We start from the raw sequence: 42,433 nt of genomic DNA, 5'->3' as shown, positions 1-42,433 counted from the left end.
TTACATACGGCTTCACAAACTGAGGGGCCATCAGTTTCACGGTGTGCCCCAACGCCGCCAACCGACGTGCCCAGTAATGCGCGCTACCGCAGGCTTCCATCCCGATCAGGCAGGGCGTTACGTTGGCAAAATAGGCCAATACCTGTCCCCGCTTCAATCGTTTTCGAATAACCGCCCGACCTCGCTCATCCACACCATGAACCTGCAACAACGTCTTTGCCACATCAATCCCTGCTGTCGTAATCTTCATCTCGGTCGCCCCTTTCTGTTAAGTGGTTTGCTTCACGCTCCCACTGTGGCACTCAGATGCCGGGTAAGGAAGGGGCGACCATTCCATTAAAATCCCCCGCGAGCTGTGCCGGTCGCTCGTGGCTCCAGCGCCAGGCGCGGCGAGCGTGGTTGGGTCATTCCCAATGAGCGAGCCGCAACACCGCGCTGGAGCCACGAGCGCCCGGCCCTGCGGGTTGGCCCCAGAGGTGCGCTGGCAGTGTTCTCGACTTGCCAATAGCGCTGCTATTGGCTGCGCCTTCGGGCCTACCCAGCACACCTCTGGGGCTCAACACAGCACACGCGGGATTTTGAGATAGGTTCTAGCACTTTCGGTGATTTTTCCACACTATCATGGCCAAACACACAGCGCTTCGATCCGGGCTGCTAGATTGACTTAGCACGTCAGCCTTTGTATGGTTGGTCGCGCAGGCATCCATGGGATGCCTTTTTCATTTCCGCGGGAATCTGTCGGCAATTCCGCTCTCCGCAGTTTATTTTCACACTGCTCTGATTGCCGATTTCCTCGATACAAAGCATGGAGAATCACATGAAACGTCTAATTGCTGCCGTCATCTTTATGGCGTCGCTGAATTCTACCGGCTATGCCGCCGACGGGTGCGGCAAAGTCGCTATCGCCGATATGAACTGGAGTTCCGCCACACTGATCGCTCATGTCGATCGGTTCATTTTGCAACACGGCTATGGCTGCGATGCAGAGATCGTTCCCGGCGATACCATGCCCACCGGCACGTCGATGATCGAAAAGGGTGAACCCGATATCGCGCCCGAGCTTTGGTCCAACTCCTTCAAGGAGGCGCTGCAGAAGGGTGTAGCCGAGAAACGGCTGCGCATTGCTGGCAAATCGCTCGCCGACGGTGGCGAGGAAGGATTCTGGGTGCCGCAGTATCTGGTCGACAAGGATCCGAGTCTTGCGACTATCGCTGGCATCAAAGCCAATGCCAAGCTCTTCAAACACCCCGAAGACCCCAGTCGCTCCGGATTTATGGGGTGCCCCGCCGGTTGGAACTGCCAGATTACCAGCGGCAACCTCTTCAAGGCGTTGAAACTCGGCGAGAGCGGATTTGATTTGATCGATCCCGGCTCCGGAGCGGGTCTAGCGGGTGCCATCGCCAAGGCATACGAGCGTAAAGAGCCGTGGTTTGGTTACTACTGGGCACCCACCTCGGTGTTGGGCAAATACAAAATGGTGAAAGTGGATTTCGGCTCAGGGGTAAAGCTGGATCACTATGTTAACTGTATCTCCAAGGCTGATTGCGCCAACCCGCAGGTAACCATGTACCCTCCCTCGCCGGTGCACACTGTCACCACCGAGGATTTCGCCGCAAGGGCGCCTGAGGCTTACGCCTACCTGAGCAAACGCGCGTTCAAGAATACCCAGATGAACGAGTTGCTGGCCTGGATCGAAGACAACCAGGCTGACGGTGATGTGGCCATGGAGCATTTCCTGAAAAGCAGCGAAGCCACCTGGCGCGCCTGGGTATCCGCTGATGTCGCCGCAAAGATCAAGCGCGCCCTGGCCAATCTATAATTGATCTTACATCCCTTGGGGGTGGCACACCCCCAAGGAGATTCCCTCGCCTGTCCAAACTGCCAAAAGGCACATCGCCATGGCCAAAAGTTCCTGGTTTATAGAGTTTCCGCAAATGGATCGTGAAGATCTGCTGGCGATCCGCAAGGCGCTGGATGCGGCCTACCGTGAGTTTTCCCGCACCTACGGCGATCTCATCGAATCCTTTTTCGATCCATTGCTGACCTTTCTGGTCTGGTTCGAAAAACTGCTATTGCAATCGCCCTGGTGGCTGGTCATCGTTGCTGTCACTGCGCTGGCCTATGGAGCGAGTCGTTCCCTGAAACTCTGCCTGGGAGTCGTGCTGGCCTTCTGTGCCATCGGCTACTTCGGCATGTGGGACGACACCATGCGCACCATGAGCATCATCACCGTCTGTACGCTGTTATCGATCGCACTCGGCATCCCCATCGGCATCCTCATGGCGCGTTCCGATCACGCGCGGTCGATCGTTACCCCGCTACTCGACATCATGCAGACCATGCCTGCGTTCGTTTATCTGATACCTGTCGTCATGCTGCTGGGTATCGGTAAAGTGCCGGGCGTTATCGCCGTCGTGATCTATGCTATTCCGCCCGTGATCAGACTCACCAATCTTGGCATCCGGCTGGTCGACAAGGAGGTATTGGAGGCGGCCACCGCCTTCGGGGCCAGCTCTTCGCAACGCCTATGGGGTGTACAAATGCCGCTGGCAATGCCCACCATCATGGCGGGCATCAATCAAACGATCATGATGGCGCTGGCGATGGTGGTGATCGCATCGATGATCGGCGTCACGGGGCTCGGCCAGCCGGTGCTGAAATCGATCACCAACCAATATTTCACTTTGGGGCTCTTCAACGGATTGGCCATTGTTGCCCTGGCGATCATTTTCGATCGCGTCTCACAGGCCTATGCAAAACGCAGCCAGCGACATCTTGGGGGCATGCATGATGGATGAGCCGTTCATTCGCATCGAGGGTCTGTACAAGGTTTTCGGCCCCGATCCCACATCGGTAATACCGCAGATCAGGGAAGGTCGCAGTAAAGACGAGATACTGGCGGACAGCGGGCACGCAGTCGGGCTCAAAGAGATCGACCTGTGCATCGAAAAGGGCAAGATCTTCGTCATCATGGGACTCTCCGGATCAGGGAAATCGACGCTGATTCGTCACTTCAACCGTCTCATCGATCCCACTGCGGGCCGTATTATCATCGATGGCGTGGATGTGATGGGACTGTCGATCAAGGAACTGGAGAAATTCCGCCGTAACAAGGTGTCGATGGTGTTCCAACGCTTCGGGTTGATGCCGCATCGAACGGTCATCGAAAACGTCGCATACGGGTTAAAGGTTCAAGGTATCGCCAAGGAGGCGCGGCGCAAAAAGGCACAGCAGTGGCTGGAGGCAGTCGGTCTGTCAGGCTACGAAAATCAGTATCCCGCCCAGCTTTCCGGTGGCCAGCAACAACGCGTCGGGCTGGCGCGAGCGCTCTGCACCGACGCCGATATTCTACTCATGGATGAGGCCTTTTCAGCGCTCGACCCATTGATCCGCAGCGAAATGCAGGATCAGTTGATCGAGCTTCAGGCCAAGCTGCAAAAAACCATTATTTTTATCACCCACGACCTGGATGAAGCGCTGCGCCTCGGCGATCGCATCGCCATTTTAAAAGATGGCGAACTGGTGCAGGAAGGTGCTCCGGAAGAGATCCTCCTGAACCCGGCGGACGATTATGTTGAGGCCTTTGTGCGTGATGTCAATCGCGCCCGCGCACTCACGGTTGCCACGGTGATGAAGCCACCCGCCTGCCGCATCACCGCAGAAAACATCGGCGAAGCGCTGGAGCAGATGCGCAATCAGCATCGGGATTTTGGCTACTACATTGCGGAAGACGGCTATAGGGGCGTAGTTTCGCAACAGGCATTGGAAGCTGCCGCAATCAGCGACACCCATACTACGATCGGCGATCACATCCTGATCGATATCCCGGCCATATCTCCCGATGCACTCCTGGAAGAGGTATTGCCCGGCACTCTGGATACCGAGTATCCACTGCCGGTCGTCGACGACAAAGGCGATCTGCGCGGTGAATTGTCTCGTGCTGCGTTGGCAGACGCATTAGGGGATGCCAGTAGCACCGAAGCTGTTCGCAAGGCTTAGTTGGACAGGTCCGGGCCGCTCCCCATACGGTCGTACAGTTTCACCACCCGCGCAGTGATGATCATCGTCAGCAACACCGCCGCGGCAAATGCATACAGTCCGTAGTGAGTTTCGATACTCGCGATCATGCCCAGCTTGACCGCAACCACCAGCACCGCAACGACAAACACATCCAGCATCGACCAGCGACCCAGATCGTGCATCCATTTCAAATAGCGCCGTGGGTGCTGGCCGCTGCCGACGGTGCGACGTGTCAGGTTCAACAGCAGCAGCAACTTGAGCAGCGGCAATATCACACTGAAAAGCGCGATCACAACGAAGAGGAACAGTTTCCCTTCCCGCATCAGCTGCCAGATACCGGTCAGCACCGAAAAGGTGTTGCTCACAACCACAAATTTGTGCAGCGTAATGATGGGTGCGGCCAATCCCACCAACAGAAAAGCGGCGGCGACAACCACCAACACCTGCAACCAGCGCAACTCACTCGCAATTCGTGAATGCATTCGGTGGGCGACGGTTTCTGGCTTCACTTGGCTGCGCCACAAATAGAAGACTCCGATCGGGAACTGTTCACCGGAGCGTAGGGTATCACTCTCCAGCGACTGCGCGCTCAATACTGCGAATGATCTTCACCCCGTTGCCAGGGCAGATCAGATACGGATCTCGGATGTGGCTGGTCGTACCAGCTCTGGGTAGCGGAACGGATCACCCAGTTAACGTGTGGCGACGCCCCACAGTGTATCGCCCTTGGTCACCGTATGAACGACCATGACCCGTCGGCGCGATTTGAGATCTGCAGGTTTCACGTCAGTCACCTGCAGTAGCGCCGTGACATGCGACGTTGACGGCAAGCAACCAGGCAAACTTGATCGAGCCATCACCTTTGTGTGGGCGGGCCCGCTGCGGATTAAGCGGCAAACTTCCGTCGGTATTCCGCGGGAGAGACACCGGTGGCGTGCTTGAAGAGCCGCCGAAACGAGCTGACATCCTCATAACCCACGCGTTGGGTTATGCGGTCAACCGAATCGCGTGACGATTCGAGCAGTTCACGCGCACGCTCCAAACGCAGTGCCTGCAGGTACTGAACCGGTGTCAGCCCCAATACATTGCGGAACCGACGCAACAAGGTGCGTTCAGAGACTCCTGCCTCACTCGCCAATGCACCAATACGCAGTGCCTTACGGAAATCACGCTCGAGAATCTGTTGGGCGCGTGCCAGTACCATATCCCCGTGATTGGTATCGGGTAGAAAGCGCTGATAGGCGGATTGCCGGCGACCCCGATGGTCAATCAAAAAGTGGCTACCCACCTGCCGGGCGACGCGCTCTCCCGCGTAACGCCTGATGAGATGCAGTGTCAGATCCAGATAGGCCGTTACACCCCCCGCGGTAATCCGGTTTCCCTCGTCGACGATCATCTCTTCCACCCTGAGGTGCGTGTTGGGGTAGCGATGGCGGAAAACCGATGCCAGCGCCCAATGCGTGGTAGCCACATGGCCATCCAACAATCCCGCCTCGGCCAGCAGAAAGGCACCGGCACATACCGAGCACAGCGTTGCGCCATGTTCCGCCTGCACCGTCAGCCATGCCACGGTTTGGGAGTCTGCCTCGATACGGGCAGAATCCATCAGCGAGGGCGGGATGATGACCACATCCGCCACATCAGCATCCACGACCATGGGAATCGCATTGACCATGGCCGGGCCCTCGGCACCGAGCGTGGTCACGACGTAGGGGTCGAAACCTCTGAACGCCGCGCCTTGCAGATAGCGGTTAGCGACCTCCAGCATCTCTTGTATGCCAAAGACAGCGGAGGTCATGACCCTGGGATAATGGAGAATCGCAATCTTCACGGTATTATCGATGGCCGATTTCGCAACTATTTTGTCGAATCAGACACTGCACGCGCAAGTCACAGTCCGGTAGTCTCTGCAGCATACCCACCCTGGAGGCCAGAAATATGAACCAACCCGCATTGCTGATCATTGACATTCAGAACGACTATTTCCCGGGCGGGGCGATGGCGCTGACGGCACCGGAAGCGGCTGCCAGGCAGGCGGCAGAGCTTCTCGACTACTTCCGCGAACATCAATGGCCGCGGTTTCTGATCCAACACGAGAGCGTCCGTCCAGGCGCAACCTTTCTGGTTCCGGGAACGCCTGGTCAGGCCCTCCATTCGCTGATCGCCCCCGGGGCCGGCGACCCGGTAATAACCAAGCGGTACCCCAACGCCTTTCAGGCCACGACACTGCACGATGACCTCCAGAGTGCCGGCTGCCGGCAGTTGGTGATCTGCGGAATGATGACCCACATGTGTATCGACACCACGGTACGGGCTGCATTTTCCCTGGGCTATCAGGTGCAACTGATAGCCGACGCCACAGCCACCCGCGCTCTGCGCTATGGCGACCACGAGGTACCTGCCGAGGCGGTCCAAAACGCTTTCCTCGCCGCTATGCAAGGCGTATTTGCGGAGGTATTGAACGCTGACGCCTGGCTAACGAAAGAGAAAGAGAGATAGCCACAGCACCCGGGGCGTAAAAGACATGGCAGAGGGGCGGGGGATTGGCTAAAGTTGCTGCCGAATTCAACCGTCAGGGACATCCACCATGATCCACAAAATCGCACGCTACCGCATACGCGAGGAGAACACCCAACGTATCGAAGCGGCTATTACCACTTTCTTGACAGCGGTCCACGAGAACGAACCCGAGACCCGCTACCAGGCCTATCGTCTCGAGGAAGGCCCGGAGTATGTGCACCTGATGGAGTTTCCGGATCAGGAAGCGGAAGGAGTGCATCAGGCAGCGGACTACACCAAGGCCTTCGTGGAAGTGCTCTACGACGCCTGTGTGGAACACCCGCGATTCGCCGATCTCAACGCCATCGGTGCCCCAGCGCCATCGTCAGCCTGAGCTCGACACGACCTGACGGCTGCAATCCGGAAATACACCGAATCTGCGCGTCCGGCGGCGCGGCAAACCGCTCGAACTGCGCAAAGCCCTCGCGGCGCCTGCCGCGGCAAGCGACGAGCGCCTTCTCTAGGGCCTGTTAACAGGCCCAAGCCCCACCCATGCGGCGCACACAAATAAGCGCTTGCAAGGCTTGATATGAGGTTGGTTGTACGTCGCCCCATTCCCATCAACAGGAAGGCGACCCATGCAGCTCCGGTGGTCCGTTGGAGATAGCTTAATTATCCCGGCGTCCTGGTTGCATCTACCGCGATATCCTAGGATCGATGGTTAGTTGATACAGATCAATTCTCTCAAATCCACTTAGACTTCAAGATGGCGCCGATACGCGACGTTCGGAGAATCTGCCGATGAGTGACGCACTGGATTATCTGTTGGCGGCCCGCCCCGAGGCGATGGGCCCCTATTTCAAGTTCCTCAAGGAGTCGAGCAAACATCTCGACACCCGTACCCGGGATCTGATCTCGGTGATTTCCAAGGTTCATGTTCAGACGGAAAAAGGTTTCCGTCAGTACCTCGCACGGGCACTACGCAATGGTGCCTCCCCCGACGAGGTGATCGATGCCCTGCTCATGGCCTTTCCCATCCTGGGGCTTGCCAAGATCACCTGGGCCGTCAATATCCTGCTCGACATGGACATCCCGGAGTTCAGGCCCGAGAGCCTGGCGGCCGCCGAAGGGTGGCACCCGGTCGCGCCTGTGACGGCGTTGAGTGATGGCGAGACGCAGCGTTTCGATTGCGACGGGCGCCACCTTTTTGTGCGGCGCGATGGAGAAACCATTCGCGTGTACGACAGCCGGTGCCCGCACCAGGTGACCGATATCCCTCATCTGGCACTTGAGGGCACCACCCTCACCTGCCCCAAGCACCATTGGCAATTCGATATCACCACAGGCGAATGCATCGCCAAGGGCTCGCACCCTTTAAAGCAGTTTGAGAGCAAGGTGGAAAACGGCCAACTGCTGGCATGGTGGTGACCGGTGCGTTCTCTCCGGAGTCTGGTCCCCGCCGGTAAGGCGCGCCGGCGAAGCGCGGGTTTGTAACCAGCCCTCTTCCTGTTAAGCTCCTGAAAAGGCAAGTTGGATCCGGGAAGCAACACAACGTGGCAGCACCTGCAAAAACCACATCGGAAATGGCTATCGATGAGCTCGGTGCCTTGCTCGGATCGCGCCTGAACACCACTGCCGCGGTTCGCCAGCATCACGGTCAGGACGAATCCAGTTTCCCGGCGGTACCCCCTGATGCAGTGGCGCTGCCCCATACCACGGAAGAGGTGGCAGAGATCGCCAGGATCTGCTCGCGGCATCGGATCCCGATCATCCCCTACGGCACAGGCACGTCGGTCGAAGGTCATATCCATGCGCTGCACGGTGGCATCTGCGTTGATCTTGGCGAAATGCAGGAGATCCTGCGTGTCAGCGCTGAGGATATGGACTGCACTGTACAGGCGGGTGTCACCCGCAACCAACTCAACACCTACCTGCGTGATACCGGGCTTTTCTTTCCCGTCGATCCGGGCGCCGACGCGTCGCTGGGCGGCATGGCCTCGACACGTGCTTCCGGCACCAACGCGGTGCGCTACGGCACGATGCGCGAAAACGTACTCGCACTGACCGTTGTTCTGGCCGATGGTCGCATCATTCATACCGGCACACGGGCACGTAAATCCTCTGCCGGCTACGATCTCACCCATCTCATTGTCGGCTCGGAAGGCACTCTGGGAATCGTCACCGAGGTTACGCTGCGCCTGCATCCGGTGCAGGAGGCGATACTCGCAGCAGTCTGTTCGTTTCCCACCGTTCACGATGCGGTCACCACCGTTATCGAGACCATACAGGCCGGCGTACCGATCGCACGCATGGAGCTCCTCGATGCACTGCAGATCAGAGCGGTCAATCTCTATTCAAAAACCGACTACCCCGAGGAGCCCCATCTGTTTCTTGAGTTTCATGGCACCCACCAAGGCGTCAAAGAACAGGTGGTCACGGTGCAGCAGTTCGCCCATGGCAATAACGGCAACGATTTCCAGTGGTCGGTACAGGCCGAAGAACGCAACCGTCTGTGGCATGCACGCCACAACGCCTATCTCGCCGCGCTGCAGCTCAAACCGGGGAGCCGTGCCGTCGCGAGCGATGTCTGCGTACCCATTTCACGCCTTGCGGACTGCATCGATGCGACCCAGCGCGATATCGAGGCATCATATCTTCCTATCCCAATCGTCGGACATGTGGGCGACGGCAATTTCCACCTCATCATCCTGATCGATCCGGAAAGCGAACAGGATCGAACCGAAGCGGCGCGTATCAATCACCGCCTGGTGAAACGGGCCCTGTCGATGGGTGGCACCTGCACCGGCGAGCACGGGATTGGTCGCGGCAAACGGGAGTACCTGCTGGAAGAGCATGGCCCCGGTGTCGCGGTGATGCGCGACCTCAAGCATGCGTTGGATCCGCACAATTTGATGAACCCCGGCAAGATCTTCCTTGGCGACAGTACCTGAAACCCGCCTTCTCCCTGTCGAACTACGGTAATCTCAAGGCAATTCTGAATCCAGGATTGCGCTTCGCTTATCGTTACGATAACGATTTTGAATTTTCGCTGTTACCCCACCCCGCTTAGACTCCAGGCTCAACACATACCGCAGGTGGGGAAATAAATCCGCATGGGCCCCAAAGGAGCATCGCGCCCCACCGCCCTATCGTCAACGCGCGGTATGCATGAGAGCGGTGATTGCCGACACCGCCGCATGGACGGTTTCATTTTCCGTCATCTGGAGGAGCACAGCATGACTAACATCGAGTACCTTACGGTCGGCCAGTACGATTTCTTCGAAAAGGTCGAGATCAATGACGACGGTCACTTCACCGTTGAATCCGGTTCCTACAAAAGCAAGCGCCCTCGTTCCGGTTTGCTGACCACCGAAAATCGCAAAGCCCTTGACCGCCTGGTGGAAGATCTGCCGCAGAAATTCAGCAACGTGAATGGCGATCGCTCCTTTGCGGCGCGATTGACGGTCGACAGCGATCATGGTCGGCGCGAATACTGGATACATCCCAGTGCGGATCGCCCACCGGCACTCGGGCAGTTGGTGAATTTCATTCGTGCGCTTTGAGACTCTCCCCAGAGCCTCACCAGCCTGAGTTTAGTGCGTCACACATCCAGATAAATTTTTCTCACTGCAGCCTTGGCGGTGACGGAGCGCCACCGCCGCTTTTTCAACGTCCACTCACGTCCCTAACGGATGCTCAGGCATCAACTCATAGGGATGCACCCAGCCCGGCAGCTCACGGATGCGCTCCAACCAGGTTTCGATGTGGGGAAACTCCTGCCAGTCAACGCCAAATTCATCGGGCCAGAAGAGATAGCCGCACAAAGAGATGTCGGCGATCGTCGGATGCGCTCCGAGGGTAAACGCGCGCCCCTCCAGATGTCGGTTCAGAACACGCAAGGCACCGAGCGCCCGTGCGTGCAGAAACTCTGTGACCGGTGTCTCACCCACCTTCTTGAAGACGCGCAGAAAACGCAAGGTGGCGATATAGCTTGTCAGTTTGTGATTGTCGAACAACAGCCAGCGCAGAATCTCTCGCCGTCCCGCCTCATCCACCCAACCGAAACGATCGAAGTGCACGGCCAGGTAGTCGAGAATCACGCCGGACTGGGTAAGGCGGGTGGCGCCCCTCTCGAGCACCGGTACCTCGCCCATTTCGTTGATAGTCCGAAAGGCCTCTGTGTCTGTCTCACCATGAAAGAAATCGACGAATCGCGGCTGCCAATCGGCCCCGCAAAGATTGAGCATCAACGCTGCCTTATAGGCGTTACCGGATTGAGCGAAACAATAGAGCGTAAACTCGGCCATGACCCCGTCCTCCTATCCTCTGTTGCGTACGTAGACCGGCGACCGGCGGCAAATCCAGCGCGACTCTGCTATCCCAGCAACCGAAACAGCAACGGGACCAGCACCGCAGTCGCCAGGGCGTTGAGGCCCATTGCCATAGCAGCGAAAGCACCGGTCAATTCGCCCAATTGCAAAGCGCGCGCGGTACCGATGCCGTGCGACGCCACACCAATTGCCAGCCCCACAGCGCGTGGATCACGGATGCGCACCAGCCTCAGCAAGGCACTCCCCAGCACGGCCCCCAGGATACCAGTGAGAATAACCAACACCGCAGTAAGTGAGGGTAATCCTCCGAGTTTCTCCGCAATCCCCATCGCCACCGGTGTAGTCACCGACTTGGGTGCCAACGAGATCAACGCTTCCCGCGATGCCCCCATCACCCAACCCAGACCCACGGCGCTCACCACCGCCATGGACGAGCCAAACAACACAGCGACCGCTATCGCCAGCCAAGATCTGCGAATCAGGTGAAACTGCCGGAAAAGTGGCACTGCCAGCGCCACTGTAGCCGGGCCCAGCAGGAAATGGACAAACTGCGCGCCCTCGAAGTAACGCGAGTAGGGAATACCCGTCGTCGTCAGTAGAGTAACCAACACGATGACGGCGATGAGCACGGGATTGAACAGCGCCTTGCGCCCGCTGCGCCGGTAAAGCCAGTCGGCCCCCGCATAGGCGACTACCGTAAGCGTGAGATGCAGTAGCGGGCTGGCTGTCAGGTATACCCAGATCGTGCGCTCTTCCCCACTCATCATCGCGGCGTCCCGCTATGATCGTAACGCGCCAAACGTTGCATGATCCAAGCTGTGATCACCAGGGTAAAAGCGGTGCTGACGATAAGGGCGAGAGTCAGCGCCGCCCACTGATCAGCGAGCAACGAAACATGGAGCATCACCCCCACACCAGCAGGTACAAACAGCAGCGAAAGGTGCACCAACAATCCTTCCGCAGTTCGCGCCAGACCCCGCGGTATTCCGCCCTTCACCAGCAGCCCTACGAACAGCAGCAGCATTCCAATAACCGGACCGGGTATGGGCAGCCGCAGCCACAATCCCAAGACCTCACCGATCAACTGGCAAACGAGCAACAGGGAAAAGTAGTGAATGAACATTGCGGTATCCCCCTACCAGCGTAGCGCTTCCGCGGTCCATCCGAGTATCTCAGGAAGATTACAGATTACGCCAGACGGGAAGGACTCCAGGGTGTACGCGAACCCACCGCCCGGGCATTCAGCAAAAAAACACCCGCGTCCCTCTACCCAATGGGAGGGGAACGCGGGGGTATGGGGGCGATGTGCAGAGGATTCTTTACCCCGAGCTTTTTAACCGGAGAACGCTTGCAGGCCGGTCTGGGCACGCCCAAGTATCAGCGCGTGGACATCGTGCGTGCCTTCATAGGTGTTGACTGCTTCAAGATTCATCATGTGGCGGATGACATGGAACTCGTCTGCTATACCATTGCCGCCATGCATATCACGCGCGATGCGTGCGATATCCAGCGACTTGCCGCAGTTGTTGCGCTTGAGCATGGAGATCGCCTCAGGTGCCGCCATACCCTGATCGAACAACCGCCCCAATTGCAGGCAGGCCTGCAGACCCAGGGTGATCTCGGTCTGCATGTCCGCGAGCTTTTTCTGCACCAGCTGATTGGCCGCAAGCGGGCGGCCGAACTGCTCGCGATCCAGGGTGTACTGACGTGCTGCATGCCAGCAGTACTCAGCAGCGCCCAGACTGCCCCACGCAATACCGTAGCGCGCGCGATTGAGGCAGCCGAAGGGGCCTTTAAGTCCCTTCACGTTGGGCAGCAGATTCTCTTCGGGGATTTCCACCTCATCCATCACGATCTCTCCGGTGATCGAGGCGCGTAGCGAGAACTTGCCCTCGATCTTCGGTGCGGTAAGACCTTTCATGCCTTTCTCGAGTACAAAACCACGGATTTCGCCCGCATCATCTTTGGCCCATACGACGAAGACATCAGCAATGGGCGAGTTGGTTATCCACATCTTGGATCCGTTCAACACGTAGCCACCGTCGATCTTTCGTGCACGGGTCCGCATCTGCGAAGGATTCGATCCGGCGTTCGGTTCAGTTAGCCCGAAGCAGCCGACTTGCTCACCGGTTGCCAACTTCGGCAGATATTTTTTACGTTGTTCTTCGGTACCATATGCATAAATGGGATGCATCACCAGGCTCGATTGCACACTCATTGCAGATCGATAACCGCTATCCACACGCTCCACTTCGCGTGCGATCAACCCATAGCAGACATAGTTGACCGCTGCGCAGCCGTACTCTTCCGGCAGGGTTGATCCAAGAAAGCCCAACTCGCCCATCTCGTTCATGATTTCACGATCAAAATGCTCTTCGCGATTAGCCATCAGTACGCGCGGCATCAGCTTCTCTTGGCAATAGGCGTAAGCCGCCTCCTGCACCATGCGCTCATCATCGGTGAGCTGGGAAGAGATCAGCAGCGGATCCTGCCAATTGAACTCGGCGCGGCCGGTTTTGGCTGTTGACGCGTTGGGTACACTTTGAGAGGTTGCGCTCATTGGTCGGTGCTCCAGGTTTTAAAGGGTTTCAACGCAAAGACGGGAATCGGTATGACACCCCTAAATCAGATTCGTAGGCCTGAAGACGCGTATCGCCCGACATCCCATCTCTGCGTTGAAATTCGTTGGCTAGTAACTTTCCCACGGTTGCGGCTAGATATATTGACCAGCATCAACCCGGATTACTTCACCCGTTATCATTCGTGCGGCATCTGACAAAAGGAAGACAACTGCATTGGCGATATCTCGTGGCAGCGCCAAATCGTTGAGCAACGTTTCCGCCAGTGCCCGGTCGAGTATCTCCTGCGGCAATTGGGTCGCCATATCGGTCATCACCATACCCGGTGCTACCGCATTGACGGTAACGCCCTTGGGACCCAGTTCGCGTGCGGCGGTTTTAGTCAACCCAATCATGCCCGCTTTCGCCGCTGTGTAGTTGGCCTGACCGAACTTACCGCGAATTCCATTGATGGAGGTTATGTTGACAATGCGGCCGCACCCCGCCTCGCGTTGTCGCGGTGCGAGTGAACGAATCAAATTGAAGGTACCGGTCAGGTTGACATCGATTACCGACTGCCACTCCTCATCCGACATCTTCTGCAGGCTGCGATCGCGGGTAATGCCTGCATTATTGACCAACATGGTCACGCTGCCCGGGAGCTTCTCAACCGCCGCATTGACGCTTGCGGAGTCGGCTATGTCGACAGCATGAAAAACCGCCCCGGTCGCTTCCAGTTCTGCTGCTGGATCGCGATCGAACACATGAACCTCTACGCCGCATTCGCGCAACAGGCGCACGATCGCCAAACCAATACCGCGCGCACCACCTGTTACTACCGCACCGCGCCCGCCAAACTCGAGAAAACTCCCCATTCGTCGTCAGCCTTTGCCGCGGCGCACGAACGCCAACCGCTGACTGGGTTTGAATCCACAATGATTGAGGAATGCGAGCAAACCGAAATTGTTCCACTCAACTTCGGTACGCACGGACTCGACCCGCAGACTGGAAAGATTGATCAGCAATTGAGAGAGCATTGCCTGACCTACGCCCTGACCCTTGTAGGCGGGATCAACGCCCAGAGTATCGATTACCGCTTCCGCCGCCGTCCGCCCGAACTCCCCGTAATCGACACGGGCCATCAGAAATCCGGCGATCTCGCCCTGCATCTCCGCAACGACCGACATGCGCACGCCGGAACCGTTGATCGCCTCATTGACCTTGCGGCGGTAGTAATTGGTCCGATCGATACCGGTGATACGTCGGTCGATACGAACCAGTGAACCCAGATCGTCCTCGGTGAGCGAGCGAACGGGAACCGTATCCCGGGAGAGCGCCTGAAAATCATCGGCAACAGGGTCGCTATAGTTGGGTTCCCCGGAAAACTGGTCGATCATCTCAGGTATGCTCTGATTGCTGTGCTTATTCATCACGTCCCCTCATTCAAAAATCGACACGTTCGGCCGGGCGTTCGAGTACCAGCCTGGGTGCCAGCTCGAATCCAACGGAGGAAAAGAACTCCACCAACCCCGGCTGATTCCAGTTGGCCTGAGAGTAAAGTTCGTCTACACCACGCTGTTCCATGATCCGATCGAGTTCCGCGATCAACTGACGTCCCACACTCTTGCCCTGCTGGTCTGGCGCCACACCGATGGCGTCGAGTACCGCCACGGGTTCGTTGCGACCAAATTCCCCATCCTGCAGATGAGCAAACAGAAACCCCGCCAGTCTATTACCACTGATCGCCGCCAATGATATGAAGGCGTTGGGTTCCTTGGCCTGCATTTTGAGACGCTTTTCAAAGAAACCCCGGCGTGAATCCCCGGAGACCTGCTCATCCAACACCGCGATCTGATCAAGATCGTTCGCAGAGACTGGACGCAGATCGGTCTTGAGTTCTGACATGGTCTTCCCTCCTCAATAATTTGGTTTAGGAAGCCTTGGGTAGCTGACCCAATGCCGCCAGCTTGTCATAGCGGAATGCACCCCACAAGGCTGCACCGATGGCGCCTGCAAAGGGCGATTCGGGGTGCGATGCCGCAGTGAGTTTCAGTTTCTGCTCTGTCAAGGCGTCGTTGAGTGCTGCGACCAGACCCGTATCCAGAGCCAGGCCACCCGTCATCATGGTCGAATCATCACCCGTTGCGCCGATGGCCTTTAACAGTTTCGCCAGACGTCCCGCCATCGACTCATGTATGCCGCGCAGGATGTTGGCTGCGGAAATACCGCGCGACACCATGTTGATAACGTCGGTTTCGGCCAATACGGCGCAGATGCTCGAAACCTTCTCCGGGTCGTCGGCCTGTTGAGAGAGCGTACCGATCTCGTCCTGCGAGATACCCAGATAGCGTGCGATGTTTTCTAGAAACTGTCCGGAGCCCGACGCACATTGACTGGTCATGCGGTAGTTGAGCACCTTACCCCCTTCGTCGATACGAATCGCACGACCGTTCAGCGCTCCGATATCGAGCACCGAACGCGACTTCGGCTCGAGGTAAATGGCACCGCGTGCATGAGTGGTCATGGTGTAGAAGTGTCCGGTACGGAAGGGTACGTTCTCACCTTCTCCAGTCGTCGCGATGTAGTGGATATCCTCCTGCTCCAATCCCGTTTCCGCCAGCATTGCCTTAAAGGCATTTTCCGCCAGTTCCAGCGGATCGCGTTGCCGAATACGATCGTTACGCTTGGCCAACCATTCCTCTTTGCCATCTTCAACCCTGAAAATCACGGTCTTGACGGCGCCTGTTCCGATATCGATTCCCGCGCTAATTGTCATCTCGGTTCTCCGTTCTGATCCCGTATCTGGTCTACTCTTCCACCGCGCGACGCGCAAATTCCGCCGCGCCCAATGCACCGGTGTAGATGGAATCGGGATCGATGTTAATGGTCACTTTGCCATAGTTTTCCTCGACGAGCTGCTCCAGTTCCTTCACCGCGGCTTCGTTCTTGGCAACACCACCGGTAAAGGTGAATTCATCGGTAATACCGCCGGCGCGCGATATGATCGACATGGCGCGCAGTATGATGGCGCGGTGCAATCCAGCCAGTATGTCTTCACGCTTCTCGCCCAACGCCAGACGATCGCGCAGTTCGGCTCCGGCGAACACCGTGCAGGTCGAATTGATACGTACCGACTTGGTGGCTTTCATGGCCAGCGGACCGAGCTCGTGCAATCCCATGTTCATCTCGTCGGCCACGTACCCCAGATAGCGTCCCGTACCCGCGGCGCAACGATCGTTCATCTGGAAGTTAACCACGATGCCTTTGTCATCGATCTGGATACCTTTGGTGTCCTGCCCACCGATATCAAGCACGGTGCGCGTCTTGGGAAACATGAGATGCGCCCCCAAACCGTGGCAGAGAATCTCAGACCGGATATGCTCCTTTGGGAACGGCAGTCTGACACGACCGTAGCCCGTGCCGACTACGTAAGTCTCATCGATCGGCACCTCCAACGCTGCTTTGACCGCAGTCGCTATCTGCGAGCTATCCGCCTTGATGTTGCCCTGTTCGAGGACACGATTCAGCGCACGGTTGAATTTGTTGCTCATATCGCCCGCAGGCGGACGGTTCTCCACCTCGATGATCGATTTGTCATAAAGGTTGATCAAGGTGTCGAAAGACTCACCTGTCTCACTCGCCACCTCTTCGCCAAAGTGCATGTAGCGTGTACCCGCGAGATCACGGAAGAAATCGGATTTCCGTTTGGCTCCGGGCGCGAACAGCCCGACTACGTCTTCACGTAATCGACCGAACAGGGTCGTCAGTGCATCGCGCAATCCCTCTTCATGGCCTTTATGACGTGTGGCATCCACATTGCCTTTACAGGTCGACTCAAGATCACCCAATTGCTCGATGAACTGCTCGAGGCGAAAACCGGATTCCAGCCCCTTGACCAGGTCGACGACATCATCTTCGCTCAGTGATGCGATATCCATCAGCTCGCGCCGTACCAAGGCGAGCCGTGCATCGACGACCGCCTCCTGCTTTGCGACCTGACTGGCCGTGTCATAGTTGGAGCGCGAGTTGGTGATCCCCCGCCCCAGCACGCTCCCCGTTTCGTCCATCACCACAGCTTTGGTGGTGGTTGATCCTAAATCAATGCCGATATAACCCTTCATTACCGGTTCTCCTCAGGCCGCCGCAGATGACGAACGACGCTTCTGGTCAATCATCTGGAAATAACTCTCCAGACGGTTTTTAACGTTTGCATGCGAGAAGTAGCGCGGATCCACCAGGTCGGTTTCGATGAACGCTGCGGGCTTGCCGGTGCGGCGTTCCACTTCGCGCATCATCATCAACTGCCCCGCCGAGAAGCTATTGCAGCTCTTGATCGAGTTGATCAGCAAACCATCCGCCTCATACTCGCCGACATAGTCCACGAGCGTATCGACGCGAGCCGGAAGATTGCGATTGGTGTAACAGGTGAGGCAGTACTCGGCCATCGACTCCAGGGGACGATCAGGATCATGGCGGAAGCCAAGATCGTAACTTCCACCCACTTTTGTGTAGGTGCTTGCAACAACCACTGCGCCCTCGTCATAGAAAAGTTTCCAGAACTCGCGGAAGTGCGTCCAGTTGGGCGGACCTTCGACGATGAGCCGGTATTTCTGCTCGTTCATGTCGCCATCGGGCGTGATAGGTCCACGTTTCTCTTTGATGCGTTGTTCCACCTCTCCGCGCAGCATGGTGTAGTAGTCGACAGCCTGTTGCGTGCCGCGAAACGCGGAGAACACCGGCCCGATGTAATAGACACCGCCAAAGTAGGCATCTATCGGTGATGGTTTGTTTTTTCCCGCCTCCAAACACCAGACCAGATCATCCTCGGCCTTGGCGGAACGCGCCAGATACTCGCGCAGACGATCGATATCAAATTTGACGCCGCTGATTTTTTCGAATGCCGGGATTACTTCGGTCTTCAATTGCTTGACCACATAATCTCGCATATTGTCCGTGATCACCCCATCGCCTTCGTAGGGAACGTGCAACATTACCGTCGGACACTTGTACTCGTGCCGCAACAACTCGAACCACTTCATAAAGGTGAAGCACCCAGTGTAGGAGAGCAGCAACAGATCGGGTGGGGGAATCGGTTTGCCGTTGGGCGCAATATTTCCCCTGCCCATCATGCCGATATCAGCCTTGACGTAGGTGCAGACGTCCTCGGAGTGACCGCTCTTCTCGGCGTCCATGATCATCCCGCCGCTCTGCTTGCGCATCCCGTTTTGAATCGCATTGATCTCAGGCAAGTTGTTGACCATATCGAAACACATGATCAATTCATTGAGATTGCCCGGTACAAACGTCGAGACGGTCTTCTCTTTACCGCTGGTGAGACGCTCATAATTGCTGGCGATCATCTCCTTCTGCTTCAGCATAGAAGGCTCTTTGATGACTTCGCTCTTCGCTTTATCGCTCATAATGATTGCTCCCTTGCGGAGTCTCAGCTCCAGAGTTTGATGGAATCGGCAAAGGTGCCGGCCTGCTCGCGGATCGGCTGCATCTGTCCGGAGTTTTCCGCGTACTTGAAAGAGATGTATGGTACGTTGTTCTCCTTCATCTTGTCGGCCAACATCGGCCGCTCCAGCAGCGCCGGATCGCAGAAGCTGGCTGCAGCAAAGATCACTCCCTCTGCACCCCGTGCTTTCACCTGCTCGAGTAAAAAGACGCCTTTCTCCTCCTCCGTGGGTGAGTATTTGGGAGCAGTATCGATAGAAGAGTGCACGAAGGCCTTGGCCAGTGCCTCCATCGGTTCCCCCTCTTCGATCACATCACCGATAATCATGCGATTGACAATCATGTAATCATCGTCGACCACATAACAGCCCGACATTTCAATCGAACGAATCAGATTTAGCGGCGGTTGTTCACAGAACGAACCACTGACAATAATGCGGCAGTTGTCGCGCATTGGACGATCTTCGTTCCGTACCGCCTCCAGATAATCACGGATCATCTGACTGTGCTCCTCGACAGGCATAACCATGCCCGCACGCATCAGAAGATACGTCTCAGAGGACGGTACTTTCCATGGCTCCTTGGAACGCAAGTCGTAAACTTCGTTTACCAGTCGGCGATTTTCGTTATAGACACGAATCGAATTACGCAGGTCTTCATCTGTAATTTTACGCCCTGAAAGTTTCTCCAGGCCGCGCCGGAGCTCATTGAGCTCTTCGACATAGTAGGGAACACCGACTTCATCGCTGAAGTTCTGCGGCACATCGAAGTAGCGCACGTACTTATCGGCAAACAGCATCTTCCACATACCCGACAGGTTGCGGATTACATCGCAAATACTGGGAAAGAGCATGCCATCGACGAAGTCAATCTTCTTGGTGATTCCCAGTTCTATGGTCGAACGCGGAATACGGCAGATGTAACTCTGATAGTAGGCATCGCCATGAATAACCTCCATCTGGTCACCGCCACCGAAGATACCCAGCGGCAACATGCCGGCGGCGTGGATGATCTCGCGCGGCACATAGTACGGCAGAAATCCGATTACCTTGCGCCCCTTCTCGGCAGCCTTCCATTCGCGAGCCACGTTGAAATCCAGGTCCTCGTACATCGCTTCGCAGCGCTTGATGATCTCTTCACTACCCATTATCGATTCTCCCACTTGGCAGGACGCTTCTCGACGAAGGCATTAAGCCCCTCTACTGCATCATGTGTGGCCATCAGGCCCGAGAGGTAGAGCGATTCGACGCGGGCGATTTTCGCCTTGATTCGTGTCACCGACTCTTCCCGTGCGGCTTGCTGAGCAAACCGTAATGTACTGGCGCTGTGCGGCAGCAAATGCTGTTGGGCATACTCCAGCGCTGCCGCGTTCGGATCATCGGCAACGAAGTTAGCCAAACCAATCTGAGCCGCCTCTTCGCCTGTCAAAGAACGTCCGGAATAAAGCATATCCTCGGCGCGGTGCAATCCGATGCGTTCCGGCAACAGGCAGGAGGCAGCGGGTGCAAACACTGACAGTTTGATTTCTGGTTGACCCAAAGCAGCGGTGGGCGCAACGAACAGTAAACTACCCCCACACGCCACCTCCAGACCGCCGCCCAGGCACTGCCCCTGGATGGCCACCAGAATAGGGGCCGGGAACTCCAGCATCTGGATCACCAGACGGTGCAGACCTTTCAACATCCCGGCGCACTGCTCCGGCAGGTGCTCTTCGACACTTGCGCCAAAACTGAAGTGCGCTCCTTCGGCGTCCAATACCAGGGCCTTGAGATCGTTGTTGCCTCGATGTTCTGTCAACGCCGCACTCAGTGCGGCAATCATCTCGGCATCAATGATGTTGGCCTTCGGCCTGTTCAGGCGCAAACGCAACAGCTGACCATCATTGTCGAGCCAGACTTTGAGTGGTGTATCACTCACCGAACTAATCCTTTGCGCCCGGCATCAGGTTCTCAATGAGTTCCGGCGTCCACGGAGTACCTTTGGCCAGGGCCTGGCGCAGGGCAACAAAATCGATCTCGCGCCCCGTCTCCTTGTTTCCCTCATTGAACGCCCGGAACCCGGTGCGCGCTTCGTTCATCATGTTCAGCGCCAGCCACGCGCGACTGTTTTCCTTGTTGCGATTCCAGGTTTCGAGCTTTGGTTTGCGCAGTTCCTCAAGACTTTTGGTCATGCACTCGGGGAAGGTCTCGATCAGTTTCGCACACAGCGCTTCGACCTTCTCATCGAGCATACCGAGATCCACTTCACCCTGTTTCATCAACTCGCGCCCCTCTTTAAACTCGGCGCCGGTCTTGAACTCTCCGTGCACGATACGCCCGAATTCGTCGAGCATACGATCGGTGATGACAGTCGGATTGGCAACGAACTTGCCGTCGATCTTCAGAGCGGGGACGATATCTGTACAGATGCCAAGCCGGTAGGCTTTGTGCGCCGAAAAAGGTTCGCAAAGGGTGCCGGAAACCATCGCCTGTTCGCAGCCGATCATAACCGGAAGGAAATCGGTAGCTCCGCCGATAGCCGCCGAACCGTGCTTGGGTCCAGCTTGACCAAAGTTGGCAAGATCCTGCGCAACCGTGAAGTCGCACGCCATACCGATCTCCTGGCCACCGCCGATGCGCATCCCATTGACGCGACATACAACCGGTTTGTCGCATGCCAGGATCGCGCTGACCATATCATTGAACAGACGCATGTACTGGCGATACTCCTGCGGATTTCCCGCGTAATACTCGGCGTACTCTTTGGTGTTACCGCCCGTACAGAACGCTTTGTCGCCAACGGCAGTAAACACGACGGCGTTGACTTCACGATCCACCGACGCGCGGCGAAAAGCCATGATCGTCGCCTTCACCATATCGGTGGTGTAACTGTTGTACTGCTTCGGGTTGTTAAAGATGATCCACGCGTTATACAGACCTTGCGCCACACTTCCATCGCGGCGTTTCGCCGGCCGTTTCTCGTACAGGACCATTCCATCAGCCAATTCCTCTACCGGACTGTTGATCAAATTGTGATCCACAAGGTGTTGCGGTGCGGTCTTGGCAGCTATCGCATCGATTTTCTTGGACATTGCGTTTGTTCCCCTCCTAAGATTCTTCAATAACGGCTTACGAATGATTCGGCACGAGAATCGCGCGACGCTTCAGTTTGTGCGCGTGTGCGGCTTCGAAGATCTCGTTGATTTCGTCAAGTGGGTGCTGAGCGACGAAAGGCTTGAGGGCCACTTTGCCGTCCAGTATCAGATCCAACGCTTCCGGATAAAGCTCGGGAAGGCATCCCCAGTTCCCCATGGCGCGTGCATGAAAGGCCATCAGATTGGATAAACGCAGTGTGATTTTATCCATCGTAAAACCGACAACTGCCATAGTACCGCCAAAGGTCATCAACCCATAACCCGTTTCCTGACCGGCCGCGGTGCCTGAGCACTCGAAGATTGCCCATTCAGTTTGACGCAAGCCCTCGGCTTTTACGTAAGATTGAATCGCCTTTTTGAGATCCCTCCCAGTGACATCACGGGCATTGAGCGTCAATCCGGCTCCGTACTGACCCACTTGTTCGAGTTTCGTCGCATCGACATCGATGGCGACCACTTTCGCCCCCATGGCATGTGCCATCTGCACCGCGTACGTGCCTACACCTCCGACGCCGATCACAATCGCAAGATCTCCGGGTTGCACACCTGCTTGCACCACCGCCTGATAGGGCGTGGTCACCGCATCAGCGACGACGGAGAGATCTTCCAGGGTAAGTCCGATTGCCGCCAACCTTGATTCATCCACACCACATAATCCGTAGGAAGGCACGGTGATATGGGTGGCGAATCCGCCTTGAATATCGTTGCCCGGCATTTTTTGAGCACGACAGATGGTACCCAACCCGCGTTGACAAAGATCGCACTCTCCGCAGGGAATGACCGCTGGAATGATAACGGCACGATCTTTCCACATGCCCGCACCTTCTCCGCTCGCCACGACTCGGCCACTGATCTCATGACCCAGGGTCAACGGTAACGGATGCTTGGTATTGACGCCATCGTAGAGAAAACCAAGATCGGTGTGACAGACTCCGCACCCGGCGATTTGCACCAACACTTCACCCGGCCCCGGCTGTTCGGGCTCGAACGTTTCCCTGATCATTGGTTGACCGACCTCGGTCATCAACCATCGATAGGTTGAACTCATGGTATTTCCTCCTCCCCGTTGTTATGATCGACTATAATTTCCGTTTACGTAAACGTCAATTATTTTTTCACTTGCCTGCACATGCGAAGATGAGTGTGACAACTATCCAATTATGGACGCTATTTAGTAGGTGAGTTGAACACTTAGGATTATGGATAATTTTCCCTTATGAGTGACCAAATATTTGTTGACGCAGTCAGTGGCATCTGTTTATGGTTGGCAAATTCTCTGCTGCGGTGCGGAACAGGGGTTCCGGAAAGCCTCGCCTGGTATAAATTGCAAATGGATACAATGGGTTGGGTGCCATTATTACGACTCCACCTATAAGGTTGTCCGCAGCCCGGAGAGGTGAACTGGTGCATGGCTGGTTCAGTGGCACCTTGTCTTTTGGCATTTGGCGAAGTTACTTGGGAAGCAAATAATGACCGCGCGATCCGTTTCTGTTGTCTTAACCGGCAGTGGTGGTTCCGGCGTGATGACTGCCGGCGAAATGTTACTTGGCGCTGCAGCGCGTGCCGGATTGTACGGGTACATGACCCGCTCATCCGGTCCGCAGATCCGCGGCGGCGAGGCGGCGGCGATGATTCGCCTCTCCACCACCCCGATCTCCTCCCACACCGACCGATACGACCTCCTGCTCGCCATCGATTGGCAGAATGTGGGCCGATTCGCGGCTGAAATGCCACTGGATGCCGACAGCCTGGTGATCGGTGATCCGGCCATGGGCGAGGCTCCCAAAGAGGTGATCGCCATGGGCGCGCGCGACGCCGAACTCCCCATGCAACAACTCTGCAAAGAGAATAAAGGCTGGCGCCCCAATATGCTGGCACTGGGTGCCGTTGCAGCACTGATCGGCCTCTCCGAAGAGCACGTTATCGGATTGATCCAAAAGAAACTCAAACGCAAGGGAGAAGAAGCGATTACGCTGAGCGTTGATGCGGTGAAGGCCGGTATCAAGGCCGCCAATGAGATGCCTGCAGTCCCGAAACTTGGGGAGGGCGGTGCGGATGTGAGCAATCGCTGGTCCATCACTGGCAACGAGGCAGCCGGCCTTGGTGCGGTACGCGGTGGTGTGCGCTTTGTCGCTGCCTACCCGATCACTCCCGGTACTGAGATACTGGAGTGGCTGGCCCCGTCGTTGAAGAAACTGGGCGGTGTCCTGGTGCAGGCGGAAGACGAGCTGGCATCCGTAACACAAATCATTGGTGCTTCTTTTGGTGGTATACCATCGTTGACAGCGACGTCAGGTCCCGGGCTTGCGCTCATGATGGAGTCCATTGGACTGGCCGTTGCCTCCGAAACGCCCATTGTTGTCATCGATGTCCAGCGCGGCGGACCCTCCACCGGGATTCCCACAAAATCAGAGCAGTCCGACCTGAACATCGCACTCTACGGTCTCCATGGCGACGCGCCACACCTCGTGGTGGCGCCGCTTTCCATCGGCGACTGCCTGTTCACCACCCAATGGGCAGTCCACCTGGCGGAAGCGATGCAAACCGCTTGCATCGTGCTGTCCGATCAATCCATAGGCCAGTCCAGGGCAATCATCGATCGTCCCGCCGATATCGCATTCATCGCCAAACGCGAGATCCCGGAAAAACTGGACGAGACTTACCGCCGCTACGCGATCACTGCCTCAGGAATTTCACCCATGTCGATCCCGGGCACGCCAGGGGGTCAGTACTGCGCTGATGGTCTTGAACACAGCCCGAAAGGTACCCCTTCCAGTCTCGCCGACGATCACTATGCGCAGATGGACAAACGCCTGCGCAAGATCACCGGTTTCAACTACGGCGATCACTGGGCCGAGATAGAAGGTCAGGGCAAGACCGCAGTACTCACCTGGGGATCGTGCTCAAGCCCGGTCCAGGAGGCCATCGGTCGACTGCGTGAGACGGGCAAGGACGTCAGGCTGATCGCAATGCGCCTGCTCTCTCCTGCCCAACCTGAGAAGTTGGCCGCGGCACTGGAGGGCGTCGAGCGTGTACTAGTGATCGAACAGAGTCACGGCGGGCAGTTCTATCGCTACCTGCGGGCCCACTACGATCTGCCCGGCGAGGTCAAATCATTTCGCCGCCCCGGACCGCTACCGATGCGCCCAAAAGAAATTCACGATCAACTTGTGGACTGGAGCTGACAATGGACACCAATTCCGCATCTGCCAGCATGACTGCAAAGGACTTCATGTCCGGCGTGAAGCCGGTCTGGTGTCCCGGCTGTGGCGATTTCGCCGTACTTTCCGCGGTTGCCAAAACGCTGGCTGAACTCAAACTGGAACCGCACAACGTTGCGGTGATCTCGGGCATCGGTTGCTCATCGCGCATCCCCGCCTACGTCAACAGCTATGGCTTTCACGGCCTGCACGGTCGTGCGTTACCACTGGCCATCGGGTTGAAGGTGGCCCGTCCCGACCTCACCGTCATCGCCGCCGGCGGCGACGGCGACGGGTTCTCGATCGGTGGCAACCATTTCCTGCATGCCTGCCGCCGTAATGTGAACATGACCTACATTGTGATGGATAATCAGGTCTATGGAATGACCAAAGGCCAGGCCTCGCCGACCACTGAACCCGACTGGCAGCGCGGCAAACTGACTCCTGGCGGACCGGGTATCAACCCCTTCCGTCCGCTGGTGGTGGCATTGGCGTCAGGCGCCAATTTCATCGCCCGAAGCTTCACGGGAGATCCCAACTACACCGCGCAAATTCTCGTGGAAGCCGTAAAACATCCCGGATTCTCCTTTGTCCAGTTGTTAAGTCCCTGCGTCACATTCCGCGAGGAGCAGCGCAACTGGAAAAAGGTAGTTCGTAAAGTTGAACTTGAACCCACCGGCGATCCCGCGCAAGCAGCGCGCCGCCTGATGACCGACACCGGTTTTAATCTAGGCGTTCTCTACAAGGGTGACCGCCGCGTTTACGCGCCCGAACAAAAGATGACTGTCGAAGGTGTGGCCGATCTTGAGAAGGAGTTCTACGTATGACAGAGCTCCATTCAGGTGAATCTCCAAAGATTCATAGCATCGAGGAACTGCTCGCTCACGCCCACGCGCTGGAAGCTGAGGCCGCGGATCGCTACAGCCTGCTTGCCGACCAGATGGAGGCCCACAACAATATCGAAGTGGCCAAACTGTTTCGCAAGATGGCTGCCATCGAGGCAAAGCATATCGACAAAGTTACGAAGCTCAGCGAAGGCTACGAGCTGCCCCACATATCACCATGGGACTATCAATGGGAAGGTGAGGCGCCGGAAGCGATCGACTCGTCGGCAGTGCACTATCTGATGACCCCGCATCATGCGCTCAAACTCGCGTTGCGGCACGAACGGCTGGCAGCCGACTTCTTCGCCGAATTGGTTGAGACGGTCGACAACGATGACGTTCGTGAAATGGCGAAACAGCTGGCACAGGAAGAGTACGAGCATGTGACACTACTTGAAGCGTGGCTGAAAAAGGTACCGGAACCCGACGAGGATTGGGCCGAGGATCCCGACCCACCCAGCCATCAGGAATAGTACGCGGCGGCTAAAAAAATAAAGCGGGCTTTGGCCCGCTTTATTGTCCCTGCGTTTTGCATCAGCAACCCCGCGCCGGGACCTTTATCCTGGCAGCTGTTCACTAATGAGTTCGTATCCCGCGGCACGTAATTTGGCGTCCAGCGCAGCCGCATCGTCAGCGCGAAAACGAACGATCGCAACGCGCATCCCGCTATCGTCAGGGTGCACCGGCGAAACCACCGTAGTGATGTGCCCGCCCCCGGCGTTGATCGCCGCCAGAAACTTCGCCATCTCGCCCGCTTTATCCTGCAGATGAACGGCAATGCGCGCAGTCTGCTTCTCCATACAACCGGTGATTTCCAGGAAAAAATCCAACAGATCGACACTGGTGATAATCCCCACCAACTTCCCCTGCTCCACCACAGGTAGGCAACCGATTTTGTCACGTCTCATCAGGCAACCCGCATCCTCGACCAATGTCTCAGGCGGGCACGTAATAACATCAACATGCATGATCTTTTCAGCGGTGACCTTGGCCAACAGATAGTTCGCCTCCCCCTTGTCCAAGGTCGTGATCCAAGAGGGTTCGGCACGCTGTACGTCGCGGTGTGAAATGATACCAACCAAGTGATTTCCGTTATCCACAACCGGAAGGTGGCGCAATTTGCGCTTCTGCATCAAATCAGCGATACGGGTCAATTTGGTATCGGGATTCACCGTAATTACATCCCGGGTCATGATTTTCTCGACATACATACGCGATCGACTCCTCAGTGTCCTAAATACGCTTTGCGCACCGCCTCATCCTCGAGCAATTCCGCCGCAGATGCTGTCAACACCACACGCCCCGTCTCCAACACATATCCGCGATTGGCAATCTTCAACGCGGCACGCGCGTTCTGCTCTACCAGCAGTACCGTTACTCCGCTTTCGTTCAATTCGTGTACGACTCGAAAGATCTCCTCAACCAACAATGGCGCCAAACCCATCGACGGTTCGTCGAGCAGCATCAGTTTCGGTTTGCCCAGCAGCGCGCGCCCGATTGCCAGCATCTGCTGTTGTCCGCCAGACAGGGTACCTGCGGATTGATTGCGCTTTTCCTTGAGTATCGGAAACAGCTCGTAGATCTTCTCAATCTCACCGTCTACCCACTGTCCCCTTGCCCGGTGCACATAACCACCGAGACGCAGATTGTCCTCGACGCTGAGCGGGCCAAACACCTGCCTACCCTCAGGTACCTGGCAGATGCCTTTGGCAACAATCTTGTCGGGCTTCATGCGCATGACATCCTCGCCAGCAAACCGGATCGATCCGCCACTTGCAGCTTGCACGCCAGAGAGCGTGCGCAACAGCGTCGTTTTACCGGCACCATTAGCACCAACGATGGCCACCAGTTCACCGGTATTCACGTGCAAAGATATCTTGTCGATTGCCCGGATCGGGCCATAATGGCTACTGAGATCGTTTACCTGCAACAGGGTTTCAGCCTGCAAACTCCACCTCCCCGCCCAAATAGGCAGCCACCACCTGCGGATCATTCTGCACTTCGTTCGGCGTACCTTCGGCGAGTCTGCTTCCATAATCCAGCACCAGAACGGTGTCGGAGATGCCCATCACCAAACCCATATTGTGCTCGACCAGCAGTACCGTAACGCCGCTATCGCGAATGCGCCCGATCAGATCGCGCATCTCTTTCGTTTCAGTGTCATTCAACCCGGCGGCAGGCTCGTCCATCAACAGCATCTTGGGCTTGGTCGCCATCGCGCGCGCAATCTCCATGCGCTTAAGTTCACCGTAGGGCAAAGCGGACGATTCGCGATTTGCCTGATGGTCCAGACCGCAGAACTCCAATGCCTCCATCGACCAATGTCTGATACGTTTCTCTTCCGCTATCACGCCAGGCCAACGCACCGCGGCCCGATACAACCCCCTGCTCGAACGCAGATGGCAACCTACCATCACGTTCTCCAGTACCGACATATTGAAAAAAACCTGCAGATTCTGGAACGTGCGCGACATACCCAATGCGGCTACCTGATGGGTCAGCTTACCCACCAATGTCTGGCCCTGAAACTGCACTTCACCGTCGGAAGGTGTGTAGATGCCGCACAGCATATTGAAAAGTGTTGTTTTGCCCGCACCGTTGGGCCCGATCACGGCGTAGACCACCCCTTCAGGCACCTCGAAACTGAGGTCACTTATTGCCAGAACTCCGCCAAAGGCTTTCTCCAGATTCTCGACCTTAAGCAACGCCATATCAGGCCTCCTGTCCCGCCCGGGCACTGCGCTTGATCACCGCGTTACGTAGCCATTGCGCAATACCGACGAAGAGACCTTGCGGCAGGAAGATCATAATAGACATCAGAATGGCCCCAAAGATCAGCACTTCGTAGTCTTCGAACACCACCAACAGTTCTGGCAACAGAGTTATCACGATAGCGCCGAACACGGCGCCAAAAGTTGAGCCCAAGCCTCCCAGCACCACCATAGTGACGAGTTCGATAGAGAAGAAAAAGTTGAACGAAACCGGACTGACAAATGCTTGCTGGTGCGCAAACAAACTACCCGCAAAACAGGTCAGTAACGCGGAAAGTACAAACACCTGATTCTTTGTCTTGACGGTATCCACACCCATCGTCTGCGCGGCGATCTCCGATCCATGCACAGCCTTTAGTGCGCGCCCCGCTCGCGACTCAACAATATTGAGCGACACCAGCACACTGAATAGCATGACAACTGCGATTACCACGTACCATTTCAAATCGCTATCGATTTCCCAACCGAACAACGACAGGGGAGGCACACCCGACATCCCATCGGGCCCGCCGGTAAACTGGACCTCTTGCACCATGATGATATTGATGATGATGCCAAAGCCCAGTGTCGCCATGGCAAGATAGTGCCCTTTGAGCTTCAGGATGGGGCGTGCAATCACATTGGCAACGACCGCGACCAGAAACAATGCGACCACGATAGCGAGCCAGGGATTCACACCATAATGCGTTGTCAGAATCGCCGACGTGTAGGCGCCCATACCAAAAAAAGCGGCATGGCCGAGCGATATTTGTCCCGCAAAACCCATGAATAGATTGAGACTGACGGCGAGAATAATATGCAGACCGATCGTTACGCCTACCACCGTCACAAAGTAGTTATTCGGCATCAGCACCGGCAGGCTGATCACCAGTGCCGCAAATACGAAAAACCCGGTGAGCCGTTTCATACCCGCTCTGCCGATTTACGCCCGAACAATCCGCTCGGTTTAAAGAACAACACCAGCAGGATGATCATGAAGGCCATCGCGTCTTTGTAACCTGACGAAATATATCCAGCACCTAGGGATTCCAATACCCCCAACAACACACCACCGGCGACCGCCCCCATGGAACTTCCCATGCCCCCGAGAATTGCCGCCGAGAACCCCTTGAGTCCGAGCATGATACCCGCGTCGTAGGACGTGAACGCGATCGGGGCGATCAACAGACCCGCAACCGCGCCCAGTAGCGCGGCAATGCCATACGAAGTGAGCAACATGAGCGGTACGTTTATGCCCACCAGATGCGCCGCTGTGCGATTGCATGCGCAGCCGAGAATGGCCTTGCCCATAAGTGTCTTGTCAAAGAAGTGCCGCACCAAATAGACCACCAACGCGGTTACGACCATGACCCATATGTTCTGCGGCAACATGGTCGCCGCACCGATCCTGATCGGAGTCTCAGACGAAAAGTGCGGCAGCGCATAGATATCCTTGCCCCATACCAGCAGCGCGGCACCGCGAAGAAATATCGCAGCGCCGATCGTAATGATGATCGTGGTGACAACCGATGCCCCCCGCGCGTGCTCGATGGCGAGTTTGTAGAGCGCCAGACCCACGACAACTGTTGTCAGAACTGAAAATACCAAGACCACCGGCAACGGGAGACCCACGCCGAGATACCACACGGCTGACATCGCCCCCACCATTACAAATTCTCCCTGAGCGAAGTTAACGACATCGGATGCGTTATAGATGATGGCAAAACCAAGCCCCACCAGCGCGTAAGTGGACCCGACGGTGATTCCTGTGATGAGAAACTGAAGTAGCTGATCAAACATACCGGATTCGCTCGAGCGTACCCTCCCCTACCATCCCTGGGCTCAATACCCAGGGACGGCAAAGGATGGTATTCATATTAAGGGAACTGCGAGTTTCGAAGACTACTCGGCGAGCGTCCAGTCGCCGTTCTTGATCTCAAGCATCTTGAAGGCATCAAGGGTCAGACCCAGGTGATCATTAGCGTTCATGGTGAACACTCCACCGGTTCCGATGAATCCACGTGTCTTCTCGATTTCGGCACGGACTTTCTCTTTGTCGGTGCTACCGGCACGTTCGATGGCTTGAACCGCGATCATCAGTCCATCGTATGCATGACCGCCGAAAGTCGACACCGCACCGTGGGCAGCTTCGTATTTTCTTTGATAGGACACCAAAACCGGTTTTTGTGGATCGTTGTCCGGCAGTTTATCCGCAACCAAGAGCGCGGCAGCGGGTAAACGCACGCCATTAGCAGCGTCACCTGCGAGCTCGATATATTTCTTCGAGGCGACACCGTGCGATTGGTAGAGCGGCAGATCGATACCCAACTGACGCACGTTCTTGGTGACGATGGCCGGACCGGTACCGAAACCGCAGTTCATGATCGCCTGCGCATCGGTCGCACGCAGCTTGGTCAACTGGGTGGTCATGTCGGTGTCTTTCGCGCCATAAGACTCATCACCCACAATCTGCATACCGTAGGGGGCCGCCAGGCCCTGTGCTTGACCGCGGCACGACTTGTCGAAGCCGCCATCGCCACTGATCAACGCAACCTTGCTGATACCACGCTTCTTCATGTCACCGTAAACCTTACCGAGAGCCATGCGATCGGTATGAGGGGTTTTGAATACCCATTTCTTGACGGGTTCAACGATGGCGAGCGCGCCCGCGAGAGAAATAAACGGTACCCCGGCCTGCTCGACCTCGGGGACGACGGCCATGGTTTCACCAGAAGCGGATCCGCCGACGATCAAATCGACTCCGTCGCGTTGGATCAGACGTTTGACGAAACCTACAGCCTTCTGCGGGTTGGCGCCGGAATCATAATGAATCAACTCCAGCTGTCTGCCGATCACGCCGCCTTTGGCGTTTATCTCATCGACATACATCTGCAGCGTCTTCAGCTCAGGATCGCCTAGAAACGATGCTGGCCCGGTTACCGCCAGAAACGAGCCAATTTTTATTGGGTCGGCGGCCATGGCTGAGGTGGCCATCGAGGCCCCCAACAACACCGCTGATGAATACTTCAGGAAATTGCGACGACTGGACATGAAAACCCCTCCTCACTCTGGAATTGAACTTCGTTATTGCTAAAGCGCCAAGTACCGGCTCGAACCATTTTGTTTAGTAGCTAGTGACCGGTTGACGTCGTGATCGCTCAGCATGCAGCAAAGCTAACAAGATTGCACCCGCAGAACAAACCCAACCCTTTCGAGTTTGCTTCGCGGCACCATCTTGCATTTTCGACGTTTACGTCAACGTCACTTGGTACCATACCTCACACCCTGGTGACAACCGATTTTTGTAATGCGCACGTCCGTGATGAAAGATTCCATAGGCGGCTTTTGCACACCAGTATCCAGAGGAAAAAAGTCTGTTATTTGGCCTGTCAAGGCCATCTTAAGAGGCTCCCATTCCTTAAACGTATTATGATGATGGCGCTATACCAAATGTGCGCGGCTATTGCTCGCGCTGATCGGCTGGAATCGCGCCTTGCTTTTATTTTTACACTGGACGTATCATGGCTAAATTACCCTTACGTAAACGTCAATTACGCATAATACCGAAGGATTTAGCGGTGAAAGTGGAGTGTGGTGTGCACACCCACTCCTGATGAAGCGCGCTGTCCAACAACCACGAGCAATCAATAACCAGATCTGGAGGAAACACTCATGAAGAGCACCTTGATCGCTGGTGTAACCAAAACCGTCTCCATTCGGGTCGACCGCGACCGCACCATCGATTTCATGGGCGAAGAATGCCGTGTTTACGCCACGCCGAACCTGGTGCGCGACATTGAGATGACCTGCCGTGAATTGCTTCTTGAGCATCTGGACGTGGGTGAAGATTCCGTAGGCGCAAGAATCGAGCTGGATCACACCGCCCCTACGCTGCTGGGAATGAGTGTCGAGCTGACCGTGACCATATCCAGCGCCGAAGGGCGCGCGATAAGTTTCGAAATTAGCGGCAAAGATTCCGTGGATGCCATTTGCCGTGGCAAACACAATCGCTTCGTCGTCGAAGTTGCTAAAACAGCGGAGCGCCTGAAGGCCAAGGCCGCCAAGGCGGGCTGATTCCATGGCTACGGCATCCAAGCCACAAGAAGTCAAAAAGGTCCCGACCTACTGCTATCAGTGTGTCGCCGGACCTGATTTCCTGACCGTCAAGGTAGTGGATGGCGTCGCCACCGAGGTCGAACCCAACTTCAAGGCCTGCGCCGTTACGCCCTCCAATGGCAAGGTATGCGTCAAAGCCTACGGATTGATTCAGAAGCTCTACAATCCGCATCGCATCCGTACGCCGATGAAGCGCACCAACCCGAAGAAGGGACGTGATCAGGATCCGAAATTTGTTCCCATTTCGTGGGACGAGGCGCTCGACACCATCGCCGAGCGTCTCAAAGCGATCCAGGCCAAGGGACCGAACGATGCCTCGGGTTACCCACGCATCGCCGCCAGCTTCGGCGGCGGCGGCACACCCACCTACTACATGGGCACATTGCCGGCGTTTCTTGCATCACTGGGTCCGATCGACTTCGGCTTCGGCAGCGGCCAGGGCGTCAAGTGCTATCACTCGGAGCACCTCTACGGTGAACTGTGGCACCGGGCGTTTACCGTGGCCCCGGATACCCCCAACTGCGACTACGTGCTCTCCTTTGGCTACAACGTCGAAGCCTCGGGTGGCGTTGCCGGTGTAGCGCGTCATGCCGAATTCCGCGCCCGTCGCGGCAAGCGGGTGCAGATCGAACCGCACCTCTCGGTAACGGCAGCCTGCTCTTCAGAGTGGGTGGCGATCCGCCCCAAGACCGACCCCGCCTTCATGTTCGGGTTGATCCACGTGATGCTCCATGAGCGGCGCGAGCGCCTGGACATTCCGTTTCTCAAGCACCGCACCACATCACCCTATCTGATCGCCCCGAACGGCTTTTTCATGCGCGATCCGGAGAGCCGCAAGCCGCTGATCTGGGACCTCAAAACCAAGCGCGCGGTACCCTTCGATACCCCGGACACCGATCCCGCCCTGGAAGGCGAATTCAAGGTCACCGGTGTCGAGGTGGGTGCCGATACCAATTTCTGGGAGCACGAGGACACCAAGATCGTTCCCGCTTTCCAGAAGCTCTGCGATCACATGGAAGAGTATTCGCCCCTGTGGGCGGCGCGTATATGCGGTGTGCACCAGAAGGTGATTCGCCGCCTGGCACTGGAATTCCTTGACCATGCCCGTGTCGGCGAGACCATCGAGGTGGAAGGGCGCACCCTGCCCTACCGCCCGGTAGCCATTGCACTCGGTAAGACGGTCAACAACGGTTGGGGTGGGTTCGACTGCTGCTGGGCGCGGACGCTGATGGCCTGCCTGGTGGGCGCACTGGAGGTACCCGGCGGCACGCTGGGAACGACCGTGCGGCTCAACCGCCCCGCCACCGACCGTAATCTCTCGGTCACCGCGCATCCGGACGGATTCATGGACTACCCCATGAACCCGACCGACAAGGAGAATTGGCTGGCGAAGCCCGATGTGCGCAACGCCAACCGCACCTTGATTCCGCTGGTGGCCAACTCCCCCTGGAGCCAGGCGCTGGGTCCGACCCACCTCGCGTGGATGCAGCAGGACAAGGGTCCGGATCACTGGCCGCAGGCCACACCGCCCGATATCTGGTTCGTCTACCGCACCAATCCGGCGATCTCGTTCTGGGACACCAAGCAGGTGAGCGAGGTGATGGCCAAGTTCCCCTTCACCGTCGCCTTCGCCTACACCCAGGATGAAACCAACTGGGTGGCCGATATCCTCCTGCCCGACCGGACCGACCTGGAAGGCCTGCAGCTGATCCGTGTGGGCGGCACCAAATTCATCGAGCAGTTCTGGGACTTCCAGGGCTTTGCGCTGCGCCAGCCGGTGGTCGAGGCCCAGGGCGACGCCAAGGACTTTACCTGGATTTCGACCGAGCTGGCGCGCCGCGCCGGGGTGCTGGAGAAGTACAACAAAGCGATCAACCGTGGCGCAGCCGGTGTGCCGTTGAAAGGCGACAAATACGACTTCTCGCTCGCCGAGGACCAGACCCACTCGGTCGAAGCGATCTGGGACGCCACCTGCAAGGCAGCCAGCGCCGAGATCACCGACGGCAAGGAAACCAACGGGCTCGACTGGTACAAGGAGAACGCGCTGCGTGTCTCCGAATTCCCGCGCGTCAAATGGTATCTCTACGCCACGCTGGAGGAGAAAAACCTGCGTTTCGAGTTGCCCTACCAGGAACGTCTGATGCGTATCGGCAAACAGCTCGGCCGGCGCCTGCACGAACACGGCATCTCCTGGTGGGACGAGCAGCTCGAAGAGTACGAGCCAATGCCCTCCTGGAAAGACTACCCCGGCATGTGGGAGAAGGCGCTGGAGCGCAACTTCCACGTCGACATCGAGGACTATCCCTTCTGGGCCGTCACCGCACGCAGCATGCAGTATGCCTGGGGCGGCAACATGGGCATCCAGATGATCAAGGAGGTCTCGGACAACGTCGCGGGCCATCGCTGCATCGTCATCAACACCAAGCGCGCCACCGAGATGGGCTTGAAGGACGGTGACATCGTCGATATCGCCTCGCCGCTCAACTCCACCCGCGGCCCCGTGCTCACCCGCCAGGGCATTCGCCCCGACACCGTGCTGATGATCGGTCAGTTCGACCACTGGGTCACGCCGTTCGCCAAGGATTTCGGTGCCCCCAGTCTCAACGCACTGGTACCGATGCTGCTCGATCTCACCGACTCCACTGGGTCGGGTGCCGATCTGACCAAGGTGAAGATCACCAAGGTGGGTGGCAAATCATGAGCCGCTACGTGATGATCGCGGACCTCAACCGCTGCGTCGGTTGCCAGACCTGCACCGCCTCCTGCAAGCATACCAACGCCACCGCGCCCCATGTGCAGTGGCGCAAGGTGCTCGATCTCGAGGTGGGCGAGTTCCCCGATGTGCGCCGCGCTTTCGTGCCGGTCGGCTGCCAGCACTGCGCGGATCCGCCCTGCATGCATGTCTGCCCTTCGACGGCCACCGGGCAACGCAAAGATGGCCTGGTGACCATCGACTACGACCTCTGCATCGGCTGTGGCTACTGCATGGTCGCCTGCCCCTATCAGGCGCGGTACAAGGTGGTAGAGCCGGCCCGGGCCTATACCGGACTGAAGCGCATGATCCACGAACTGAAGCGCGAGGACCCGAAACGCCTCAAAGTAGCGCAGAAGTGCACCTTCTGCTCCGACCGCATCGACTACGGATTGGAGAACGGCCTGACCCCGGGCATCGATCCCGATGCCACACCGGCCTGCGCCAATGCCTGTATTGCCGACGCCCTGGTATTCGGCGATATCGAAGATCCCGACAGCAACGTCTCGCAATTGCTGGCCGAGAACAAGTGGTTTCGCATGCACGAGGAGCTGGGTACCAATCCTGGGTTCTACTACCTCTGGGACGGGATCGACCAGGAGGATAAGTCATGAGCTTCAATCCTGCTGCCCCCACCCTGCAGGACACGTGGGATTGGCGGGCGGCCGCTAACTTTATCGGTGGCGGCACCGGCACCGGCCTGCTGATGGTGACCCTCGTCGCCGGACTTCTGGGTGCGCCCGTCTTCATGCCCACGCTCGCAGGCCTGGTCTTCGTGGCCCTTGGGCTGTCGATGGTCTGGCTGGAGATCGGCCGCCCGCTACGGGCGCTGCACGTATTCTTCAATCCATACACTTCGTGGATGACCCGGGAAGCCATCGTGGCAATGCCGCTGATGCTGTGTGGGGCATTGGCGCTGTGGTTTCAGTGGATCGGACTGGTGGTTCTGCTGGCGGTGCTGGCGGCCGTTTTTCTTTTTTGCCAAGGCCGGATCCTGCACGCCTCGCGCGGCATCCCGGTATGGCGCACACCACGCATCGTACCGCTGATCCTCACCACGGGATTGACCGAAGGCGCCGCTTTTTTTCTGGTTCTGATGCCGCTGCTCTCCACCGAGGCCGTCGCCGCCGCGGGGCGCACCGTGCTGGTGCTGTTGTTAGCGCTCAGCGTGATGCGCTTTGGCGCCTGGAAATCCTATCGCGCCGGCCTCGAAGGCGATGCGCCACTGGCCGCCCTGCAGGTGTTGCGGGATGCCGACGGCATCGTCGCCCTGCTGGGCGGAGTAGCGCCGGCCATACTAGCGGCCACCGCCCTCGCCTTCACCGGGTACGCCATACCGTTGGGTGTCGCCGCGGGTGCACTGGCGGGTTTTGGCGGCTGGTACATGAAGGCCATCATCATCACGCGCGCCTCCTACAACCAGGGCTTTGCGATCGATCACAGCGCGGCGCGGGGTGGCGGCAAACCCGGACCGGGCACCAAACCCGGCTGGTAGGGTTTGAATTGAGCTGGACCTCGCGCAAAGGCGCAAAGACGCCAGCAGCGCAAAGAGATTACTTTTGGTTTGCTTGGCGCCCTTTGCGCAAGGCAACTCTAGACAGCAGGAGGGGAGAACCATGCACGAGGTGCGCTTTCATGGCCGCGGCGGCCAGGGTGCGGTACTGGCCTCCAAGATACTGGCCAAGGCTCTGGTCGAAGAGGGCAAGTTCGTCACCGCCATCCCGGCGTTCGGCTTCGAACGACGTGGTGCGCCGGTGGCGGCCTTTCTGCGCTTCGATGACCAAGAGATCCGCCGCATCAACAATATCTACGATCCCGATTTCATTCTCTGCATCGACCCATCAGTCGCCAATGCGGTCGATATCTTCGCCGGCATGAAGCCCGGCGGTACGCTGATCCAGGCGACGCAAAAATCCCTGGCTGACCTGGCATTACCCGCCACCTTGGCCCGGGTCGGCCTGTGCGATGCCGTGGGCATCGCCATGGATCTGTTCCGCCGCCCGATCACCAATACCATCATGCTCGGCGCTTTCGCCCGCACCACCGGCGTGGTGGGTCTGGAATCGCTGAAGAAAGGGCTCCAGACCGCCAATTTTCGCGACGCCGGCCTGCGCCAGAATATGGATGCCATCGAGCGCGGCTACGCCGAGACCCAGGTCTTCGAACTGGGTGGGGAGAAAGCCGCATGAACACACCACGCACGCCCTATGACGCCTCGCAGATACCGAACAACCTCTGCCCCATCGCCACCGAATGCAGCGCCATGCTGCCCGGTGACTGGCGCGCCGAGCGCCCGGTGGTGGACCGCGACAAATGCGTCAAGTGCGCCACCTGCTGGATCTACTGCCCGGTGCAGTGCGTGGTGGAGAAACCGCGCTGGTTCGATATCGATCTCGCCAGCTGCAAAGGGTGCGGCATCTGCGCCTTCGAGTGCCCGCACAACGCCATCGCCATGGTTGAGGAGGTGGGTAAATGAGCGCCGAAAAGATCGTCTGCGACGGCAACGAAGCCGCCGCCTGGGGCGTCGTCCGCTCGCGTCCCGATGTGGTCGCCGTCTACCCCATCACCCCCCAGTCCTCGCTGGTGGAGTATGTCTCGCAGTTCATCGCCGACGGGGTGATGGACGCCGATCTGATGAATGTGGAAGGTGAGCACAGCGTGCTCTCCGCGCTGCAGGGCGCCTGCCTCGCCGGCGCGCGCACCTACACCGCCACCTGCGGTCCGGGGCTGGCCTTCATGTTCGAGCCCTACATCCGCACACCGGGCATGCGCCTGCCCATGGTCGCCTCGCTGGTGACCCGCGACACCTTGACGCCGCAATCGGTGTGGGGCGGGCAGCAGGATGCGATGCTGGTGCGCGAGGCGGGCTGGATCCACATGTACTGCGAGTCGGTGCAGGAGATCCTCGACACCACCATCATGGCCTACCGCATTGCCGAACACCGCGACGTGATGCTGCCGATCAACGTCAACCACGACGGCAACTACCTCTCCTACGGGGTGACCGGTGTCGAGGTGCCCGATCAGGCCGCGGTGGACGCCTTCCTCGGCACCCGCGATACCAACTGGCATGTCGCCCTTGATCCCGAGCGCCCGATGGCGGTCGACCCGCTCACCGGCGGTGCCGGCGGCCCTGGACCGGGGATGTTCGTGCGCTATCGCAAGGGTCAGTGCCAGGGGATGCAGAACGCGCTGGGTGTCATCACCGAAGTGCACGAGGCATGGAGCAAGGGGTTCGGGCGTCACTACGCGCCGCTGGTCGAGGAGTACCGCCTCGACGACGCCGACTACGCCATCGTCACCATCGGCAGCATGACCGGCGCCGGCAAGGACGCGGTGGACATGGCCCGCGATCGCGGCGAGACGGTGGGGCTGATCAAGATCAAGACCTTCCGACCCTTCCCGCTGGCGGCCATCAAGGCGGCGCTCAGCAGGGTCAAGGCGATCGGCGTAGTGGACCGCGCGGTCAGCTTCAGCTGGAACTGCGGGCCGCTCTACCAGGATATTCTCGGCGCCCTCTACCACCTGCCCGAACGGGTCCCCGCGGTGAGTTTCATCGGCGGCCTGGCCGGCGCCGACATCACGCCCGAGGATTTCACACGCGTCATCGAAACCGTCGCCCGGGTGCGCGACGGCGAGCGCATCGACCTTCCCATCTGGCTCAACGAAGACGCCTAAGGAGATGGCCATGGACCGTTACGACTATCTCATCGTCGGCAGCAGCCACGCAGCGCTCGAAGCGGCGCATGCCATCCGGCTCTGGGATCAGAGCGGCAGTCTCGCCCTGGTGACCCGCGACGCCCATCCGCCCTACTCGCCCACGGTGCTGCCTTATGTGGTCTCGGGACGCTCGCTGCCGGATCGGGTTGGACTGCGTTCAGCCGACTACTTCGCCGACAACGACATTGACCTGCAGCTCGACACCAGCGTCATCGGGGTGGAGACACAGGAGAAGCGCATTCAGCTCGCCGGCGGCATGGTGCTCGGCTACGAAAAGCTGTTGCTCGCCACGGGCGCACGCGCCATCGTGCCGCCTATCGCCGGACTGAGCGATGTCCCCTTCCGGGTGCTGCGCACCCTCGACGATGCCATCGCGCTGCGCGAGGCACGCGAGCAGGTACGCAGCGCGGTGGTGCTCGGCGCGGGGCTGATCGGTATGCACGCCGCCGAAAACCTGGCCAAGGCGGGCGTCGCGGTCACCGTCGTCGAGCGCGAGTCACGGGTGCTGGCCGGCTACTTCGACCAGACCGCCTCGGATCTGATCGCCGACGCCTTCACCAACAACGGCGTCGACATGCGCCTCGGGCATACCGTCACCACCGCCGGTCACCAGAGCGATCCCGACTGTCTCGTCGTCTCGCTCGACAACGGCGAAGAGATGTGCACCGATCTCCTGCTGGTCGCCACCGGGGTCACCCCGGAGATCAACTTTCTAGCCGGCTCCGGCATCCTCACCGATCAGGGGATTCTGGTCGACGACACCATGCGCACCAACGTCGAAAATGTCTGGGCAGCGGGTGACGTCGCCCAGGCGCGCAACTTCTACGACCCGAAGCGCAAGGTGATCAACGGCATCCTGCCCAACGCCGTCGAACAGGGGCGCATCGCCGGCATGGCCATGGCGGGCGACCCTGCCGTCAAACCATTTCCCGGCGCGGTGCCGCTCAATACCTACACCTTCTTCGGCGAACAGGCGGTAGCGGTAGGGCTCGATCGCTGCGACGGTGCCGAAGTGGTCACCGAAAACGACCTGCCCAACCGGCGTTATCGCAAATTCCTGCTGCGCGACGGTCGCTTGCTCGGCGCTTCGGCGATCAACGATCCACTCGATGGCGGGGTGCTCTGGCAACTCATTCTGCGCGAGGTCGACCTGACACCGGTCAGGGAGCAGTTCCTGGCGCAGCCGTTGCAAACAGGCCGTACGCTCATGTCGCAGATCTGGCGCTAGCCCGCATGGTGAGCAAAGGCGGACCAAAGATGAACAGGCTTACGAGACAAGTCGAACTGGATAGCGCAAGCAGTTCTGGCATCAAGACAGAGGTTGTACTGTTCGAATCCAGACCCAATCCGGCTTCACGTTTCGCCAGCTTGACACTGCACTTTGAACCCGTCGCCCACCACGCGGGCAGGGAGATTTAAACTATGGGTATCAGCCATTCCACCATCGCCTTCCACGCCCAGCACTGTGATGGCTGCGGCGACTGCATGAGCGCCTGCGCACAGGCCAAATCCGGCACCGCTGATCTGGTGCATTCGCGACTGCAGATCATCGGCGGCAGCGCCGGCATACCCGCCGAACTCGCCATCTGCCGCCAGTGCGGCGATCCCAAGTGCGTCATGAACTGCCCCGCCGCCGCGTTGGCGAAGAACGACGACAACGGCGTCATCGACTGGGACGGCTCGCTATGCGTCAACTGCCTGTTGTGTACCGTGGGTTGCGTCTACGCGGGCATCAGTCACAACGCCGCCCTGGGTCACGTCGCCAAGTGCGACCTCTGCGACGGCGATCCGGCCTGCGTGAAGGCCTGTCCGCACGGCGCGCTGGAGTTCAACCGTACTGCCGAGATCTATAACCAGTACGGCGCCGAGGAAGACCTCTTCGTCGCCGGGCTGTCGGCCTGCCAGGGCTGCAATTCGGAGCTGATGATCCGCCACAGCCTGCGCCGCATCGGCGACAACGTGGTGGTGGCCGCACCCCCCGGTTGCATCCCCGGCATGGGCACGGTGGGCTACAATGGGCGTACCGGCGCCAAGGTGCCGATCTTCCACCCGCTGCTCACCAACACCGCCTCGATGCTGGCAGGTATCAAGCGTCAGTACAACCGCGTCGGGCGCGATGTGACCATGGTGGCGCTGGCCGGCGATGGCGGCGCGGGCGATGTCGGTTTCCAGTCGCTCTCGGGTGCGGCGGAACGCGGCGAACAGATTCTCTTCATCGTGGTCGACAACGAAGGCTACATGAACACCGGCATGCAATCGTCGGGCTGCACCTCCTTCGGCTCCTGGACATCCACCACGCCGGTGGGCTCCAGCGCCAAAGGCAAACCGACCGACAGCAAGAATCTGCCGCTGATCATGATGATGCACAACTGCGCCTACGTGGCTACCGCCTCGCTGGCCTTCATGGACGATTACTACGACAAGTTGAACAAGGCGCTGGCGGCCACACAGCACGGCTTTGCCTACCTGCACATCTATTCGCCCTGCCCGACCGGCTGGCGTATCCCGGCCGAGAAGACCATCGAGGCGTGCCGCAAAGGGGTGGAGACCAATTTTGCGCCGCTCTGGGAGTTCGCGCCTGAAACGGGGTTGCGTTTCACGCATCCCATCGACAAGCCGCTGGCGCTGGCGAGCTATATCGGTCTGATGGGTAAATACCGGCACCTGGAGGCCCACCAGACCGAGCACCTGCAAAAGGTGGTCGACGAGCGGCTGCGGGTGCTGCGCGGTTTTCAGCGAGTGACAGACGATGCGAGCCATCAGGCGAGCTGAGTTGGCTCTCGCGCCAAGACGGAAAGACGCGAAGACCGCAAAGGACTTTCGGGTATCGATTCGCAGTTCCTGGTGGCTTGGCGAGAGGAAATTCTCGGTAAATGGAGCGGCTAATGGTCTCTCCAGGACGCCAAGCTCACCAAGCAAGACCGGCGATAAACTTTGCGTCCATTGCGCGCATGCCGGTGCTGCGCGAGAACGATCAATCAATCGAGATGCTCTGGGGAGAGCTATACGGAGG

General features: G+C 58.0%; 43 protein-coding genes. 20 read left to right on the top strand and 23 right to left on the bottom strand.

Going from position 1 to position 42,433, the window contains the following annotated elements; translation table 11 throughout:
- Nucleotides 1-250: transposase (locus DWQ09_00465; GenBank protein ID KAA3630545.1), on the bottom strand; the 250-nt coding region annotated here is incomplete at its 3' end.
- Nucleotides 251-817: 567 nt separating this feature from the next.
- Here DWQ09_00465 and DWQ09_00460 point away from each other — a divergent pair.
- The 3 genes from DWQ09_00460 (at nucleotide 818) to DWQ09_00450 (ending at nucleotide 3,999) form a co-directional block, all read left to right on the top strand.
- Nucleotides 818-1,819 (top strand): ABC transporter substrate-binding protein, encoded by a 1,002-nt coding sequence (locus DWQ09_00460; GenBank protein KAA3630540.1) that lies wholly within the window; start codon nucleotides 818-820, stop codon nucleotides 1,817-1,819.
- A gap of 79 nt (nucleotides 1,820-1,898) precedes the next feature.
- The gene (locus DWQ09_00455) at nucleotides 1,899-2,798 is read left to right on the top strand and encodes a proline/glycine betaine ABC transporter permease (protein ID KAA3630539.1); all 900 of its coding nucleotides are present in this window, start codon (nucleotides 1,899-1,901) and stop codon (nucleotides 2,796-2,798) included.
- Nucleotides 2,791-3,999: a glycine betaine/L-proline ABC transporter ATP-binding protein gene (locus tag DWQ09_00450; GenBank protein ID KAA3630538.1), complete on the top strand. Its 1,209-nt coding sequence runs from the start codon at nucleotides 2,791-2,793 to the stop codon at nucleotides 3,997-3,999. The genes DWQ09_00455 and DWQ09_00450 overlap by 8 nt, the downstream gene beginning before the upstream one ends.
- Here DWQ09_00450 and DWQ09_00445 read toward each other — a convergent pair.
- Both DWQ09_00445 and DWQ09_00440 read right to left on the bottom strand, forming a co-directional pair.
- Nucleotides 3,996-4,502 (bottom strand): paraquat-inducible protein A, encoded by a 507-nt coding sequence (locus DWQ09_00445; protein ID KAA3630544.1) that lies wholly within the window; start codon nucleotides 4,500-4,502, stop codon nucleotides 3,996-3,998. The two genes, DWQ09_00450 and DWQ09_00445, sit on opposite strands and share 4 nt — an antisense overlap.
- 404 nt (nucleotides 4,503-4,906) lie before the next feature.
- Nucleotides 4,907-5,851, bottom strand: coding sequence for a helix-turn-helix domain-containing protein (locus DWQ09_00440; GenBank protein ID KAA3630537.1), 945 nt, complete (start codon nucleotides 5,849-5,851; stop codon nucleotides 4,907-4,909).
- Between the two features lie 107 nt (nucleotides 5,852-5,958).
- Here DWQ09_00440 and DWQ09_00435 point away from each other — a divergent pair, with 107 nt between their 5' ends.
- The 5 genes from DWQ09_00435 (at nucleotide 5,959) to DWQ09_00415 (ending at nucleotide 10,082) form a co-directional block, all read left to right on the top strand.
- Nucleotides 5,959-6,519, top strand: coding sequence for a cysteine hydrolase (locus tag DWQ09_00435; protein ID KAA3630536.1), 561 nt, complete (start codon nucleotides 5,959-5,961; stop codon nucleotides 6,517-6,519).
- Nucleotides 6,520-6,607: 88 nt separating this feature from the next.
- Complete coding sequence (locus DWQ09_00430; GenBank protein ID KAA3630535.1) at nucleotides 6,608-6,913, top strand: hypothetical protein; 306 nt, start codon at nucleotides 6,608-6,610, stop codon at nucleotides 6,911-6,913.
- Nucleotides 6,914-7,320: 407 nt separating this feature from the next.
- Nucleotides 7,321-7,947 carry a carboxymuconolactone decarboxylase gene (locus DWQ09_00425; GenBank protein ID KAA3630534.1) on the top strand — a complete coding sequence of 209 codons (627 nt, stop codon included), beginning with the start codon at nucleotides 7,321-7,323 and terminating at the stop codon, nucleotides 7,945-7,947.
- 155 nt (nucleotides 7,948-8,102) lie between these two features.
- A complete protein-coding gene (locus DWQ09_00420; protein ID KAA3630533.1) occupies nucleotides 8,103-9,470 on the top strand; it encodes an FAD-binding protein in 1,368 nt (455 codons plus the stop codon).
- 246 nt (nucleotides 9,471-9,716) lie between these two features.
- Nucleotides 9,717-10,082 carry a hypothetical protein gene (locus tag DWQ09_00415; protein ID KAA3630532.1) on the top strand — a complete coding sequence of 122 codons (366 nt, stop codon included), beginning with the start codon at nucleotides 9,717-9,719 and terminating at the stop codon, nucleotides 10,080-10,082.
- 114 nt (nucleotides 10,083-10,196) lie between these two features.
- Here the strand turns inward: DWQ09_00415 and DWQ09_00410 are convergent, their stop codons facing one another.
- The 14 genes from DWQ09_00410 to had form a co-directional block, all read right to left on the bottom strand.
- Nucleotides 10,197-10,826 carry a glutathione S-transferase gene (locus DWQ09_00410; GenBank protein ID KAA3630531.1) on the bottom strand — a complete coding sequence of 210 codons (630 nt, stop codon included), beginning with the start codon at nucleotides 10,824-10,826 and terminating at the stop codon, nucleotides 10,197-10,199.
- A 68-nt stretch (nucleotides 10,827-10,894) separates the two neighbouring features.
- On the bottom strand, nucleotides 10,895-11,614 hold the full coding sequence (locus DWQ09_00405) for an LrgB family protein (protein KAA3630530.1): 720 nt from the start codon (nucleotides 11,612-11,614) through the stop codon (nucleotides 10,895-10,897).
- Nucleotides 11,614-11,973, bottom strand: coding sequence for a CidA/LrgA family protein (locus DWQ09_00400; protein ID KAA3630529.1), 360 nt, complete (start codon nucleotides 11,971-11,973; stop codon nucleotides 11,614-11,616). Before DWQ09_00400 ends, DWQ09_00405 begins: the two co-directional genes overlap by 1 nt.
- A 210-nt stretch (nucleotides 11,974-12,183) precedes the next feature.
- Nucleotides 12,184-13,410, bottom strand: a complete 1,227-nt coding sequence (locus tag DWQ09_00395; protein KAA3630528.1) for an acyl-CoA dehydrogenase — start codon at nucleotides 13,408-13,410, stop codon at nucleotides 12,184-12,186.
- 153 nt (nucleotides 13,411-13,563) lie between these two features.
- On the bottom strand, nucleotides 13,564-14,283 hold the full coding sequence (locus DWQ09_00390; protein ID KAA3630527.1) for an SDR family NAD(P)-dependent oxidoreductase: 720 nt from the start codon (nucleotides 14,281-14,283) through the stop codon (nucleotides 13,564-13,566).
- Between the two features lie 6 nt (nucleotides 14,284-14,289).
- Nucleotides 14,290-14,838 (bottom strand): GNAT family N-acetyltransferase, encoded by a 549-nt coding sequence (locus DWQ09_00385; protein KAA3630526.1) that lies wholly within the window; start codon nucleotides 14,836-14,838, stop codon nucleotides 14,290-14,292.
- A 13-nt stretch (nucleotides 14,839-14,851) separates the two neighbouring features.
- Complete coding sequence (locus tag DWQ09_00380) at nucleotides 14,852-15,313, bottom strand: GNAT family N-acetyltransferase (protein KAA3630525.1); 462 nt, start codon at nucleotides 15,311-15,313, stop codon at nucleotides 14,852-14,854.
- Nucleotides 15,314-15,338: 25 nt separating this feature from the next.
- The gene (gene bcrD / locus DWQ09_00375; protein ID KAA3630524.1) at nucleotides 15,339-16,184 is read right to left on the bottom strand and encodes a benzoyl-CoA reductase subunit D; all 846 of its coding nucleotides are present in this window, start codon (nucleotides 16,182-16,184) and stop codon (nucleotides 15,339-15,341) included.
- Nucleotides 16,185-16,215: 31 nt separating this feature from the next.
- Nucleotides 16,216-17,529, bottom strand: a complete 1,314-nt coding sequence (gene bcrA / locus DWQ09_00370) for a benzoyl-CoA reductase subunit A (protein KAA3630523.1) — start codon at nucleotides 17,527-17,529, stop codon at nucleotides 16,216-16,218.
- Between the two features lie 12 nt (nucleotides 17,530-17,541).
- Nucleotides 17,542-18,828 (bottom strand): benzoyl-CoA reductase subunit B, encoded by a 1,287-nt coding sequence (gene bcrB, locus DWQ09_00365; protein KAA3630522.1) that lies wholly within the window; start codon nucleotides 18,826-18,828, stop codon nucleotides 17,542-17,544.
- A 23-nt stretch (nucleotides 18,829-18,851) separates the two neighbouring features.
- Entirely contained in the window at nucleotides 18,852-20,012 is a 1,161-nt protein-coding gene (gene bcrC / locus DWQ09_00360) for a benzoyl-CoA reductase subunit C (GenBank protein KAA3630521.1), read from the bottom strand.
- On the bottom strand, nucleotides 20,012-20,782 hold the full coding sequence (locus tag DWQ09_00355) for a cyclohexa-1,5-dienecarbonyl-CoA hydratase (protein KAA3630520.1): 771 nt from the start codon (nucleotides 20,780-20,782) through the stop codon (nucleotides 20,012-20,014). The genes bcrC and DWQ09_00355 overlap by 1 nt, the downstream gene beginning before the upstream one ends.
- A 4-nt stretch (nucleotides 20,783-20,786) precedes the next feature.
- Nucleotides 20,787-21,935: a 6-oxocyclohex-1-ene-1-carbonyl-CoA hydratase gene (oah, locus tag DWQ09_00350; protein KAA3630519.1), complete on the bottom strand. Its 1,149-nt coding sequence runs from the start codon at nucleotides 21,933-21,935 to the stop codon at nucleotides 20,787-20,789.
- 37 nt (nucleotides 21,936-21,972) lie between these two features.
- Entirely contained in the window at nucleotides 21,973-23,046 is a 1,074-nt protein-coding gene (gene had / locus DWQ09_00345; protein KAA3630518.1) for a 6-hydroxycyclohex-1-ene-1-carbonyl-CoA dehydrogenase, read from the bottom strand.
- 421 nt (nucleotides 23,047-23,467) lie between these two features.
- Here had and DWQ09_00340 point away from each other — a divergent pair, with 421 nt between their 5' ends.
- The 3 genes from DWQ09_00340 to DWQ09_00330 are packed head-to-tail and all read left to right on the top strand — an operon-like array spanning nucleotide 23,468 to nucleotide 26,555.
- Nucleotides 23,468-25,183, top strand: a complete 1,716-nt coding sequence (locus tag DWQ09_00340) for a 2-oxoacid:acceptor oxidoreductase subunit alpha (GenBank protein ID KAA3630517.1) — start codon at nucleotides 23,468-23,470, stop codon at nucleotides 25,181-25,183.
- A 2-nt stretch (nucleotides 25,184-25,185) separates the two neighbouring features.
- Nucleotides 25,186-26,025: a 2-oxoacid:ferredoxin oxidoreductase subunit beta gene (locus DWQ09_00335; protein KAA3630516.1), complete on the top strand. Its 840-nt coding sequence runs from the start codon at nucleotides 25,186-25,188 to the stop codon at nucleotides 26,023-26,025.
- Nucleotides 26,022-26,555 (top strand): rubrerythrin, encoded by a 534-nt coding sequence (locus DWQ09_00330; GenBank protein KAA3630515.1) that lies wholly within the window; start codon nucleotides 26,022-26,024, stop codon nucleotides 26,553-26,555. The genes DWQ09_00335 and DWQ09_00330 overlap by 4 nt, the downstream gene beginning before the upstream one ends.
- Before the next feature lie 84 nt (nucleotides 26,556-26,639).
- Here DWQ09_00330 and DWQ09_00325 read toward each other — a convergent pair whose 3' ends face one another.
- The 6 genes from DWQ09_00325 to DWQ09_00300 all read right to left on the bottom strand — a co-directional run bounded on the left by DWQ09_00325 (nucleotide 26,640) and on the right by DWQ09_00300 (nucleotide 31,883).
- The gene (locus DWQ09_00325) at nucleotides 26,640-27,293 is read right to left on the bottom strand and encodes a CBS domain-containing protein (GenBank protein KAA3630514.1); all 654 of its coding nucleotides are present in this window, start codon (nucleotides 27,291-27,293) and stop codon (nucleotides 26,640-26,642) included.
- 14 nt (nucleotides 27,294-27,307) lie between these two features.
- Nucleotides 27,308-28,075 carry an ABC transporter ATP-binding protein gene (locus tag DWQ09_00320; protein ID KAA3630513.1) on the bottom strand — a complete coding sequence of 256 codons (768 nt, stop codon included), beginning with the start codon at nucleotides 28,073-28,075 and terminating at the stop codon, nucleotides 27,308-27,310.
- Nucleotides 28,020-28,793: an ABC transporter ATP-binding protein gene (locus tag DWQ09_00315; protein KAA3630512.1), complete on the bottom strand. Its 774-nt coding sequence runs from the start codon at nucleotides 28,791-28,793 to the stop codon at nucleotides 28,020-28,022. The genes DWQ09_00320 and DWQ09_00315 overlap by 56 nt, the downstream gene beginning before the upstream one ends.
- Before the next feature lies 1 nt (nucleotide 28,794).
- On the bottom strand, nucleotides 28,795-29,760 hold the full coding sequence (locus tag DWQ09_00310; protein KAA3630511.1) for a branched-chain amino acid ABC transporter permease: 966 nt from the start codon (nucleotides 29,758-29,760) through the stop codon (nucleotides 28,795-28,797).
- Nucleotides 29,757-30,632 carry a branched-chain amino acid ABC transporter permease gene (locus DWQ09_00305; GenBank protein ID KAA3630510.1) on the bottom strand — a complete coding sequence of 292 codons (876 nt, stop codon included), beginning with the start codon at nucleotides 30,630-30,632 and terminating at the stop codon, nucleotides 29,757-29,759. Before DWQ09_00305 ends, DWQ09_00310 begins: the two co-directional genes overlap by 4 nt.
- Before the next feature lie 102 nt (nucleotides 30,633-30,734).
- On the bottom strand, nucleotides 30,735-31,883 hold the full coding sequence (locus DWQ09_00300; protein KAA3630509.1) for an ABC transporter substrate-binding protein: 1,149 nt from the start codon (nucleotides 31,881-31,883) through the stop codon (nucleotides 30,735-30,737).
- 621 nt (nucleotides 31,884-32,504) lie between these two features.
- Between DWQ09_00300 and DWQ09_00295 the strand changes: the two genes are divergently transcribed.
- From DWQ09_00295 to DWQ09_00255, 9 genes are all read left to right on the top strand, one after another.
- Nucleotides 32,505-32,906: a LysR family transcriptional regulator gene (locus DWQ09_00295; protein KAA3630508.1), complete on the top strand. Its 402-nt coding sequence runs from the start codon at nucleotides 32,505-32,507 to the stop codon at nucleotides 32,904-32,906.
- Between the two features lie 4 nt (nucleotides 32,907-32,910).
- A complete protein-coding gene (locus tag DWQ09_00290; protein ID KAA3630507.1) occupies nucleotides 32,911-35,649 on the top strand; it encodes a molybdopterin oxidoreductase in 2,739 nt (912 codons plus the stop codon).
- Entirely contained in the window at nucleotides 35,646-36,314 is a 669-nt protein-coding gene (locus DWQ09_00285) for a 4Fe-4S dicluster domain-containing protein (GenBank protein ID KAA3630506.1), read from the top strand. The genes DWQ09_00290 and DWQ09_00285 overlap by 4 nt, the downstream gene beginning before the upstream one ends.
- A complete protein-coding gene (locus DWQ09_00280; protein ID KAA3630505.1) occupies nucleotides 36,311-37,195 on the top strand; it encodes a phenylacetyl-CoA:acceptor oxidoreductase in 885 nt (294 codons plus the stop codon). Before DWQ09_00285 ends, DWQ09_00280 begins: the two co-directional genes overlap by 4 nt.
- A gap of 121 nt (nucleotides 37,196-37,316) precedes the next feature.
- Entirely contained in the window at nucleotides 37,317-37,889 is a 573-nt protein-coding gene (locus DWQ09_00275; GenBank protein KAA3630504.1) for a ketoisovalerate oxidoreductase, read from the top strand.
- Complete coding sequence (locus DWQ09_00270) at nucleotides 37,886-38,176, top strand: ferredoxin oxidoreductase (protein KAA3630503.1); 291 nt, start codon at nucleotides 37,886-37,888, stop codon at nucleotides 38,174-38,176. Before DWQ09_00275 ends, DWQ09_00270 begins: the two co-directional genes overlap by 4 nt.
- Nucleotides 38,173-39,378, top strand: coding sequence for a phenylglyoxylate dehydrogenase (locus DWQ09_00265; GenBank protein ID KAA3630502.1), 1,206 nt, complete (start codon nucleotides 38,173-38,175; stop codon nucleotides 39,376-39,378). The genes DWQ09_00270 and DWQ09_00265 overlap by 4 nt, the downstream gene beginning before the upstream one ends.
- A gap of 10 nt (nucleotides 39,379-39,388) precedes the next feature.
- Entirely contained in the window at nucleotides 39,389-40,648 is a 1,260-nt protein-coding gene (locus DWQ09_00260) for an NAD(P)/FAD-dependent oxidoreductase (GenBank protein KAA3630501.1), read from the top strand.
- Nucleotides 40,649-40,842: 194 nt separating this feature from the next.
- Nucleotides 40,843-42,192, top strand: coding sequence for a phenylglyoxylate dehydrogenase (locus DWQ09_00255; GenBank protein ID KAA3630500.1), 1,350 nt, complete (start codon nucleotides 40,843-40,845; stop codon nucleotides 42,190-42,192).
- Nucleotides 42,193-42,433 lie beyond the last annotated feature (241 nt).

Source organism: Pseudomonadota bacterium, assembly GCA_008501635.1.
In the GTDB taxonomy this organism is placed as follows: Bacteria; Pseudomonadota; Gammaproteobacteria; order QQUJ01; family QQUJ01; genus QQUJ01.
The sequence above is the reverse complement of the archived record's forward strand: the minus strand, read 5'-3'. Positions and strand labels throughout refer to the sequence as shown.

Bases quoted from the DNA above. Each gene is read 5' to 3' on its own strand.
- DWQ09_00460 (KAA3630540.1), top strand. From the start codon at position 818: ATGAAACGTCTAATTGCTGCCGTCATCTTTATGGCGTCGCTGAATTCT.
- DWQ09_00455 (KAA3630539.1), top strand. From the start codon at position 1,899: ATGGCCAAAAGTTCCTGGTTTATAGAGTTTCCGCAAATGGATCGTGAA.
- DWQ09_00450 (KAA3630538.1), top strand. From the start codon at position 2,791: ATGGATGAGCCGTTCATTCGCATCGAGGGTCTGTACAAGGTTTTCGGC.
- DWQ09_00445 (KAA3630544.1), bottom strand. From the start codon at position 4,502: ATGCATTCACGAATTGCGAGTGAGTTGCGCTGGTTGCAGGTGTTGGTG.
- DWQ09_00435 (KAA3630536.1), top strand. From the start codon at position 5,959: ATGAACCAACCCGCATTGCTGATCATTGACATTCAGAACGACTATTTC.
- DWQ09_00430 (KAA3630535.1), top strand. From the start codon at position 6,608: ATGATCCACAAAATCGCACGCTACCGCATACGCGAGGAGAACACCCAA.
- DWQ09_00425 (KAA3630534.1), top strand. From the start codon at position 7,321: ATGAGTGACGCACTGGATTATCTGTTGGCGGCCCGCCCCGAGGCGATG.
- DWQ09_00420 (KAA3630533.1), top strand. From the start codon at position 8,103: ATGGCTATCGATGAGCTCGGTGCCTTGCTCGGATCGCGCCTGAACACC.
- DWQ09_00415 (KAA3630532.1), top strand. From the start codon at position 9,717: ATGGACGGTTTCATTTTCCGTCATCTGGAGGAGCACAGCATGACTAAC.
- DWQ09_00410 (KAA3630531.1), bottom strand. From the start codon at position 10,826: ATGGCCGAGTTTACGCTCTATTGTTTCGCTCAATCCGGTAACGCCTAT.
- DWQ09_00405 (KAA3630530.1), bottom strand. From the start codon at position 11,614: ATGAGTGGGGAAGAGCGCACGATCTGGGTATACCTGACAGCCAGCCCG.
- DWQ09_00400 (KAA3630529.1), bottom strand. From the start codon at position 11,973: ATGTTCATTCACTACTTTTCCCTGTTGCTCGTTTGCCAGTTGATCGGT.
- DWQ09_00395 (KAA3630528.1), bottom strand. From the start codon at position 13,410: ATGAGCGCAACCTCTCAAAGTGTACCCAACGCGTCAACAGCCAAAACC.
- DWQ09_00390 (KAA3630527.1), bottom strand. From the start codon at position 14,283: ATGGGGAGTTTTCTCGAGTTTGGCGGGCGCGGTGCGGTAGTAACAGGT.
- DWQ09_00385 (KAA3630526.1), bottom strand. From the start codon at position 14,838: ATGAATAAGCACAGCAATCAGAGCATACCTGAGATGATCGACCAGTTT.
- DWQ09_00380 (KAA3630525.1), bottom strand. From the start codon at position 15,313: ATGTCAGAACTCAAGACCGATCTGCGTCCAGTCTCTGCGAACGATCTT.
- bcrD (KAA3630524.1), bottom strand. From the start codon at position 16,184: ATGACAATTAGCGCGGGAATCGATATCGGAACAGGCGCCGTCAAGACC.
- bcrA (KAA3630523.1), bottom strand. From the start codon at position 17,529: ATGAAGGGTTATATCGGCATTGATTTAGGATCAACCACCACCAAAGCT.
- bcrB (KAA3630522.1), bottom strand. From the start codon at position 18,828: ATGAGCGATAAAGCGAAGAGCGAAGTCATCAAAGAGCCTTCTATGCTG.
- bcrC (KAA3630521.1), bottom strand. From the start codon at position 20,012: ATGGGTAGTGAAGAGATCATCAAGCGCTGCGAAGCGATGTACGAGGAC.
- oah (KAA3630519.1), bottom strand. From the start codon at position 21,935: ATGTCCAAGAAAATCGATGCGATAGCTGCCAAGACCGCACCGCAACAC.
- had (KAA3630518.1), bottom strand. From the start codon at position 23,046: ATGAGTTCAACCTATCGATGGTTGATGACCGAGGTCGGTCAACCAATG.
- DWQ09_00340 (KAA3630517.1), top strand. From the start codon at position 23,468: ATGACCGCGCGATCCGTTTCTGTTGTCTTAACCGGCAGTGGTGGTTCC.
- DWQ09_00335 (KAA3630516.1), top strand. From the start codon at position 25,186: ATGGACACCAATTCCGCATCTGCCAGCATGACTGCAAAGGACTTCATG.
- DWQ09_00330 (KAA3630515.1), top strand. From the start codon at position 26,022: ATGACAGAGCTCCATTCAGGTGAATCTCCAAAGATTCATAGCATCGAG.
- DWQ09_00325 (KAA3630514.1), bottom strand. From the start codon at position 27,293: ATGTATGTCGAGAAAATCATGACCCGGGATGTAATTACGGTGAATCCC.
- DWQ09_00320 (KAA3630513.1), bottom strand. From the start codon at position 28,075: ATGATCCGCAGGTGGTGGCTGCCTATTTGGGCGGGGAGGTGGAGTTTG.
- DWQ09_00315 (KAA3630512.1), bottom strand. From the start codon at position 28,793: ATGGCGTTGCTTAAGGTCGAGAATCTGGAGAAAGCCTTTGGCGGAGTT.
- DWQ09_00310 (KAA3630511.1), bottom strand. From the start codon at position 29,760: ATGAAACGGCTCACCGGGTTTTTCGTATTTGCGGCACTGGTGATCAGC.
- DWQ09_00305 (KAA3630510.1), bottom strand. From the start codon at position 30,632: ATGTTTGATCAGCTACTTCAGTTTCTCATCACAGGAATCACCGTCGGG.
- DWQ09_00300 (KAA3630509.1), bottom strand. From the start codon at position 31,883: ATGTCCAGTCGTCGCAATTTCCTGAAGTATTCATCAGCGGTGTTGTTG.
- DWQ09_00295 (KAA3630508.1), top strand. From the start codon at position 32,505: ATGAAGAGCACCTTGATCGCTGGTGTAACCAAAACCGTCTCCATTCGG.
- DWQ09_00290 (KAA3630507.1), top strand. From the start codon at position 32,911: ATGGCTACGGCATCCAAGCCACAAGAAGTCAAAAAGGTCCCGACCTAC.
- DWQ09_00285 (KAA3630506.1), top strand. From the start codon at position 35,646: ATGAGCCGCTACGTGATGATCGCGGACCTCAACCGCTGCGTCGGTTGC.
- DWQ09_00280 (KAA3630505.1), top strand. From the start codon at position 36,311: ATGAGCTTCAATCCTGCTGCCCCCACCCTGCAGGACACGTGGGATTGG.
- DWQ09_00275 (KAA3630504.1), top strand. From the start codon at position 37,317: ATGCACGAGGTGCGCTTTCATGGCCGCGGCGGCCAGGGTGCGGTACTG.
- DWQ09_00270 (KAA3630503.1), top strand. From the start codon at position 37,886: ATGAACACACCACGCACGCCCTATGACGCCTCGCAGATACCGAACAAC.
- DWQ09_00265 (KAA3630502.1), top strand. From the start codon at position 38,173: ATGAGCGCCGAAAAGATCGTCTGCGACGGCAACGAAGCCGCCGCCTGG.
- DWQ09_00260 (KAA3630501.1), top strand. From the start codon at position 39,389: ATGGACCGTTACGACTATCTCATCGTCGGCAGCAGCCACGCAGCGCTC.
- DWQ09_00255 (KAA3630500.1), top strand. From the start codon at position 40,843: ATGGGTATCAGCCATTCCACCATCGCCTTCCACGCCCAGCACTGTGAT.